Below are 56404 nucleotides of genomic sequence, written 5' to 3'. Positions count from 1 at the left end.
CCGGCGAGATACCGCAGGGTTGCTTCGGTGTCGAAAGCGCCGTGCCGGGCAACGTCTGGAAGATCCTCGTCGAAGAAGGGCAGCCGGTGGCCGCCGGCGACACATTGGCCATCATCGAATCCATGAAGATGGAAATCAACGTCACCGCACATGCCGGCGGCCGCGTCCGCGATCTGCGCGCCGGCCCCGGTCGCAATGTCAAAGCCGGCGATGTGCTGGTCATTCTGGAGGAAATCTAATGCTCCCCACCATTCTTGATCTTGCCTCGCTGCGGTCCGCCTATGTGGCGGGCCTGTCCCCGCTCGAGCTGGTGGAAGAGGTCATCGCAAGATGCAGTGCGTCCGACGATCCGGCCATCTTCATCACGATGACGCCCGAGGAAGAATTACGCGCCGCCGCCCGCGAGCTGGTGGCCCGCGCGCCCGAACCGAACAGCCTGCCGCTCTGGGGCATTCCCTTCGCCGTCAAGGACAATATCGATGTCGCCGGCCTGCCGACGACGGCTGCCTGCCCAGCCTTCGCCTATCACCCGCAGGCGGATGCGACAACGGTTGCACGGTTGCGGGCGGCCGGCGCCCTCGTGATCGGCAAGACCAATCTCGACCAGTTCGCAACGGGGCTGAACGGCACGCGCTCGCCGCACGGCGCGCCGCGTTCGGTTTTCGATCGCAACTATGTCTCCGGCGGCTCCAGCTCTGGTTCGGCCGTCGCCGTGGCGGCCGGTCTGGCAAGCTTCTCGCTCGGAACCGACACGGCCGGTTCCGGCCGCGTGCCGGCCGCTTTCAACAACCTCGTCGGCATCAAGCCGACGCCGGGGCTGGTGCCCAATGTCGGCGTGGTGCCGGCCTGCCGCAGCGTCGATGTCGTCACCGTCTTCGCCGCGACGGTCGGCGACGGCATCGCCATCCGCGGGATCATGGAAGGCTATGACGCCCGGGATCCGTTTTCACGGCAAGCCACACCGGCGAGCCTGCCGTCGACGCGCCCGCGCATCGGTGTCCTCGATGGTGCGGAACGGGAATTTTACGGCAACAGGCAGGTGGAGGCGCTCTATGACGCGGCAATCGAAAGGGCGCGGTCGCTGGGTGCGGTGATCGTGCCCTTCGACTACGCGCCTTTCCGGCAGGCGGCCGAGCTGCTCTACAATGGCCCCTGGGTCGCCGAGCGGCTGGCGGCGGTCAAGGAATTCCTGGCAACGAATGACGGCGACTTCGACCCGACGGTGCGAGTAATCATCGAAGGGGCAAAGGCCTACGATGCCGTCGACGCCTTTGAGGGCCGCTATAGGCTGGAAGCATTGCGGCAGAAAACAAGGGCCGAATGGGAGAAGGTGGATTTCCTGATGCTGCCGACATCCCCCACCACCTACAGCGTCGAAGAAATGCAGGCGGACCCGATCGTCAAGAACAGCCATTTCGGCCGCTATACCAATTTTGCGAACTTGCTCGATTGCGCGGCGATCGCCATTCCCGCCGGCTTTGACGCAGACCGTCATCTGCCTGCAGGCGTGATGCTGGTGGGACCCGCCTTCACCGATGATGCGCTGGCGCCCTTTGCCGACGCCCTGCACCGCACGGCGGAAGCGGGAATGGGTAGGGACCGCAACATAGCGCTGCCAGAGGAAAGCCGCGTTTCACCGCCGGCCGACGACTTCGTCCCGATCGTCGTCGTCGGTGCCCATCTGACTGACATGCCGCTGAACCACGAACTGACGCGAACGGGCGGATACAGGTTGAGAACGGGACGAACGGATGGCAGCTACCGCCTCTTTGCCCTCCCCGGCACGATCCCGCCCAAGCCCGGGCTGGTGCGCGATCCGGCCTTTGCCGGCGATGGCGTGGAGATCGAGATCTGGGCGCTGCCACCGGCCGCATTCGCCCGTTTTGTCCAGAACATTCCAGCGCCGCTCGGCGTCGGCAAGATCACGCTCGACGACGCGAGTTGCATCACGGGATTCCTGTGCGAGGCGCATGCGGTCACGGGCGGCCGGGAGATCACCGAATTCGGCGGCTGGCGCAACTATGTTCGCTCAATCAGTCCGGTGGCGTGAAGGGAGAGAGGATGCGAGGATTTCTATCGAAGGCAGCACAGCTTCTTCTGAGGGGTCTCATTGCCAGGACCTGCGCGATCTCGGCGAACAAGCCTCAAAAAGGCATCGGTCCGGCCGCAAATTGATGCTTTTCGCGCGCACTAATTTTCCCTACTCACTGCTTGAAAGCAACGAGAGGTGCGGCGATGGCGATGCCATTCTACTGGAACGAACTCAATACCGGCGATTTCGCCGGCCTTTCGCCCGACACGACCATTGCCATCCTTCCGATCGCCTCTACGGAACAGCACGGTCCGCACCTGCCGATCGCGACCGATGTTGCAATTGCCAACGGCATGCTGGCTGAGCTTCGAAAGCAGAAGCCCGCCGATCTCGATTTCCTTGTTCTGCCGACGCAGGAGATCGGAAAGGCGAATGAACACGTTTATGGGCCGGGAACGCTGTCGCTCAGCGCAGAACTCTTGATTCCGGTCTGGACGGCGATTGGCGCCAAGGTGGCCGAAGCCGGCATCCGCAAGCTGGTGATCGTCAATTCTCATGGCGGCAACGTCGATATCATGAGCATCGTCGCGCGCGAACTGCGCGTGCGTCACCAGATGGCCGTCGTCTCCACGCAATGGGGCCGCTTTGGACACCCGGAGGGGATGATCGGCGAACAAGAGCTGAAATACGGCATCCACGGCGGCGAGGTGGAAACTTCGCTCATGCTCCATTTCCGGCCGGACCTGGTGCGGATGGACAGGGCGGAGAACTTCACCTCGAAGGCGGAGTGGATGCGCGGGCAATCGAAATACATCCAGCCGCTGCCGCCGCATTCGCTCGCCTGGATCGCCCACGACCTCAATCCCAACGGCGTCGTCGGCGACGCGTCGCTCGGCACCGCCGAGAAGGGCGAAGCGATCTGCCGCCACCAGGTCAAAGGGTTCATCGAACTGCTCCATGACCTGAAGCGCTACCCGCTTTCCAATCTCTATTCGAGATAGGTCTGCGCCGCGGCACCGCTCACATCGCTGCGGGTTTTTCCGCCGCGATGTGGCCTTTGGCCTGCAATTCCTCCACCAGACCGGCGAGTTCAGCCAGGAGATATTCGACGAAGAGACTGGTCGCGGAATCGAGCGGCGCGCGGGCGCGGGCAAAAAGCTTCATCGGCTGGTGGCGGGCATGCGGCTCCGCGATTGGCCGGAAGACCAACTCGCCCTGGCGGCATTCGGTGATGACGTCGAGCGGATTGAGGATCGTCAGCCCCGCTCCCGACTTGACCAGCTTCTTCAGCATCTCCGAGGCATTGGTTTCGAGCACCGGCTCGACATGCACGTCGAGGCGCGCGAGCGCCAGATTGATCACATCGCGCAGGCTGGTGCCTTGCTGCGCCAGCACCAGGCGCTCCTGGACGATATCCGCCAGGTTGATCGGGCCGGACCCGATCAGGTGGTGACCGGGGGGCAAAACCACACCGATCGGAATGTCGAAATTGCCAAGCGTCCGGATGCCGGGCGTTGCCGGAATATTGAAGCCAAGGCCGATATCCACCTCGCCTGAGATCACCGGGTTGACGGTCATCGTACCGGCGTCGTTGCGCAACTGCATGAAGACACGCGGATGCTCCGACTGGAACCGGGCAATGATGTCGGGCAGCGGACCTGCCGCCAGGCCAACCGTGGTGACGATGCGGACCTTGCCGGCCTGCTGCATCTTCAGGCTGCGGATGCGCCCCTCCAGCCGCTCGTAATTCTTCAGCACCTCGCGAATATGTTCGATGCAAAGTTCGCCGGCGGCCGTCAGCCGCAGACCGCGCGGCAGGCGCTCGAAGAGCGGCGCGCCCATCTCCTCCTCCAGCGCAAGAATTTGCCGGTTGATCGCCGACGACGCCACGTTCAGCCGCGCCGCCGCCTTGCGGATCGAGCCGGTGCGGGCGATCTCATTGATGTAGATAAGCTTTCTGGAATGCAGCATCGCAACCTCGTTGCATAAAAATAAAGCAGACGCACAAATTAGGCACAGGCTTTCGCTGAGATGCCGAAAAGGCATCATCGCGCACGAAATTTGATGCTTTTCAAAGAGCAACGCAACCGCTCCTATGAGGAAAATGGAACGTCGCGATGGGCGTTCCGCGCTCAGAAGGGGAACGCAGATCATGGCCGATGCACTGAAGAACTGGGGCCTTTCCGCACTTGCCGGTCTTGGCGGCGCGCTTGCCGCCATGGCCTCCGCCCATGCGGCCGACAAGGTGAGTTACGGCACGAACTGGCTAGCCCAGGCCGAACACGGTGGGTTTTACCAGGCGGTCGCCGATGGCACCTATGCGAAACACGGCCTCGACGTGACCATCGTGCAGGGCGGCCCGAACGCGGCAAACAGCGCGCTTTTGATCTCCGGCAAGATCGACTTCTACATGGGCGGCCCGCAGGGCGAAATCTCGGCCGTCGAACAGGGCATTCCGCTCGTCGATGTCGCGGCGATCTTCCAGAAGGATCCGCAGGTGCTGATCGCCCACCCGGACGCCGGCATCGAGAAATTCGAAGACCTCGCGAAGCTGAAGACGCTGTTTCTCGGCAAGGACGGCTACCTCACCTATTTCGAATGGATGAAGGCGAATTTCAAAGGCTTCAAGGACGAGCAATACAAGCCCTACAATTTCAGCCCGGCTCCGTTCCTCGCGGACAAGGAGTCCGCGCAGCAAGGCTACCTCACCTCGGAGCCCTATGAGATTGAGAAGCAGGCCGGCTTCGAACCTAAGGTCTTCCTGCTCGCCGACAACGGCTACTCTCCCTATTCGACGATGATCACCACGACGCAAACGATGATCGACAGTAAGCCGGATGTGGTTCAGCGCTTCGTCGATGCCTCCATCGAGGGCTGGTACAACTATCTCTACGGCGACAACCGCAAGGCGAACGAACTGATCAAGAAGGATAATCCTGAAATGACGGATGGTCAGATCGCCTATTCGATCGCCAAGATGAAGGAATACGGCATCATCGAGTCCGGCGACAGCCTGGACAAGGGCATCGGCTGCATCACCGATGCCCATTACAAGGCGTTCTTCGAAGAGATGGTCGCGATCAAGGTCTTCAAGCCGGAGACGGATTACACCAAGGCGTTTACGACGAAATTCGTCTGCAAGAGCACCGGCATGGCGATGAAGAAGTAGGCTGGCCGCACCCCCCAATGATCCGCCGCGGGTCGCGGCGGATTGCAACTTCCCGCATGAACGAGACAGGCAATGCCGTTAGCAGAAGCCCAGGCCGTATTCCCGCAAGAGACGCGCAAGCGGCCACTGGTCGTCATGCGCTCGGTTTCGAAGGTCTTTTCCAGCGGAACCGTCGCACTTTCGGACATGTCGCTCACCGTCGAAAGCGGCGAATTCGTCAGCCTCCTCGGCCCTTCCGGCTGCGGCAAGTCGACGGCGCTGCGCATCATCGCCGGCCTCGGCGACGTGACATCGGGGGCGATCGACTGGCCGAGTTCGCGCATCAATTCGAAAGGCCTGCCGGAGGGCGATATCGGCTTCGTCTTCCAGGAGCCAACGCTGATGCCCTGGAAGAACGTATTCGACAATGTCCACCTGCCGCTGAGGCTGAGGCGTGTTTCGAAAGCGGCAGCCTCCAAGCGGATCATGGATGTACTGACCACGGTCGGTCTGCAGGATTTCGCCAAGGCCTATCCGCGCGAACTTTCCGGCGGCATGAGGATGCGGGTCTCGATCGCCCGCGCGCTGGTGACGAAACCGAAACTTCTGCTGATGGACGAGCCCTTCGCCGCACTCGACGAAATCACCCGTCAGAAGCTCAACGACGACGTGCTGCGGCTCTGGAAGACGACCGGCATCACCGTCATCTTCGTCACCCATTCCGTCTTCGAGTCGGCCTATCTCTCGAACCGCATCGTCGTGATGAAGGCAAGGCCCGGCCGGGTGCACGCAGACGTCCCGCTAACGACCAGCCTGGAGCGCGATGCCTATTACCGCAGTTCCGAAGAATACAGGAAGGCCTGCGAGACGGTCTCCCATTCGCTCATCGGCGCAATCAATTCGGCTGGAGATCATTGATGAGCGACGAGACCGGCGCATCGCCCCATCCGGATGCCGCGAGCGCCAGGCGCCGCGATCTCGCCTTGCGGATCGCCGTTCCATTGCTCGTCATCGCTCTCCTCCTTCTGATCTGGTACGCCTATGTGAAACTGTCAGACGTGCCGCCTTATATCCTGCCGGGGCCAGCGGCTGTGGCGAACGCCTTCGTGACCGACTGGGCCACGCTTGCGCCCGCCTTCTGGGTCACCACCAAAATCACCTTCCTGTCGCTGATGCTGGCACTTGTCGGCGGCGTCGGCTTTGCGATCTTCCTCGTGCAATCGCGCTGGATCGAACTCGCCTTCTATCCGCTCGCGGTCATTCTGCAGGTGACGCCGATCGTCGCGATCTCGCCGCTGATCCTGATCTATGCGCCCTCGACGCAGGTGGCGCTTTTGATCTGCGCCTTCCTCGTCGCCTTCTTTCCGATCCTGTCGAACATGGTCCAGGGGCTGAAAAGCGTCGACCACAATCTCATCAATCTCTTCGAACTCTACGGCGCCTCCCGCTGGCAGGCACTGCTCTATCTCAAGCTGCCCGCCGCCCAGCCCTATTTCATGACAGGCCTTAGGATCGGCGGCGGCCTGGCGCTGATTGCCGCCGTCGTCGCGGAATTTGCGGCAGGATCGGCGGGTGCGGGTTCCGGGCTCGCCTTCCGGCTTCTCGAAGCTCAGTACCGGCTCAACATCCCCCGCCTCTTCGCCGCGCTGCTGATGCTTTCGCTTCTCGGCGTCGCGATCTTTGCCCTCACCTCGTTCATTTCCTGGCTTGCCCTGCACCGCTGGCACGAGAGCAGCCTGAAACGGGAAAACTGATGACCTATCCCTTCATCTCTCCGCCCAATGCCGGCCGCTTCGCACTGTGCAACGCGACGCTTCCCGCCGCCGCCACCGTCGGATTTGACGCGCCTGCCGTCGAAGGTCTGATCAAGGCCGATATCGTCATCACCAATGGCGTCATCTCCGCACTGCTGCCGGCGGGCGGAACGCCGGCGGAATTCGCGAGATCCGACCTGAAGGAGGGCATGGTCTGGCCGTGTTTCGCCGACATGCACACGCACCTCGACAAGGGGCATATCTGGCCGCGCAACGCCAATGCGGACGGCACTTTCATGGGCGCGCTGGAGGCCGTGCGCACGGACCGCGAAGCGAACTGGTCAGCGGCGGATGTCTGGAAACGCATGGAATTTTCGCTGCGCTCGGCCTATGCGCACGGCACCAGCCTGATCCGCACGCATCTCGACTCGCTGGCGCCGCAGCACCGCATTTCCTTCGAGGTTTTTGCCGAGATGCGCGAGGCATGGAAGGACCGGATCGCGCTGCAGGCTGTAGCGCTCTTCCCCATGGAAAATATGGCGGATGCGGCCTTTTTCGCCGACCTGGTTGCTGTCGTACGCGAAAAAGGCGGACTGATCGGCGGCGTCACCCGGATGACCGCCGATCTCGACAGCCAGCTCGACGTGCTTTTCAGGGCTGCCGCCGACAACGGCCTCGATGTCGACCTCCACGTCGACGAGACCGACGATCCCGCTGCCGAGACCTTGAAGGCGATTGCCGAGGCCGTGCTGCGCAACCGGTTCGAAGGCCAGGTAACGGCCGGCCATTGCTGCTCGCTCGCCCGCCAGGACGAGGAGGCCGCAAAGCGCACGGTCGAGCTCGTTGCAAAGGCCGGCATTTCCATCGTCTCGCTGCCGATGTGCAACATGTATCTGCAGGACCGCTACCCCGGCCGGACACCGCGCTGGCGCGGCATTACTCTCTTCAAGGAACTGGCCGCGGCCGGTGTGGCAACGGCGGTCGCCTCCGACAATACTCGCGACCCCTTCTACGCCTACGGCGATCTGGACCCGGTGGAGGTATTCCGCGAGGCGGTGCGCATCCTGCATCTCGATCACCCATTGGATACGGCCGCGCGCATCGTCACCACTTCGCCCGCCGATATTCTCGGCCGCTCCGATATGGGCCGCATCGCCGTCGGAGCCCCGGCCGATCTCGTGCTCTTCAGCGCCAGGCGCTGGAGCGAATTTCTTTCCCGTCCGCAGTCAGACCGCGTCGTCCTTCGCCGCGGCAAGGTGATCGACCGCAGCCTGCCGGACTATCGTGAACTCGACAGCGTCGTTGGAGCCTGACATGCCGGATTATCAGACGATCAAGAAGGAACTCGAAGGCATCGCCGTCGAGGACAATCCGGCGCTGGTGCGCCAGAAGAGCCGGGACTTCTACTGGTATTCGCCGATCCTGAAGGCGCAGCTCGACAATGTGACGGCCGATCTCGTGGTCACGCCAAAGAATGAGGAAGAGGTCATCCGCACGCTGAAGGTTGCTTTCGCCCATGGGGTGCCGGTCACTCCCCGCGGCGGCGGCACCGGCAATTACGGCCAGGCGATGCCGCTCTCCGGCGGCATCGTGCTGAACCTTGCGGCCATGAACAAGATCAAGGAAATCCATCCCGGCCGGGTGATCTGCGAGCCGGGCATCATCATCGCTCAGCTCGACAAGCAGACCAAGGCCCATTCCGGGCAGGAGCTACGCTTCCACCCTTCGACCGCGCAGATGGCGACCGTCGGCGGCTTCATCGCCGGCGGCTCCGGCGGCGTCGGCTCGATCACCTGGGGAGGCCTGCGCGATCTCGGCAATATCCTGCGTCTGCGCGTCGTCACGATGGAAGCCGAACCTCGGGTGCTCGACCTCACCGGCTGGGACCTGCAGAAGGTCAGCCATGCCTATGGCACCAACGGCATCATCACTGAAATCGAAATGCCGCTGGCGCCCGCCTATGACTGGGTCGACGTGCTTGTCGGTTACGACGACTTCATGGCGGCCGTGCGCTTCTCGGATGCGCTCGCCAAATGCAACGGCATCCTCGTCAAGGAGATCGCGCCGATCGCCGCACCCATACCGCATGATTATTTCACGCGCCACAAACCCTATATCCGCAAGGGACAGTCGGTCGTGGTGCTGATGATCGCGCCGCATTCAATGGATGCTTTCCTGGCCTTCGCCGCCGCGCATAAGGGCGAGGTCGTCTTCCGCTCCGACACGGTCGAAAGCATGAAGGGCATTCCGCATGCCTATGAGCTTGCCTGGAACCACACGACGTTGCGCGCCCTGAAGGTCGATCCCAACTTCACCTATCTGCAGGTTCAGTATCCGGGGCCGGATCACGTGGCCAAGGTCGCCAAGATGGTCGAGATCTTTGGTGACGAAGTGCCGGGCCATCTCGAATTCATCAGGTTCGACGGGCAGATCCAGTGCTCCGGCCTGCCGCTGGTGCGTTACACCTCGGAGGAACGCCTCGAGGAGATCATCAGGATTCACCAGGATCACGGCTGCCCGATCTTCAACCCGCACCGCTACACGCTCGAGGAAGGCGGCATGAAACGCACCGACAAGGTGCAGCTCGCCTTCAAGCACGAGACCGACCCGAGGGGGCTCCTCAATCCCGGCAAGATGATCGCCTGGGAGAACCCCGATTTCGATTTCGATGCCGGCAAGAACTATCTCTTCCCAGGGCTTGCGAGCGTCATGGAGGCCTCATGAGAGTTCTCGTCCTTCACTCGCATCCGGTCGAGGAAAGCTACGGCAAGGCGCTTTACAAACAGACGCTGGAAAGCCTTCGCAAAGCCGGTCACGAGGTGGATGGCTGCGATCTCTATGCCGAGAAATTCGATCCCGTGCTGTCACGCAACGACCGGCTCGCCTATCACGACTATCCCGGCAATTCCGCACTGGTGAAGCCCTATGTCGATCGGCTGAAGCAGGCTGAAGGACTGGTACTGGTGACACCCGTCTGGAACTTTGGCTTCCCGGCAATCCTCAAAGGCTATTTCGATCGCGTCTGGCTTCCGGGCGTCTCTTTCGAACTTGTCGACGGCAAGGTGGAATCGCGGTTGCGCCATATCACCAAGCTCGCCGCCGTGCTGACCTACGGAACAACCCCATTCCGCGCCCTCGTGGCCGGCAACCCGCCGAAGAGGATCGTCAAGCGCGTGCTGAGGGCGCAGATCAATCCGCTGCGGCCGGTTACCTTCCTTGCTCATTACGACATGAACAATTGCACGCCTGAAACGCGGGCGCGGTTTCTGGAAAAGGTGCAGACATCGATGGAACGGTTCTGAAACGGGTCGCCCCAGAGACGTCACAGTACTTTGGCGGCGGTGACCTCGACTTCGACGAGGAAATCCGGCCGAGTGAACCCGCCGACGATGATCAACGTAGAAACCGGCTTCGGATCGAGCGTGTAGCGATCGCGCACCGCCATATAGGCCGGAAAATCCTCGCGCTTCGTCACGAATGCCGAAATGCGGATGACATCCGCAAAACTCATCTCCGCATCGGCAAGAATGGCCTTGATCGCTTCGAAACAGAGCTCCGCCTGCTTGCCGATATCTTCCGGCACCTTCTCGTCGAGACCGATGCCGAGCTGGCCTGAAACGACGAGCAGCGACGCGCCCGGCGGCACCAGCAGCCCATGATTGTAATTTCCAAACGGACGGCGGACGGACGGCGGATTGAAAATCTTCTTCATCGGCATTTCCATAGCGCGATTTCCTTCAACTCCTCAGCCAAACCCTCTCCGACGTCAAGCGCCTCGCTCTTTCCGCTCGGCAGCGGCCGCAAAGACGGCGCTGGCGTCGCTGACGATTTCCACATGGGCATAGGCCGCGCGCGCGGCGGCCGCGCCGTCGGCGCGCATGATCGCCGTCACGATCACGTCGTGCTCGTCATAGGATTTCGCCAGCCGGCCGGACAGCCGGAACTGCGCGCGGCGAAAAGGCGCAAGCCGGGCCCTGCTCTGCGTTACCAGCTCATAGATGTGCTCATTGTGCGCGCCGCGATAGAGCCGGCTATGAAATTCGGTATTATAGGCAGCATACTCTTCGTCGGCGCCCTGACGCACGAGCCGGGCGGAGGCGCGGTGCTCGATTTCCAACAGGCGCCGCTCCTCGATCGTCATCCGCTCGGCGGAAAGCCGAGCGCAAATGCCCTCGAGCTCCGCCATCGCCTCGAACATCGAATGCAGATAGGTTTCCGTCACATTGGTGACGACGGCGCTGCGGTTCGGTTCGCGCTCGACAAGCCCCATCGCTCCGAGTTCCCGGAGCGCCTCACGCACAGGGGTGCGCGACACATCGAACCGGGCTGCCAGCGAAATTTCGTCGAGCTTGTCACCCGGCAGCATCTGCCCGGTCACGATCATGTCGGCGATTGCCCGCACCATCTGCTCGACGGTCGTTCCCGCCCGGATGATCTCCCGGCGCCGGATCTGCTTCGATGGGTCACTCTGGTCGTTGGTCATGCTGCATACACATGCATTGCCCACGACACAAAGTCAAATATGGAAACAATACACTGTTTTCATTTGCAAAATTAAATTAATCGACAACCGGAAACAAGTTCACTTCCTATATAATGTGGAATTTTCGCCAATTTTATAGGCTTTGCATAAATTTTATACTGTGAGCCCCTGAAATTGCATACACTTGCGACATCCGTCAAACGGCCTCGAAATTACCATCGTAAAATCAATCCCTTAATATCTGGCACGTCCATTGCATACACTTTTCCTGTATCCAATGAACCGGCAGAACGCCATAAGGGGAGCATTCCAATGACCAAACTCCTTTCCATGAACCGCCGCAATTTTCTTCAGGCCTCTGCTGCCGCTGCCCTTGCCGGCGCCGCGCCCGGCCTGCTTTCCTCGCGCGCCCTTGCCCAGAGCGCCCTTACCGTCGGCTTCATCTATGTCGGTCCGAAGGACGACTATGGCTACAACCAGGCCCATGCCGAGGGTGCAGCCGCCGTCAAGGCGCTGCCTGGCGTCACCGTCGTCGAGGAAGAGAACGTGCCGGAGACGGTCGACGTCCAGAAGACGATGGAATCGATGATCAACCTCGATGGCGCGGCTCTGCTTTTCCCGACCTCCTTCGGTTACTTCGATCCGCACATGCTGGCGATGGCCGCCAAATATCCCGATACCCAGTTCCGCCATTGCGGCGGCCTCTGGCAGGAGGGCAAGCATCCGGCCAATACCGGCTCTTACTTTGGTTACATCTTCCAGGGCCAGTATCTGAACGGCATCGCGGCCGGCCATGCGACGAAAAGCAAGAAGATCGGCTTCGTCGCCGCCAAGCCGATTCCGCAGGTGCTGCAGAACATCAATGCCTTCCTGCTCGGCGCACGCACCGTCGATCCGACCATTACCTGCCAGGTGATCTTCACCGGCGAATGGTCGCTCGCCGTCAAGGAAGCCGAAGCCACCAACGCGCTGGTCGACCAGGGCGCCGATGTCATCACCTGCCATGTCGACAGCCCGAAGGTCGTGGTCGAGACGGCGGCGGGCCGCGGCGCCTTCGTCTGCGGCTATCATGCCAACCAGAGCCCGCTCGCGCCCGAGAAGTACCTGACCGGCGCCGAATGGGCCTGGGGCAATGTCTACAGCGACTTCGTCAAAAAGGCGCAGGCCGGCGAAAAGCTCGGCAACTTCGTGCGCGGCGGCCTGAAGGACGGCTTCGTCAAGATGAGCGCACTCGGCCCCGGCGTTTCCGTAGCCGGGCGCAAGGCCTTCGAGGCTACCCATACCGAGATGATGAAAGGCGGCTTCTCGGTCTTCAAGGGACCGCTCAAGGACAACAAGGGCGGCACGGTCGTGACCGCCGACAAGAGCTACGCCGAAGACGCGATCGAGCTCGAAAGCATGAACTATCTGCTCGAGGGTGTCGTCGGATCCACGGCGTAAACCGCGAAGGGGAAGCGCCATGACCGTCCAGGCCAATGATCCCGCAATATCCATCGCCGAAAACCCGGCTTCGCTGCGTCCGATCCTCGAATGGATCGCGCGAAAAGCCGAACCTCTTGCCATCGGCTTTGCCGCCATCCTGATCGGTCTTGCGCTCTTCTCCCTGTTCATCCTGGCGATCGGCAAATCGCCGGCAGTGCTTTTCCAGCTCATGTATACCGGCGGCTTCGGCAGCTGGTTTTCGGTGCAGAACAGCTTAAGCCGTGCCGCACCCCTGCTCCTGACGGCACTCTGCGTCGCCCTGCCCGCCCGCCTCGGCCTCGTCATCATCGGCGGGGAAGGAGCGGTCGTGCTGGGCGGCGTTGCCGCCGCGGCCATGGCCATGCCGCTCGCGGGTTCGGCGCCGGTCTTGCTGACGCTCGTTCTCATGGGAGTTGCCGCCATGGTGGTCGGCGGCATCTGGATCGGCCTTGCCGGTTTCCTGCGCCATTACCGCGGCGTCAACGAGACCATCTCGTCGCTGCTGCTCTCCTATATCGCCATCGCCTTGATGAACCAGTTCGTCGAAGGGCCGCTGCGCGATCCTGCAAGCCTCAACAAGCCGTCGACCAAACCGCTGCCGGCTGAGTACATGCTCGGCAACATCCCCGGCATGGACGTGCATTGGGGCCTTGTCATCGGCATTGTCGCCTGCATTCTCTCCTGGATCCTGATCGAAGTGACGAGCTACGGCTTTGCCGCCCGTATTGCTGGCGGCAACGTGCGCGCGGCCCAGATTCAAGGCTTGCCCGTGGGCAGGCTGATTGCCGGCTTCACGGCGATCGCCGGCAGCTTCGCCGGGCTTGCCGGCATGATCGAGGTCGCCGCCGTCCAGGGCAGCGCCAACGCCTCCCTTGCCGCGGGCTACGGCTATACCGGCATCCTCGTCGCCTTCCTGGCCAGACACAATCCGCTGGCGATCGTCCCCGTCGCGATCCTGCTCGGCGGCATCGACGCTTCGGGAGGCCTGATCCAGCGCCGCATGGGGCTGCCTGATGCCACCGTGCTGGTGCTGCAAGGCATGCTCTTCCTCGTCATCCTGTTCTGCGAGACCTTCTACGGCCGCTTCAAGGTCTTCAATCCCGACCTCTGGAAAAGGAGCCTGTGATGGAAGAGACAGGCATCGGCTTCTGGGGCGTGCCCCTCGCCATCCTCGCAGGCGCCATCCGTGTGTCCACCCCTTTCATTTTCGTCAGCCTGGGCGAGACGATCACCGAGCGCTCCGGCCGCATCAATCTCGGCCTCGAAGGCACGCTCGTCTTCGGCGCGATGACGGCCTATGCCGTCGCCGTCATGTCCAACTCCCCCTGGCTCGGCGTGCTCGCGGCCATGGCGACAGGCGCGGTCTTCGGCCTTGTCCACGGCTGGATCTGCAAATGGCCGAAGGTCAACGATATCGCGATCGGCATCGCCATGATGCAGTTCGGCCTGGGGCTCGCCTTCTTCCTCGGCAAGCCCTTCATCCAGCCGGCAGCGCCGCATCTGCCGGCAATTCCGCTCGGCTCCTGGTCCAGTTTGCCGCAAATCCAGGCGGCGCTGAATATCAACGTGCTGTTCCTCCTCGGGGCCGCCCTCGCCTTCGTTCTCTGGTGGGCGTTCAAGAATACCCGCGTCGGTCTCGTCCTGCGCGTCGTCGGCGACAGTACGGATGCAGCACGGGCCATGGGCATCGATCCGGATCGCGTGCGACTGCTCGCCACCGCCGTCGGCGGCTCGCTGGCGGCGATCGGCGGCGCCTATCTCTCGCTCTATTATCCCGGCTCCTGGAACGAGGGGGTCTCCTCCGGTCAGGGTCTGATGGCCGTGGCCCTCGTCATCTTCGCCCGATGGAATCCTATCGGCTGCTTCCTTGCCGCCCTGCTCTTCGGCGGCGCCGGCGCGCTCGGACCGGCGCTGCAATCGGTTGGGGTGAGCGAGGGCTATTATCTCTTCTATGCCGCCCCTTACGTGCTGACGCTGGTCATCATGATCGCGACCTCTTCGCCGACACGTTCGCTCGCCGGTGCGCCCCGGGGCGCTTTCCCTGACAAAGTAGCATGAAAGGAGCCAAGCCATGAACGGTCTCGGCGGATTGAACAAATCGGAACATGGCGTCGCCATCGGCCTCGTCCAATTGCAGCTTCCCGTTACCGTCACGAGAGAAGACCTCGCCCGCCAGACACAGGTGATCGTCGATCTCGTCGGTAAAGCGCGACGCAACCAGCCCGGCATGGATCTGGTTGTTTTCCCTGAATATGCCCTTCACGGCCTGTCGATGGATATCAATCCCGCGATCATGTGCACGCTCGACGGGCCGGAGGTCGCAGCCTTCAAGAAGGCTTGCAAGGGGAACGCGATATGGGGCTGCTTCTCGATCATGGAGCTGAACCCTGAAGGCATGCCCTACAATTCCGGCATTGTCATCGACGATAAGGGCGAGCTGAAGCTCTATTATCGCAAAATGCACCCATGGGTGCCGGTCGAACCATGGGAGCCTGGCAATGCCGGTATCCCGGTCATCGACGGGCCAAAGGGTGCAAAGCTCGCGCTCATCATCTGCCATGACGGTATGTTCCCGGAGATGGCGCGCGAATGCGCCTACAAGGGTGCGGAAATCATGATCCGCACGGCCGGTTACACCGCGCCAATCCGCGAAAGCTGGAAATTCACCAATCAGTCGAATGCCTTCTGCAATCTGATGGTTACGGCGAGCGTCTGCATGTGCGGCTCGGACGGCACCTTCGATTCCATGGGCGAAGGCATGGTCTGCAATTTCGACGGCACGATCATCGCTCACGGCGCCTCTGGGCGCGTCAACGAGATCATCACTGCCGAAGTCCGTCCCGATCTGGTGCGCGAAGCACGCCTCGGCTGGGGCGTCGAAAACAATATCTACCAATTCGGCCATCGCGGCTATGTCGCTGTCTCCGGCGGCGCGGGTGACGCGCCCTATACCTACATGCACGACCTCGTCGCCGGCAAATACCACCTTCCCTGGGAGGATCGGGTGAAGGTCACGGACGGTACGTCCTGCGGCTTCGAGAAGCCGACGCGGCGCTACGGTGAAACATTCAAGCTCGCGGGCGAATAGGAGAAGAAGACGATGGACGCCATGGTCGAACCCAAAGGACATTATATCGACGCGGACCCCTATGCCTGGCCCTATAATGGCGATCTGAGACCTGATAACACCGCTCTCATCATCATCGACATGCAGACGGATTTCTGTGGCAAGGGCGGCTACGTCGATCACATGGGTTATGACCTGTCGCTCGTCCAGGCGCCGATCGAGCCGATCAAACGCGTGCTGGCTGCCATGCGCGCCAAGGGCTATCACATCATCCACACGCGCGAAGGCCATCGGCCCGATCTTGCCGACCTGCCGGCCAACAAACGCTGGCGCTCGCAGCGGATCGGCGCAGGGATCGGCGATCCGGGTCCTTGCGGGCGCATCCTGACCCGCGGCGAACCCGGATGGGACATCATCCCCGAACTCTATCCGATCGACGGCGAGACGATCATCGACAAGCCGGGCAAGGGCTCCTTCTGCGCCACCGACCTTGAACTGATCCTCAACCAGAAGCGCATCGCAAACATCATCCTGACCGGGATCACCACCGACGTCTGCGTCTCCACCACGATGCGCGAGGCCAATGACCGCGGTTTCGAATGCCTGCTTCTGGACGATTGCTGCGGCGCGACCGACTACGGCAACCATCTCGCCGCCATCAAGATGGTGAAGATGCAGGGGGGCGTCTTCGGCTCGGTCTCCAATTCCCAGACGATTGTGAGCCAGCTGCCATGAGCACGGTCCGCGACACACCGCTCCCACAGGCGGGCCGAGCCGTCGGCATCGATACGCTCGACATGACGATGCGCTTCGGCAGCTTCACGGCGCTCGACCATGTCTCGATCAAGGTGCCCGCCGGCAGCTTCCATGCTTTGCTCGGCGAAAACGGCGCGGGCAAATCGACCCTCGTCAAATGCATCATGGGCTTCTACCACGCCACCTCAGGAGCGCTTTCCGTCGACGGCCGCGAAGTGGCCATCGCCTCGCCCAAGGACGCCGCCATCTATGGCCTCGGCATGGTCTATCAGCACTTCACGCTCGTCCCGTCGCTGACCGGCGCCGAAAACCTCGTCATCAGCCGCGCCGAAGTGCCCGCCATCATCAATTGGGCGAAGGAGCGGAAGGACCTTGCCGCCTTCATGGAGCGCATGCCGTTCAGGATCCCGCTCGACCGGCCGGTGAGCGAGCTCGCCGCCGGCGAGAAGCAGAAGCTGGAGATCGTCAAGCAGCTCTATCTCGGCCGCTCCTTTCTCATTCTCGACGAACCGACCTCGGTTCTGACCCCTGCCGAAGCCGATGAGATGCTCGGTCTCATCCGGGGGATGACCGAGCGCGGCGAACTGACCGTGCTGATGATTTCGCACAAGTTCCACGAGGTGACGAAGTTCGCCGATGCCGTCTCGGTCCTGCGACGCGGCAGGCTGGTCGGCACCGGCAAGGTCGGCGACCTCTCGACATCGGAGATGGCCGCCATGATGATCGGCGACGTGAAGCTTGCAGAGCTCGACAGCCGCGTTCCCGTTTCCGAAAACGCCAGGCCCGTCCTTGCGGTGGAGCAGGTCAAGGCGCCGGACCGCTCTGGCCTCAAGACCATCGCGATCGACAATCTCATGGTCCGCTCCGGCGAGATCGTCGGCATTGCCGGCATTTCGGGCAACGGTCAGAAAGAGCTGACGGAGATCCTTGCCGGCCAGCGGCCGGCCGACAGCGGCCGCGTGAGCGTCAATGGCAACACCTATGGCGCGACGCGCCCCGAGACCCGCAGAAACAATGTCCGCTTCATCCCCGAGGAGCCGCTGCAGAACGCCTGCGCCCCGCGCATGACGGTGAGCGAAAACCTCGCCTTCCGAACCTTCGACCTGAAGGCGGACGGCAAGGATGCGATCTGGCTGAACAAGGGCAAGATGAAAAAGCGGGCGGCGGCGCTGATTTCGGACTTCAAGGTGAAGACCGCCTCCTCATCCTCGCCGATCGCGGCACTTTCAGGCGGCAACGTGCAGCGCGCCGTGCTCGCTCGCGAATTGACCGGAAAGGTTGACCTGCTGATTGTCTCGAATCCCTGTTTCGGCCTCGACTTCTCGGCTGTCGCCGAAATCCGGGCTCGCATCATGAAGGCCCGCAATTCCGGCACGGCCGTCCTGCTGCTGTCCGAAGACCTCGACGAGCTCCTCGAGATGTCCGACCGCATCATGGTCATTTCCGAAGGCCGGCTGGTTTACGAGACACCGGCGCGCGCGGCCGATATCGCCGTGATCGGCGCCCACATGGCGGGGCATCATTGATGGCCGAGATCAAGGCAGAACCCTTCGCTTTCCCGGTAAAGCACGATCATCTCGCCCTTATCGTCATCGATATGCAGCGCGATTTCGCCGAGCCCGGCGGCTTCGGCGCAAGCCTCGGCAACGACGTCAGCCGCATCGGCAGGATCGTACCGGATGTCAAGCGGCTCATTCAGGGCTTCCGCCATGCCGGGCTGCCGGTCATCCATACGATGGAATGCCACCGCCCCGATCTTTCGGATCTGCCGCCAGCAAAACGCGACCGCGGCAATCCCATCCTCAGGATCGGCGACGAAGGCCCCATGGGCCGCATCCTCATCGCGGGCGAGCCGGGAACGGCGATCCTGCCGGAGCTTGCTCCGATCGACGGCGAAGTGGTCATAGAAAAGCCCGGCAAGGGCGCCTTCTATGCCACCGGCCTCGGAGAGATACTGCAGCAGAAGGGCATCAAGCAGCTTGTCTTTGCCGGCGTGACGACGGAGGTCTGCGTACAGACGACCATGCGCGAGGCGAACGACCGCGGCTATGAGTGCCTTCTCGCTGAGGAGGCGACGGAAAGCTATTTCCCCGAATTCAAGGCGGCAACAATCGCCATGATCCGCGCCCAGGGCGCGATCGTCGGCTGGACCGCCCATGTCGACGACATTTTGGAAAGCATCGCCCATGCCTGAAACAACCCGCGACCTGCTGACGTCAGGCGGCTGGAAGGAACTGGAATTCGGCCCCTTTCGCGACGACGTGACCATCCATTGGATCCGCCCCTTCGAAGGTGACCAGCCGGGCGTGGCGCTCCTGAAATACGGGGCCGGCGCCAGCGTTCCGCGCCACCGGCATTCAGGGCTGGAAACGATCCTGGTTCTGGATGGCATACAATCCGATGAAGCTGGCAACTACGGCCCCGGCAGCTACATCGTCAATGCGCCTGGCACCGAACATTCGGTCTGGAGCGATACCGGCTGCGTCGTTCTCATCCAATGGGATCGACCGGTGAAGATCTTAGAAGAGCCCGCAACGCCTGGGCCCTAACGTCATGTTGCATTGAGATCCGCCCAGACAAACCTGCTCTCACCTCGAAGTTGTTCGCTTCTGAATCTCGCGCCGCCAAAAAAAGACGCATTGGAATCAGGGCGCTAATGAGGACTCGGAAAGCGAGCATGAGCGGCTTGCTAAGTCGTTGAAAAATGATTCGTTTCGCTCGGAACGATTCGCCGCCGAATCACTTGAATCGCTTGAGTTGTGTCGGGAGCATCCCAAGCCATGGCGGGTCCGAGAGCGAATTGGAAGGGCTATATCAGATTCGGGGAGGTGTCCTGCCCGGTGGCGCTCTATACGGCGGCCTCCTCGTCGGAACGCATCGCTTTCAACACCCTTAATCGTAAAACCGGAAACCGGGTCAAACGCGAATTCATCGACAGCGAGACCGGGGATCCGGTCGAGCGCGACGACCAGGTCAAAGGCTATGAGGTCGAGAACGGCCAATATGTCGTGCTTGAGCCCGACGAGGTTGCGGCAGCGATCCCTGAGAGCGACAAGACATTGAAGATCGAGGCCTTCATTCCCTGTTCGCAGATCGACACCACCTACTTTGACAAGCCCTATTATCTCGCCCCCGACAAGATCGGCACGGATGCCTTTCTGCTCCTGCGGGACGGCATGAAGAAGGAAGGGGTCGCGGCAGTTGCCAAGACCGTGCTCTTTCGTCGGCTGCGCACCGTTCTCATCCGGGCGCATGGCAAGGGCCTGATCGCCTCGACCCTGAACTTCGACTACGAGGTCCGCTCGTCCGAAAAGGCGTTTGAAGAGATGCCAGACCTGAAAATCGAAGGCGAAATGCTCCAACTCGCCGAACATATCATCGGCACCAAGAAGGGCAGCTTCGACGCCAGCACCTTCGATGACCGCTATGAGGCTGCAGTCGCCGAGCTGGTCAAGGCGAAGATCGAGGGCCGCACGCTGCCGAAGCGGAAAGCGCCGGCCGCCTCCAAGCCGAGCGACTTGCTGCAGGCCTTGCGCGAGAGCGCCGGTATCGGCGCGAAGGAAACGAAGCCGAAGCGGACGGCGGCGAACGCCAACAGAGGTGCTGGCCGTCAGAAGGCAGCCAAGCCTGCCGCGAAAACGAAGCAGGCTTCGGCACCGAGGCGCCGGGCCGGCTGATCGGAGGTCACAGTCATGGCTCTACGTCCTTATTGGCGAGGTTATCTCAAGCTCTCGCTCGTCACTTGCCCGGTGCAGATGATGCCGGCCACCTCCGAAAGTGAGAAGGTCCGCTTCCACACGCTCAATCGCCAGACCCAGAACCGCGTCGTCAGCCACTACGTCGATTCCGTTACCGGCAAGGAGGTCAAGGAAGAGGACGAGGTTAAAGGCTATCAGCGCGGAGAGAACGAGTACGTCATTCTCGAGGACGAAGAGCTCGAGAACGTTGCTCTCGAAAGCACCAAAACGATTGATATCTCTACCTTCACGCCCCGCGAAAGCATCGATTGGATCTGGCTCGACACGCCTTATTATCTCTCGCCGAATGATCCGGTCGGGCAGGAAGCCTTCTCCGTCATCCGTGACGCGATGGAGGCCCAGAATATGGTGGGGATTTCCCGCCTGGTGATCTCGCGACGCGAGCGCGCCGTCATGCTCGAGCCGCGCGGCAAAGGTATCGTCCTGTGGACGCTGCGCTACGGCGACGAGGTCCGCGATGAAGACAGCTATTTCGAGGCAGTCGGAGACGAAAACGCCGATTCCGACATGATGCCGCTCGTCCAGCAATTGATCAAAAAGCAGACGAAGGACTGGAGCCCGAAGATGGTGGCCGACCCGGTACAGGAGCGCCTGCTTGAGATCATCGCCGCCAAAAAGAAGAGCCTCAAGAAACCTGCCAAATCCAAGGGCAAATCTGCGCCGTCGGCTCCGCCGACCAACGTGGTCAACATCATGGATGCTTTGAAGAAATCGGTTGCAGCTGAAAAGCGGACCGGCAGATGACCCGCCGCGCCAAACCGTTGCTCCAGGACGCGCACCTTCTCAAGTCGAAGCCGGCGCGGCGGCGCGATCCCACACAGCCTCATCTTCCGTTCGACCCGATGCCCGATCGGGTAGAGCCATGCCTGGCGCTGCTGAAGAAGGTGCCGCCCAAAGGACCGGATTGGGCATTCGAGGTGAAATGGGACGGCTATCGACTTGCCATTCACATCGAGCCGAAAGGGGTGCGGATCATCACCCGCGGCGGCCACGATTGGACGCACCGGTTTCCGACGATCGCCGAGGCGGCGAGGAAGCTCGGCGTCGGAACCGCCATCCTTGATGGCGAAGCGATCGTGCTCGACAAGGAGGGGCATTCGGATTTTGGCGCCCTGCAGCGCTCGCTCGGTGGACGGGGTGGGAAACGCTCGTCGACCGAGTCCGTGTTCATGGCATTCGACCTTGTCTATTTTGACGGCCATGATCTGACGGGAACGGAACTCTCGGTCCGCCGCCACCTGCTGGAAGATTTTCTCGATGGCGTCACCGGCGCAATTCGGCTGTCGGACGAAGTCTTTGGCGATGGCGCCGAGCTTCTGGCGAATGCCTGCTCGATGGGGATCGAGGGCATCATCGCCAAGCATCGGGATCAGCCCTATCGCTCCGGCCGCACCGGCGACTGGCTGAAGATCAAATGTGTCCAGAGCGAAAGCTTCATGATCATCGGCTACGAGCAGTCGACAGTTGCGCGCGGTGGGATCGGCAGCCTGCTTCTTGCAGCGCGCAAGGAGCATGACTGGGTCTATGTCGGCTCGGTTGGAACGGGGTTTAATGCCAGGAATGCGGCGCACCTGCGCATGTCACTCGATAAACTCAGAACCAAGCGGCCGGCTGTAGCACTCAAGGGCAAGAACCTGGTCTTCGCCCAGCCAACATTGATTGCGGAGATCGAGTTTCGCGGATGGACCGATGACGGCAGTTTGCGCCATGCATCCTATAAGGGCCTCCGTGAAATCCAGGACAATGCGGCGGTTTTCGACATGAATGAGAAACCGCCTGAATGAACTTCCAGCGGTGGCGATATGGCTCAAGACTTCGGCACCGTGCTACCCAAGGGAGTTCCTAAGGAGGCGCACGGCCTAAGCCATCGAAAAGCGCGGGCATTAGCCCACACCTGAGAATAGTTTGAAGAAAAACGTGTGGTAGCGGAGGAGGGATTTGAACCCCCGACACAAGGATTATGATTCCTCTGCTCTGACCTACTGAGCTACTCCGCCACTGGTCAAACGATACCTGCTCGCGAAGCGCTGCGGGCTCGTGGGATGAGCGGCTTATAAGGTGCGCTTCGGCTTTGTGTCAAGCGCATGATGGAGAAAAACCCTGGGGCTTGGCCACCCGCCCTCTCCTATCGATTTCAGGCGGCGACGGGGCTGGCCAAGAGGGCCTTGAGCGAGGCCTCGGCCGAGGGTTCACGCTCGGAACGCTCGATGAAACCGCCGCCGAAGACGCGGGCGTCGTCGCCGGGTGCGGAATAAAGCGCGCAAGCCTGGCCGGGAGCAATGCCGGCCTCGCCGACCGTCAGGTCGACATAGGTGCCTGTGGCATCGACATGCAGCACGGCGGGTGCCGGTGCCCGTGTCGATCGGACTTTGGCGTAGCAGGCAAAGCCATTGCCGGAAGCGGCCTGCACGAGCGTCTCGTCGCCCAGCCAATTGACGTCGCGCAGATAGACGCGGTGGGTTTCCAGAGCCTCCTTCGGACCGACGATGACGCGGCGCGAGCGGGCATCGAGATAGACGACATAGAGTGGTTCGCCGGTGGCGATGCCGATGCCGCGGCGCTGGCCGATGGTGAAATGCAGGATGCCTTCATGGCTTCCAAGCACGCGGCCGTCGAGATGGACGATCTCACCGGCGAGCGCCGCATTCGGCTTCAGCTTTGTGATGATATCGGAATATTTGCCCTGCGGCACGAAGCAGATATCCTGGCTGTCGGCCTTCTTGGCGACGACGAGGCCCATCTCTTCGGCAAGGCGGCGGGTCTCGGCCTTCGGCAGGCCGCCGAGCGGAAAGCGCAGATAGTCGATCTGCTCCTGCGTTGTGGCGAACAGGAAATAGCTCTGGTCGCGGTCGGCGTCGGCCGGACGGAACAGCGCGCGGCGGCCGGGATGTTCGGGCGAAGGGTTCGGCCGCGAACGGATATAATGGCCGGTTGCCAGCGCATCGGCGCCGAGTTCCTTGGCCGTTGCCAGGAGATCGGCAAACTTGACGGTCTGGTTGCAGGAGACGCAGGGAATCGGCGTTTCGCCTGCCACATAGCTTTCGGCGAAGGGATTGATCACCGTCTCGCGAAAGCGCTTCTCGTAATCGAGCACATAATGCGGAATGCCGAGCGTTTCGCAGACGCGGCGGGCATCGTCGATATCCTGGCCGGCGCAGCAGGACCCGGCGCGGTGAACGGCGGCGCCATGATCGTAAAGTTGCAGCGTAATGCCGAGCACGTCGTAACCCTGCTGCTTGAGAAGGCCGGCCACGACGGAGGAATCGACGCCGCCCGACATGGCGACGACGACACGGGTCTCTTCCGGCTTCTTGTCAAAATCCAGTGTGTTCAACGGTGGTGCCAAATTCTGCGCGCTCATCATCCGCCCTTGCGCTGCAATTGCGGCGGATTGCTGTATCAGGCGGGATCGGCCGCCTTTCGATCAGCGATCGATATAGAAAGGATTGTATCGGGACGCAAGGGGCGGCTTCGGGCGGCCGATCGTTTCGCCCGCGAGAAAGGAAAGGCGCGGCCGAGGCCACGCCTTAAAGCGGGGTGCGGCTCAGGTGCCGATCAGCTTGTTGCAGGCGAATGCGATGCCTGGATTGGCGATGACCGCGGTCATGAACGCCAGTCCGATTATCGAGAATGAATAGCGTTTCATATACATCCTCCTTCCAGCCCGTGCATTATGCCGCGCCGGCCGCCGTTCTCAAAATAACGAATGCTTGAGCACCGACCGGCTCAACCGGAAATCGTCGAGCGAATAAGTATCGCCCTATGGAACTATTCTTTCGATCATGCGTTTGCTGCTGGCATCAATGTCGCAATCGAATGCTGCGGAGGGTTTCATGGCCAGGTTCGGCACGACGGCGGATTACAACAGGATCAGACACTGGATCGAAGAGCGAGGCGGCCATCCCGCTCGCATCAAGGACGCGACCGACAGCGAAACCGTCCGCGTCGATTTTTCCTCGGAAACGCAGGAGGAGATTTCCTGGGACGAATTCTTCCAGGGTCTCGACGGCAGCAGGCGCGCCTTCCTTCATCGCACCAAGGCTGACGACGATAGAGCCCGTTTCGGCAAGATCGTCCGCCGCAAGCGCTTGCCTCACTGAAATATACCCATTACTGACGCAGAAAACCCGGCGCCGTTTCCCGCGCCGGGTTTCCCTGTTTCCTTGGGAGGAGGAAACTCAGTCGATGTTGAATGTCAGCAGCTTTGCCTGGCGGATTGCCTGGTGGGCCGTCAGCTGTTCGAGCACGCCATCCTCCACCTCGCCGTCGACATAGAGCAGCGCGATGGCGTCGCCACCCTGCTTGTCGCGCCCGAGCTGGAAGTTGGCGATGTTGACGCCGGCACCACCAAGCGTCGTGCCGATGAAGCCGATCATGCCAGGAACGTCGGTATTGGTGATGTAGATCATGTGCGAGCCGACATCGGCATCGAGATTGATGCCCTTGATCTGGATGAAGCGCGGCTTGCCGTCCGAAAACACCGTGCCGGCGATCGAACGTGTCATGCTCTCGGTCGTCACCGTCAGCTTGATATAGCCGTCGAAGACACCCGTCTTGTCGCGCTTGACCTCGGAGAGAACGATGCCCTTTTCCTTGATCATGATCGGCGCCGAAACCATGTTGACGTCGGCGACCTGCGGGCGGATGAGGCCGGCAAGCACCGCACTCGTCAGCGCCCGCGTGTTCATGTTGGCGGTGATGCCGTCATAAAGGATCTCGATTTCCTTGATCGGCTCTTCGGTGACCTGGCCGACAAAGGCGCCGAGAACATCGGCAAGACGGATGAAAGGTTTCAGGATCGGCGCTTCTTCCGCGGTGATCGACGGCATGTTGATGGCGTTGGAGACCGCACCCTTGACGAGATAGTCCGACATCTGTTCGGCCACCTGCAGGGCGACGTTTTCCTGCGCTTCGGTCGTCGAAGCGCCGAGATGCGGCGTGCAGACGACGTTCGGCAGGCCGAAGAGCGGGCTTTCCTTGGCGGGCTCGACCTCGAAGACGTCGAAAGCAGCACCCGCGACATGGCCGGACTTGATGGCTTCGGCGAGAGCCGCTTCATCGACCAGGCCGCCGCGGGCGCAATTGATGATGCGCACACCGGGCTTGGTCTTTGCCAGCGCTTCCTTGTTGAGGATGCCGCGCGTCTTGTCGGTCATCGGCACGTGCAGCGTGATGAAATCGGCGCGGGCGAAAAGCTCGTCCAGCTCGACCTTGGTGACGCCCATTTCCTCGGCGCGCTCCTTGGAGAGGAACGGGTCATAGGCGACGACATGCATCTTGAGGCCGATGGCGCGGGCGCAGACGATCGAGCCGATATTGCCGGCGCCGATGACGCCGAGCGTCTTGCCGGTAATCTCGACACCCATGAATTTCGACTTCTCCCACTTGCCGGCCTGCGTCGAGGTATCGGCGGCCGGAAGCTGGCGGGCGACGGCGAACATCAGCGCGATCGCGTGTTCTGCCGTGGTGATCGAGTTGCCGAAGGGCGTGTTCATGACGATGATGCCGCGGCGCGAGGCAGCCGGGATATCGACATTGTCGACGCCGATGCCGGCGCGGCCGACAACCTTGAGGTTCTTCGCCCCTTCGATGATCTTTTCCGTCACCTTGGTGGCGGAACGGATGGCAAGGCCATCATACTTGCCAATGACTTCGAGCAGACGATCCTTGTCCTTGCCGAGCTGCGGTTCGAAATCGACTTCGACGCCGCGGTCGCGGAAAATCTGGACGGCGGTTTCCGACAATTCGTCGGATACGAGAACGCGAGGTGCCATTGTGGCCTCCTTCAAATGTGTTCAGCGATGAATGAATGGAGATACGGGCTCCGCCCTGTGGCGGAGCCGGATGCGATCACGTCAAGCTGCCGCCTGAGCGAGCTGCGCCTTCTGCGTTTCGAACGCCCAGGAAAGCCAGGGCATCAGCTTCTGCATGTCGGACGCCTCGATCGTAGCACCCGCCCAGATGCGCAGCCCCGACGGCGCGTCGCGGTAATGGCCGATGTCATAGGCGACACCTTCCTTTTCCAGGAGGCCGACCAGGCCCTTGGCGAAATTCGCCTGGCCGTCGGCGTCGAGAGCCGCGATGTCTTTGTCGACGATCTTCAGGCAGACGGAGGTGTTGGAGGCCGTTTCCGCCTTGACGGCGAGATTGGCGATCCAGTCGTTTGCCGCGACGAAATCGTGAATGACCTTGGCATTGGCATCGGCGCGCCCGATCAGCGCCCTGAGGCCGCCGAGCTCCTTGGCCCAAAGCAGCGCATCGATATAGTCCTCGACGCAGAGCATCGACGGCGTATTGATCGTCTCGCCCTGGAAGATGCCTTCCGTCAGCTTGCCGCCCGAGGTCATGCGGAAGATCTTCGGCAGCGGCCAGGCCGGCGTATAGGTGGTGAGGCGCTCGACGGCGCGCGGCGAAAGAATGATGACGCCATGTGCGCCCTCGCCGCCCAGAACCTTCTGCCAGGAGAAGGTGACGACATCGAGCTTGGCGAAATCGAGTTCCTGCGCGAAAGCCGCCGACGTGGCATCGCAGATCGTCAGGCCCTTACGCTCGGCGGGAATGAAATCGCCGTTCGGCACGCGCACACCCGAAGTCGTGCCGTTCCAGGTGAAGACGACGTCGCGATCGAAATCGACGGCGGAGAGATCGGGAAGCTCGCCGTAACCGGCTTCGAGCCTGCGCACATCCTTGAGCTTCAGCTGCTTGACGACATCGGTGACCCAGCCGGCGCCGAAGCTTTCCCAGGCGAGCATGTCGACGCCGCGTTCGCCGAGCATCGACCAGAGCGCCATTTCGACGGCACCGGTGTCGGACGCCGGAACGATGCCGATGCGGTAATCCGCCGGCACTTCGAGAATTTCACGGGTAAGGTCGATCGCCTGCTTGAGCTTGGCCTTGCCGACCTTCGCACGGTGCGAACGGCCAAGGGCCGCGTCGGAAAGGGCTTCGAGCGACCAACCGGGGCGCTTCGAGCAGGGGCCAGAAGAGAAATGGGTATTGTGCGGACGGATGTCCGGCTTTGCGGTCTTCGCCATGATGCTATCCTCTCAGATAGAAAGCCCTTCGTTGGGGAAGGGTGTCCCGCCGCCGTGTGTATGGATCGGAGACGTCATAGTCAAGATCGAAGTGTCGCAACCGGTAGATATTTTGACGCAGACGGGGTGGCGGATATGAAAAAAGCCGCCCGGGTCGGGGCGGCTTTTTCATGCGAAGGGTTCGGCTTTACTTGTAGACCGGCTGCTGCAGCGGGATTTCCGGCGGCGGTTCGTAGCTCGCCTGGGCGCAGCCGCCGAAGAGATAGCGGGCACCGACGCGGGCTTCGTGGACGCTCAGACCCTTGTCGCGGCCCGGGCCGCCGTTATCGGCATAGCCGAACATGTTGCCGCCGTCGATATGCAGGTAGCGGTAGCCGACATCGGCCTTGATGTTGCAGGTGACGTCGACCGAGGCGCCGGCCATGAGGGCGTAAGTAAAGCGCCAGTTGCCCTTGCCGCCATGAGTAACCTGATCGTCGCAGAAGCTGCCGTCATCGGCGCAGGCGACGTTGCGCAGGTTCTTCCACTTGACGTAGGAACCGCCGATACCGGCGCCGACATAAGGCGTGACATAGCCGTAGGTGCCGAGATCGACATAGGCGTTGGCAAGCAGCGTGTAGGCCGTCAGCGAAGAGCGGTCGCTCGAGGTGCAATCCACCAGCGGGAAGCCGCACTGACCGACCGTCGAGCCGCGGAAATCGGCCTGGGTGAGATAATCGAAGGTCAGATCGGTGCGCAGGTAGCTGTTGATCTGGTAACCGACACCGCCGCCGATCGTCCATGCGTCGTCGAGGTCAGCGTCGTCGAAATCGACCTCCGTGGCATTGCTGCCCTGGAAGTAGCGGGCGCCCCGCAGATCGGTGAAGGCATAACCGACATCGCCGCGCAGGTACCAGCCGGTTGCCTCGGTGACCGTCACTTCCGGCGGCTGCTCCGGGATCGGCTCAGCAGGGGCGAAGTCCGCGGAATAGGCGTTTGTCGCGATCAACAATGCCGCCAAGATGCCGGACAAGCTTCTTTTCATATCCCACTCCAAAATCCGTTGCGTCGGCAGGCACACATCGCCGCCAAACTGATACGCTTCGGATGGATAATGAATGGGAAATGTTAAAAGCTGCTTAACCACGATTATTTACTTTAGGAAACAGGGATTGCCGCAGTAAAAGTCTTCGAAGCTGCGACCTGACGAGACCACTTGGCTGGATAGCGCACCAGCTCTTCCCTTAATCTTCGCCCAGCCGCGACGCGGCATATGATCATCACCAGGGGTGATACATTGGCGAGGACGCTCGCCCCACCCACCCTCACCAAATCAGTTTAGGCCGTGACTGGCATTGTCTGGCTTCGCTAGCGGATGGCGTCGCGGACACGGGCGTCTGCGCTGTGAATGGGTTTCTCCTGCCCACCCCACCCTCCGTCCTGCTCGGCCTTGAGCCGAGCATCCACACCGCATCCAGCAGCAGCAGTCGCATGGATCCCAGGCTCAGGGCCTGGGATGACGGAGAGTGTGGCGGCATTCTCGCCAAACGCGCCGTCAGCGTACAGAGACACACCACAACGGGTGCTTCATTAGGCCGGCACTTACTACACCCTTCATTCCTGTGCCCGTCACAGGAATGAAGGGTGGATGGGCTGATACTTGCGCTAGATTTTCTGCCGTAGAGCGTAGTGTCGAACGATTTTCCCAAGCAAAGCACGCCGACCAGCCCATCAGCCACACGGCATGCCCTTAGCCCTCATCCCGAGGGGCACCTCAAGATGAGGGCTTAAGAGAGTGCCTCGCTCATTCTCTAAGCATCAGCCCAAACGCCCAATGAATGTCGCCAAGCCTAGGGTCGAGCCCAATGTGGCCTCACCGGATCAAGCGGCCGTCCGGACGTTCGAGATCGTCCCGATCAGCTCGTTGACGATGCGCTCGATCTGGGCGCGATCGTCGCCCTCGGCCATGACGCGGATCAGCGGCTCGGTGCCGGAGGGGCGGATGACAAGCCGGCCGGTCTTGGCAAGCTCGGCTTCGGCATCGGCGATTGCCTTCTGCACCTGGATATCCTCCAGCGGCTTGCCGCCGCTAATTCGGACATTGCGCAGCAGCTGCGGCACCGGCTCGAAGCGGCGGCAGACCTCGCTGACGGTCCGGCCGGTGCGCTTGACGGCGGCAAGGATCTGCAGTGCGGCAACCAAGCCATCGCCCGTCGTGCCATAATCCGACAGCACGATATGGCCCGACTGCTCGCCACCAACATTGTAATTGTGCTGGCGCATATGCTCGACGACATAACGGTCGCCGACCTTCGTGCGGGCGAGCGCCATGCCGCGGTCGTCGAGAAAGCGCTCGAGGCCGAGGTTGGACATGACAGTGGCGACGATGCCATTGCCACGCAGCTGCTGGCTCTCGGCCCAGCTCTCGGCAATGACGGCCATCAGCTGGTCACCGTCGACGATCGAACCATTCTCATCGACGATGATGACGCGGTCCGCGTCGCCATCGAGCGCGATGCCGATATCGGCACGCACCTCATCGACCTTCTTCTGCAGCGCAACCGGGCTGGTGGAGCCGCAATTGAGATTGATATTGGTGCCGTTCGGCTCGTTGCCGATGGTGACGACGTCGGCGCCGAGCTCCCAGAGCACGGCAGGCGCCACCTTATAGGCGGCGCCGTTGGCGCAGTCGATGGCAATCCGTAGACCCTGCAGCGTCACGTCGCGCGGCAGGGTGCGCTTGGCGTGTTCGATATAACGGTCATGTACGCCGTCGACGCGCTTGGCGCGGCCAATGTCGTCGGACTTGGCGAGCTGCGTGCTCAGGTCCTTTTCGAGCAGCTCCTCGATTTCGGCCTCGATGTCGTCGGACAGCTTATAGCCGTCGGGACCGAACAGCTTGATGCCGTTATCCTCGTAAGGATTGTGCGAAGCCGAAATCATCACGCCGATATCGCAGCGCAGCGAGCGGGTCAGCATGGCAACCGCAGGCGTCGGGATCGGGCCGAGAATGAAAGCATCGAGGCCGGCAGCTGTGAAGCCCGCGACCATGGCGTTTTCGAGCATATAGCCGGAAAGACGCGTATCCTTGCCGATGACGACGCGATGGCGATGATTGCCGCGGCGGAAGATGGTACCGGCGGCAATGCCGACCCGCATGGCGAGATCCGGTGTCATCGGGAAGACATTGGATTGGCCGCGAATGCCGTCGGTCCCGAAATAGCGTCTTTTCATCTGCACTCCTGCGCTTTGCGCGCGCCATTCAAGGCAGCGCGCCGTTCCAAGCGAATCCGGCTTCAATGGAATGTCGTCAATCCACGAGCGCGATTCATGCTTGCCTCAATTCAGCGGAATGCCACAAAATGCGGCGAACGGCACGTAAATTAGCAAGAAAAATGATTATATCCCGTTACCAAATAGAAAAGGCCGGATCTCCCGCTTGGGAAATCCGGCCTTGTTCAAGATGGCGCTAGCGGCTCAATGCGGCTGCGGTTCGAGGCCGGCTTCAGGCTCGTCGCCCTTGGTGGCCGGCCGCGCGCCGGCCTTTGGAACAGCCGAGCCGCGGCTTGGCGGTGAATCATCCCCGAGATCGCGAGACGGCTTCTCGCCGCGGATCAACGCCTTGATCTCTTCGCCGGTCAGCGTCTCGTATTCCAGCAGGCCTTCGGCGAGAGCGACGAATTCGTCGTGCTTTTCCGTCAGGATCGTACGGGCCTGCGTATAGGCTTCGTCTATCAGGCGGCGCACTTCATTGTCGATCTTCTGTGCGGTCGCTTCCGAAACATTCTTCGACTGCGAAACCGAGTGACCGAGGAAGACCTCCTGCTGGTTCTCGCCATAGGCGACCTGACCGAGCTGATCGGAGAAGCCCCACTGCGTGACCATGGCGCGGGCAAGCTTGGTCGCCTGCTCGATATCCGAGGAGGCACCCGAAGTGATGTTTTCCTTGCCGAAGGTGAGTTCTTCGGCGACACGGCCGCCCATCATGATGCAGAGGCGCGACACCATCCACTTGTAGCTCATCGAGTAGCGGTCGCCCTCGGGAAGCTGCATGACCATGCCGAGCGCACGGCCGCGCGGAATGATCGTCGCCTTGTGCAGCGGATCGGCGACAGCGACATTGAGCGCGGTGATGGCATGGCCGGCTTCATGATAGGCGGTGAGCTTCTTCTCCGCCTCGGTCATCGCCGAGGAACGGCGCTCGGCGCCCATCATGATCTTGTCCTTGGCGTCCTCGAATTCCTGCATGGTGACGACGCGCTTGTTGCGGCGGGCGGCCATCAAGGCGGCTTCGTTGACGAGGTTCATCAGGTCGGCGCCGGAAAAACCGGGCGTGCCGCGGGCGAGAACCTTGAGATCGACATTCGGTGCCAGCGGCACGTTGCGGGCGTGCACCTTGAGGATGCGCTCGCGGCCAACGATGTCGGGGTTCGGCACCACGACCTGACGGTCGAAACGGCCGGGGCGCAGCAGCGCCGGGTCGAGAACGTCGGGACGGTTGGTGGCAGCGATCAGGATCACGCCTTCATTCGCCTCGAAGCCGTCCATTTCGACCAGCAGCTGGTTCAGCGTCTGTTCGCGTTCATCATTGCCGCCGCCGAGGCCGGCGCCGCGATGGCGGCCGACCGCATCGATTTCGTCGATGAAGATGATGCAGGGGGCATTTTTCTTCGCCTGTTCGAACATGTCGCGTACGCGGCTTGCGCCGACGCCGACGAACATTTCGACGAAGTCGGAACCGGAAATCGTGAAGAACGGCACATTGGCTTCACCGGCGACCGAGCGGGCGAGCAGCGTCTTGCCGGTACCCGGAGGGCCGACGAGCAGCACGCCGCGCGGGATCTTGCCGCCGAGACGCTGGAATTTCTGCGGATCACGCAGGAATTCGACGATTTCCTCAAGATCCTGCTTGGCCTCGTCGACGCCGGCGACATCATCGAAGGTCACCCGGCCATGCGCTTCGGTCAGAAGCTTGGCCTTGGATTTCCCGAAGCCCATCGCCCCGCGCGAGCCACCCTGCATCTGCCGCATGAAGAACAGCCAGACGCCGAGAATGAGAAGCATCGGCAAGAGCGTGCCGAGATAGCTCAAAAACCCCGAGGAACCGTCCGTTTCCGGACGGGCGGAAACCAGGACATTCTTCTGCTGCAGGCGATCGAGGAGGCTGTCGTCGATTACAGGGGAATAGGTCTGAAAGGTGGTGCCGTTTTCAACATAGCTTCCGGAAACACGGTTGCCCGTGACCACGACATCCTTCACGCGGCCCGCATCGACCTCACGCAGAAACTGCGAATAGGGAATTTCGCGGGAGCCAGTCTGTGCCGGAGCCGTCTGAAACATACTGAACAAGGCGATCAGCAGAAGCGCGATGATCGCCCACAAGGCAAAATTACGTAAGTTAGGGTTCATTGAACTCCCCAGCACTGGAACAGCCGCCTCATGGCGACGGTCTTATTCTTTCTAACATAGGGTTGCGCCGTGCTGTTGCCAAGGCAATCCCCCAGGTCAGATGGTTTTTCCGTCAATACTTCTAAAAGGCAGCCCCGCATAGGGCGCCATCGCGAAAACCGCCGAAAGCCTGTCGGCAAAGATGAAATTGAATCGTGTCAAAAAGCGGTCGAAGGGTGCGAAATAGGGTGTCAGATGGATCGAGCCGACAGATTGCAGAGATAGAGGGTGTCCATCGACGGCAAAAGCCGGCGCGGAGGCGACGGCACGTTTCCACGCCGCCTTGGGCAGGCCCCTGCTCCACTCCCCCTCATTCCTGTGCTCGTCACAGGAATCCAGCGCGCCCAAGTCCTTGGGCGCGGAAGACTCGTCCTGTTTTGTAGAGTCATCCACCGCGCCGACGCGCGGTGGCTGGATTCCTGTGACATCCCTCGGGCGAGGCCCTGAGGACACAGGAATGAGGGAGTAGTGAGTGGCCTGCGCCTCTATCGTTACGGTCTCTCCGGAGCCGTTTACGGCTTCAAACCTCCCATCCCACACCCCCGCCTCTCCCGGCCGTAAAATCATCGGTACGATCCCCCGGCTCTCCCGCGTGAAATAAAGCCCGTCCCGCCTGCGATCGAACACGACTCGACCGATAGTCATCCGACCCGGTTCCCCGCCGGTGGCAAATGAGAGAAGGCGCGCCATCTGCGCCCTCCCCGGCACGAATGGCTGTCCGCCGAAGACGGCCGTCAGGCGGCCGAGCGCATAGTCCAGAACTGCGCGATCCTGCCGCAAACCATCAACAGATACCTGCCCAAGCAGGCCACCATGAAGCCTGAAATGGCGGTCCAGCCAATCAGCGGCCCGGGACGACAGAGCCCGCCGCGCTTCCCAGGCCGCGCGAATATCCGTCTCCATCGCAGGATCGGCCGACCGCCGCCGGCGGATCCGCACGCGCTCATACTTCACATCCTCATTACTGGGATCTTCGATCCAAGGCACGCCGCGCTCTCTTAGGAAAGCCCGAATGTCGGCGCGGCTGGAAAAGAGGAGCGGCCGCAAAATCCAGAACCGCCGGTTGAAGAGCACCGCATCGGCGATACCTGACGAAACCTGCTCGGTTCGCATGCCGCGCATCTGCAATGTTTCGCGCTGATCGTCGAGGGTATGGCCGGTGGCGATGAGATTGGCGCCGAGCCTCTCCGCCGATTCCGCCAAGAGATCGTATCGCGCTTCACGGGCCGCGGCCATGACGCCGGTTTTCGGCTTGTCGCCCTGCCAGGCTGCGATGATGTGGGGAATGCCGAGCGACGCGCAGAGCGCGGCAACCTGTTGCGCTTCGTCCGCGGAGCCGGCCCGCAGACGGTGATCGACGGTGGCAGCACAGAGGGAAATCTTGAGATGAGGCGCGGCCTTCACGGCTTCGTCGAGGAGGAGAAGCAGGCCGGTGGAATCGCTGCCGCCCGAGATCGCGACGAGAATGCGCGCAGGACTTTGAAGCGATGCTAGAAACTGGAGGATCGCCGCATGAGGCGATGCGGCTTCCGGAGACATTCCGGAAGACCTCAGCAGGCGAGGCGTTTCTGTTCGCTCGCAACCTTGCTTATGACGGCGCGTGACGCTTTGGGGTAGCGCTTCGAGACTTCGCGCAGCGTCGCGCAGGCCGTTTCCTTATTGTCGAGGGCAGCAAGCGACATGCCGAGTTTCAGCAGCATTTCCGGCGCCTTTTCCGAGCTGCCGTATTTCTGATGCGCGTTGAGGAAAGTCTTGGCCGCCTCGTTATATTTACCCTGCGAATAAAGCGCTTCGCCGAGCCAGAAGTTGGCGTCGGCCGCCCGCGCGCTGCTCGGGTAACGGGCAATGTACTGGTTGAATTCCTGCTCTGCGGTGCCGTAATCGCCCGACAAGACGTGGCCGTAGGCTGCCTTGTACTGATCCGCCTCACTGCCGAGCGATGCCGTCTGCTGCGGTGTGCGGCCACTGGCATCGGGAATCGGGCCGGAGCCGATGCTGGCATTTTCGTCGACGGTTCCACCGACCGGGTTGCCGTTCTGATCGAACTCGATCGAGCCGAGCTGCTTCGGCGGCTGGCCGAGGCCGGTATTATCAGGCACGTCGGTGGAGGGAGCCGTTTCGGCCCCCTGCGGTGCTTGGATTACCCTGGCGACATCATCCCCGCCGGAAGCTGCCGGAGCGGCATCGGTCTCGCTCTTCTTGACAGGAGCCTTGGCGCCACCGCCGCCGGCTCCGGTTTTCTCGAGCTGCTGGAAGCGGAATTCATTGTCTTCCTGCTGCTTGCGGATCGTCTCCTGCATCTGCAGCAGCTGGAAGCTCATCTCCTCGATCCGGCCGTTCAGCTGCCGCAGCTGCTCTTCGAGCTGCTGCACGCGAACCTCGGCGTCGCCGCTCTGCACCTTGACAACAGGCGCCGCCGCCTGGTTTCCCGCGGATCGACCGCCAAGATGCAGCCCGAAGAACGAGGCCGAATAGGCGGCCCGCTCGCTCCCCGTCATAGCCGCGAGGCACAGCATGCCTGCCACGACAAGTTTCTTCATATGTATCGTCCTGTCCCAGTGATTCTTCGCGCTTTAAGCGCGAACAGGAGATTTTTCCAATTGCTGTCAAAAAGCAACGGAGTCTGGCCAAAGTGTGGTCAAAAAGAAAGGCGGCCCCTCGCGGGACCGCCTTCCGAAAACGAATTGTATCCGAAGATTACATGCCGGCGCCGCCGAGCACGGTGACCGCGCGGCGGTTCTGCGACCAGCAGGAAATATCGTCGCAGACGGCGACCGGACGTTCCTTGCCGTAGGAGATCGTCTTCATGCGCTGCGCCGGAACACCGCGCGAAGCGAGGTAATCCTTGGCGGCAGCAGCACGGCGGGCGCCGAGCGCGAGGTTGTATTCGCGCGTGCCGCGTTCGTCGGCATGACCTTCGACGGTGATCTGGTAATTCGGGTAACGGCCGAGCCACTGCGCCTGACGGTCGAGCGTCTGCGAGGCATCGGCGCGGATCGACGAAGAGTCGGTATCGAAGAAGATGCGGTCGCCGACATTGACCGTGAAGTCCTGGGCCGAACCCGGCGTTGCAGCCCCACTCGCGCCGGCGCCGAGGCCGAGATCACCGGCGCTGTTCGGCGGCTTTTTGGCGCAGCTTGCAAGCGCGAGACCGGCGACAAGCGCGATCATGACGGGGTTGCGGGCGAAATTCTGCATGCGGCTCATTGCCGGGGTGTGAATTCGGCTCATGGCCGGGTCTCCTTGCGATTTCAGGGTTTCCGGACAGTAACCGCACTCGGTTAACCGCCCCTCAAAGATTATGGTTAACAATTTACTGATTTGTCCCGTAGCAGCCCGGTTTCCATGATTCTGGGGCGACAAGAAGGCACTGCCGCATTCTTACTCCAGAAGCGGCGACCAGGCCGGGTCGGAACCGTAGGTCGGTGTCTTGACCAGTTGTTCGTTGTAGCCGGTCAGATCGATTGAATAGAGCTGCGGGCCGCCAGAGCCTGCTGCCTGGCGGAAGAACATCAGCACGCGGCCGTTCGGCGCCCAGGTCGGCCCCTCATTGTGGAAGCCGGTCGTCAGGATGCGCTCGCCCGAACCGTCCGGCTTCATCACGCCGATCGAGAACTTGCCGCCGGACTGCTTGGTGAAGGCGATGAGATCGCCGCGCGGCGACCAGACCGGCGTCGAATAGGAGCCGTCGCCGAAGGAGATACGGGTCTGGCCGGAACCATCGGCATTCATCACATAGATCTGCGGCTTGCCGCCGCGGTCGCTTTCGAAGCTGACACGCGCACCATCGGGCGAATAGGAGGGCGAGGTGTCGATCGCTGCCGTCGAGGTCAGCCGCGTCGTCGTGCGCGAGCGCAGGTCCATCGTATAGATGTTGGAATTGCCTTCCTGCTGCAGGCTCATGATCACCTTCTGGCCATCCGGAGAAAAGCGCGGCGAGAAGGTCATGCCCGGGAAGTTGCCGACGACCTCGCGCTGCCCGGTTTCGAGTTGCAGCAGATAGACGCGCGGCTGCTGGTTGGCAAAGGACATGTAGGTGACTTCCTGCCGGCTCGGCGAGAAACGCGGCGTCAGCACGAGATCGCTGCCGTCGGTCAGCATGCGCACGTTGAAGCCGTCCTGATCCATGATCGCCAGCTGCCGTTTGCGCTGCTGCTTGGTGCCGGATTCCGAGACGAAGACGACGCGGGTGTCGAAATAACCCTCTTCACCGGTGATCTGTTTGTAGATCGCATCGGCGATGATGTGCGCGACACGGCGCCAGTTCTCCGGCTGGGTGAAGAACTGCTGACCAGTCATCTGCTGCCCGGCGAACGGATCCCAAAGTCGGAATTCGGCGCGAAGACGGCCATCTGCTTCCTTAGTAACCCGGCCGGTGACCAGCGCCTGGGCATTGATGACCTTCCAGTCCTCGAAACGCGGCGATGCATCCGGATTGGAGATCTTTTCGATAAAGGCTGACTTGTTGATCGGTGCGAAGAGACCCGACCGCTGTAAGTCGGCGGCGATGACTTGCGAGACCTGCGCGCCCATGTCGCCCTGGAAATCCGTCACCGCAATCGGCATCGGCTGAACGTTGCCTTTTCGAAGATCGAGAGTGACCAACGCGTTCGCCGGCGTCGTAAAGGCTGCAGCCCCAATCAGGCCTGCAATGACCATCAGAGCGCGGATGAGAGAACACTTGACCATATCAAACAAGCCTTTCAGCATCTTATCGGGTAAGAGCGCTTGTGTCGAAATTGAAAACAACTTCCTTCCAAGCATCGTATTTATCTTTCGGAAGCATCGTAAAAGGAGCTGCGCGACGAACGGCGCGAAGGCCGGAAGCGGTAAGACTTTTCTGCGCACGCTCACTGCCACCGGTGACCTGCACATCAGGGTTGCCTACGATCTGCCCGTCTCTGGCGAGCTTTATGTGGATCGTCAAACGCACGCTGCCGATGTCTTTCAGGCGATTGTCGACGAAGAATTGATCTGTGATCGCGTTTCGCACCGCCTCAGCTTCAGCCACGCTGATACGCAGCGAATTGACATCGCTGTTTCGGCGATCAGCCGTCTCCGCATTTGCATCGAAGGGAAATGCGAGGCCAAGGATCAACCCTGCCAGCATCGCGCATATGCCGAAAGATTTCGCGAAATGGATCGAATCGGTCGGCATTTAAATCCCCATATCGCTGGGATGAAAATTAAGAACGACCTCGTTCCACACGTCATACTTGTCCATCGGAAGATTCGTGCGGAACGACGGAGCAGATTTCATCACGGCACGGTAAGCGCCACTTTCCAGCGCACGACGCGTTGAATCGGTGCTGCTTCCACCGGAAGACTCGATTTCAGGTTGGCCGATAATGTTTCCATCTTTGTCGAGTTTGAAATGCACGGTGATGACCATGCCGGAAAGGCCTTCCATTCCCGGAGTGATAAGCCAGTTACCCTCGATCAAACCCTTTAGCGCGTCTTCTTCGCTTTGACTGAGCTTGGAGGCACCATTGCTCTTCTTCGCACCGAGCGAGGCCTCTTGGGTCGAGCGCTTAGCTCCCCCGGCAGAAGGATCGGTCTTGTTCAGCAGGGCGGAAATCTCATCCGCGTTGAAGTCACTCTTCATTGACGAAGCGGATTTCGCCACTTCCTGCTTCTTGTCGGCCTTCTTCTTGTCCGTCGGCGCTTCCGCAGCCTTCGGCTGGTCTGGAGTCTTTTCCGGTGGCTTTTCGGCAGGCTTCTGCGGCTCCGGCGGTTTTACCTGCGGCTTGACGACCGGCGTCGGCACCTTGTCCGGCAATGCTTCCGCATCCGGTTTCGGCGGCTCCTCAGGCTTGGCCTGTTCTTCCGGCGGTTTTTCCTCGGGCTTCGGCGGCGTCACTTCGACGGGCTTCGGCGGCGGAATGGAGGCGACTTCCTTCGGTTGCTCGACCTCGGTCTCTTCCTTGTTGACTTCCTTGACGTCGTTCGGCTTTGGATCGATCTGGGGCTGCGGCTTTTCGCTGGAATTGGCGGCGGCCGCCTCGCTGTTGCTCGGCTTGGCGTTCGGCACCGGCGGCGTCTTCAAATCGACATTGTTGTCGCCGGCGTTCTCGGCCGGCTGTGCGATCGGCGGCCGCGTCGTCGGCACGGGCGCTGAGGTCTCCTTCTTCGGAGCCTTCTTGTCGCCCTGCTGCATCTGGGTGATGGATTCCACCGGCACGAGATCGACCGGCATCGCCTCGAAATCCTCCACCTTGAAGGATTCCGGCGCGCCGAGCGATACCATCGCCCAGGTCAGCACCAGGCAGTGCAGAACAGCAGATGTGACGACGCTGGTCTTCATCTTGAACGCTACTGGTCCTTCTTCTGCTGCGTCACCAGGCCGATATTCTTGAAGCCTGCGCCCTGGATACGGGCCATGACGTCGGCGATGACGCCGTAGGGCGCTGTCGCGTCGCCGCGCACGAAGATACGTTCGTTATAGCCGGTCGTGGCGATCGCCTCGAGTTTGGCGGCGATCTCGGCGGCCGGGATCGGCGTTTCCTGCAGGAACACCTCGCCGTCATTCTTGACGGAGATGGTGATCGGCTGCGTCTCGGAATTCAGCGCCTTGGCCTGCGTTTCCGGCAGATCGATCGGCACGCCGACGGTCATCATCGGTGCCGCTACCATGAAGATGATCAGAAGCACCAGCATGACGTCTACGAGCGGCGTCACGTTGATTTCGGAGATCACGGCCTTGTTCCGACCGCCGCGACGGCGGCGTCCGCCGCCCCCGCCGCCATTGCCTCCAACAGCCATACCCATGTCAGAATACTCCGTTGGTTACTGAGCAGCAGCGCGCGGCTGCAGCTTCTCGTCGATCTGGCGCGAAAGTATGGCGGAGAATTCGTCCGCGAAACCTTCCATGCGCGCCGAGAGCTTGCCGGCATCGGCGGAGAACTTGTTGTAGGCAATAACCGCCGGAATAGCGGCGACAAGGCCGATCGCGGTGGCAAGCAGCGCTTCGGCAATGCCGGGCGCGACGACCGCGAGGTTGGTCGACTTCGAACCGGCGATCGCCTGGAACGAGGTCATGATACCAACGACGGTGCCGAACAGGCCGATGAACGGACCGGCCGAACCGATCGTCGCAAGCGACCCGAGGCGGGCACCGAGATATTCGGTTTCACGGGCGAGCGTCACATCCATCGCGCGATCGATACGCATCTGCAGGCCGATCGGCGAGCGCGCGCCGCGTTCGAAGGATTTCTTCCACTCGCGCATGGCCGCGACGAAGATCGACGCCAGGCCGGTATTGTTGCGCTCCGACAGCGAGCGATAGAGTTCTTCGAGCGACTGGCCTGACCAGAAGACCTGTTCGAATTTGTCGAACTGGCGCCGTGCGCGGCCATAGGCCAGGTATTTGTCGATGACGATCGCCCAGGTCCAAACCGAGGCTGCGATGAGCCCGAGCATGACGAGCTTGACGACGATGCCGGCCTGCATGAAAAGCGACCAGAGGCTGACGTCCGTCGTGGCTGCTGCCAATCCTACTTGTTCCATTGATCCAAAATCCCCGAATCCAAACGCCCGGTGCTGGACCGGGCGGCACAAAGTGATCTCGCAAGAAGTGTCCGGCGGCCGCCGCCCAAAGCCCTGGTCAAGCTTCCAAGCTCATCTCCCGCCTTCTTGCCGTCAAATTTGGTCAAAGGAAGGCGTGCACCGCACAAACTCCGACTTTCCCAGTAAGACACTATTATGGTTAATAGATCGTTAGTGCCGGACTATGACAGCAAGCCTGTATTCGGGAGATTTTATTCCTGGATTACTTGACCGGAGCAGATCCGGCAGCCGAAAGAGCGTGCATCCTCCGGCGCGGGAATTCCTTCACATAAAGCTCAAGTTTTTACAAGGCCGAATCTCGGCCGATTCGGCGCTATAGCGGCGTGCTGCCTTCCAGGAATTTCGCCGCCAGCGTCTCCGGCAGCCGCCGCGGCCGCCCTTTGGCATTGATGACGGCGATGATCACCTTGGCGGCGATCAGCAGCGTCTCGCCCGCGCGGATCTGCTGATTGAGCACCATCTTGGCGCCGCCGGCCTTCTCCGTGTGCGTCAGGATCGTCAGCACATCGTCCATGCGCGCCGGGCTCTTGAAGTCGATCTCCATCCGGTGGACGACGAAGACGAGGCCCTCCTCGTCGGCGCTGACGAGCTCGCGCTGCTCGACGCCGAGGCAGCGCAGATAATCGGTGCGGCCGCGCTCGAGAAAATGCAGGTAGCGGGCGTGATATACAAGGCCGGAGAAATCCGTGTCCTCATAATAGACCCGCTGGACGAGACGATGTCCGGTCTCCGTCAGCTCTCCCGAAATGGAAAAAGGGCGTTCCGTCATAATTTTCTCCAAACTGCGGGGCCCTCTTTGGCGCAACGCCTCTCGGCAGGCAAGCATTGATTGCCCGGTAGGCATGCATTGAATGCGCCGCCGGCAGGCATTGAATGATTGTCATAATTCCTAACTATTCCCGATAATGAGCGAACGATCAGGAGACGATGTGATGAAGATTGCGGTTATGGGCGGAGACGGTTTCATTGGTTGGCCAACCTCGCTGCATCTCTCCGATGCCGGTCACGACGTCCATATCCTCGACAATCTGTCGCGCCGCTGGATCGATACCGAGCTCGGCGTTCAGTCGCTGACACCGATGGATTCGATCCAGGAGCGCACCCGCATCTGGCATGCCGAAACGGGGCGACGCATCCACTTCAATCTGATCGATCTCGCCAAGGATTACGAACTCCTGAAGAACTGGCTCTCAGAACATCGCCCCGATGCCATCATCCACTTCGCCGAACAGCGTGCCGCGCCCTATTCGATGAAGAGTGACCGCCACAAGAATTACACTGTTAACAACAATGTCAGCGCCACGCACAACCTTTTGAACGCGCTGACCGAGCTCAACCTCGACGCCCATCTCATTCATCTCGGCACCATGGGCGTCTACGGCTATTCGACGGTCGGCGCGGCGATCCCGGAAGGGTACCTCCCAGTCGCCATTGAAACGGCGGGCGGCGAGACGGTCAGCCAGGAAATCCTCTATCCCTCCAATCCCGGCTCGATCTACCACATGACCAAGTGCCTGGATCAGCTTCTCTTCCAGTTCTACGCCAAGAACGATAGCTTGCGGATCACCGACCTGCACCAGGGCATCGTCTGGGGCACGCATACAGAACAGACGCGCCGCCACGCGCAGCTCATCAACCGTTTCGACTATGACGGCGATTACGGCACGGTGCTGAACCGCTTTCTCATCCAGGCGGCGATCGGCTATCCGCTGACCGTGCACGGCACCGGCGGCCAGACCCGCGCCTTCATCCATATCCAGGATTCGGTGCGCTGCATCGAGCTGGCCCTCAAGAATCCTCCCGCCCGCGGCGCCCGCGTCGAGATCTTCAATCAGATGACGGAGACCCACCGGGTACGCGACCTCGCCGAAATGATTGCGAGGATCAGCGGCGCCAAAATTGCCTGGCTGCCCAACCCGCGCAAGGAAGCCGCCGAAAACGAACTGATCGTCCGCAACGAAAAGTTCCGCAATCTCGGCCTCGAACCGATCACGCTGGAAACAGGCCTGCTCGGCGAGATCGTCGACGTCGCGAAGAAATTCGCCTATCGCGTCGACCGTGCCCGCGTGCCGGCCGTCTCCGCCTGGACCAGGGATATCGCCGCGACGATCAACCACGATCCGGAAGGCAAGCGGCTGAAGTCGGTGTCATGAGTGCTGAGCGGTGACGAAGGCTAGAAGGCCGCGGCTTGCTCCCTCTTTCCCCAGCGGGGAGAAGAGACATGCAGCAACGCCTTGCCGTCTATCCTCCGCCGGAGCAAGACATATCGAGGCAGTCGAACCCGATGAACCGCTCGTCCGTATTCGCCTACGTCACCCTCGTCACCAACGCCGACTACGCCATGGGCGCCACCGCCCTGGTGAACTCGCTTCGCCGAACCGGTACCACCGCCGACATCGTCGTCCTCCATACCGGCGGCGTCGATGCAACCGCCCTCGCCCCACTGGAAGCCCACGCCTGCCGCCTCATCGAAGTCGAGCACCTGCCGCTCTCCGACGCCTTCAACCAACGCCACGCCCGCGGCCAACTCCATTCCGCCGCGCCTTTCACCAAGGGCCGTAAGCCCGCCTTTCATTCGCCGCTCGACAATTTCTGCAAGCTCAGGCTTTGGCAGCTCGTCGAATACGAACGCTGCGTCTTCATCGACGCCGATGCCTTGGTGCTGAAGAACGTCGACAGGCTCTTCCTCTATCCGGAATTTTCCGCCGCCCCCAATGTCTATGAAAGCCTCGCCGACTTCCGCCGCATGAACTCCGGCGTCTTCGTCGCCACGCCGTCACATGACACATTCCGGCTCATGCTCGAAAGCCTGGACAGACCGGACACCTTCTGGCGGCGCACCGATCAGACCTTTCTCGAGACGTTCTTCCCGGATTGGCACGGCCTGCCGGTTTATTTCAACATGCTGCAATATGTATGGTTCACCATGCCGGCGCTTTGGGACTGGAAGAGCGTTTCGATCCTGCACTACCAATATGAAAAACCGTGGGAAAAGGATCATCCCAAGGCAGCACAGCTACAACCCTTGATCGATTTGTGGCATCGTTTCTACAATGATAGCTATGTGCCGGAGATCGCGGCGCTAGACAATCCGGAAGGGGCAGCATGAAGGTATTGGTATCCGGCGGAACCGGTCTCGTCGGCCGTTATGTCGTCGAGGAGCTTCTGACCGCCGGCTATCAGGTGATCGTCGGTGGACGCCGTGCGCCGCGTGCCCGCCTCTTCTCCCGCCCGGTCGAGTTCGCAGCGCTTTCGCTCGATCCCGATAAGGACCAGATCGACATTTTCGACGACGCCTATTTCTTCGTCCACGCCGCCTTCAGCCACGTTCCCGGCAAATATCGCGGCGGCGAGGGCGATGACCCGAAGAGCTTTCAGAGGTTGAACCTGGATGGCACTGTCCGGCTTTTCGAAGCGGCCAAACGCGCCGGTACGCGCCGCTGTGTCTTCCTGTCCAGCCGGGCGGCCTACGGCGAACACCCTGCGGGAACCGAGCTTACCGAAACGATGCTGCCGAAGCCGGAGACGCTCTACGGCCAGATCAAACTCGACGCCGAAGGCGCGCTGACCCATCTCTCGGCACCGGGTTTTGCCGGCGTCAGTCTGCGGGCGACCGGCATCTATGGCGATCTCTCGCCGAACAAATGGGACGGCCTCATCGACGATTATCGCGCCGGCCGGCCGGTCGCTCCCCGTGCAGGCACGGAGGTTCACGGCCGCGACCTCGGGCGGGCGGTGCGGCTGATGCTGGAAACGGAAAGCACGCGCATCTCCGGCGAGATCTTCAACGTGTCGGACATCGTCGTCGACACCCGCGACATCCTTGCCCCCATCCGGCGTGAGACGGACTGTCGCCATGCGCTGCCGGCTCCGGCCGACGGCACAAAGCTCAATCCGATGAGCACGGCGAAAATCCGCGCGCTCGGCTGGATGCCGGGCGGAACCCCTCTGTTCGAGGAAACAATGCGGCGGCTGGCCGCTTCGCTGGCGACGTCAGCCCGCAAATCCACGCAGGAGCGATAGGCCTCCCCTGACGATAGGCGGCCGCAGGCCGACACGGCGTGAAACCGCCGCGCCCCCGTCGCAGCCTGCATTTGCATCGGGCCTCCAGCCGTCTATGCTCGGCAGAACCTCTCACATCTGGCAGATCGAATGACCGCACGAGAACTGAAGGCGCAGTTGCGCAATGAACGGCTGGCCGCCCGCGACGCCATCGCTCCTGAGGAGCGCATCTCCAAAAGCCTTGCAATGGCGGATCATGCCGGCGAGGCCGTCGCCTTCGCCCCCGGAACGATCGTCTCCGGTTTCCTGCCGATCCGGTCCGAGGCCGATCTGCGGCCGCTGATGGCCCGGTTCGCAGCGCGCGGCGCACGGCTGTGCGTGCCGGCGATCCTCGACAAGCAGACCATCGCCTTTCGAGAACTGACCGAAGGGCTGCCTCTCATTGAGACCGGCTTCGGCACGGTGGCTCCCGGCGCGGAGGCTGCCATTCTCCACCCCGAGATCATGCTGGTGCCGCTTTCGGCCTTCGATGCCCGCGGCCATCGCATCGGCTACGGCGCAGGCTACTATGACCGTGCCATCAGCCGGCTAAGAGAGAAAGGCCTGCATCCGAAGCTGATCGGCATTGCATTCGACTGCCAGGAAGTGGCACATGTGCCGGACGAGCCGCATGACATTAGCCTGGATGCCATCCTGACAGAAAGCGGCCTGCGCTTTTTTGCCTCTTGGATTGGATAGGGAATGCGGCTGCTTTTTTTGGGTGACATGGTCGGCAAGACGGGACGCACGGCGGTCTGGGACCGTCTTCCCGGCCTGATCTCCGACCTCAGGCTCGATTTCGTCGTCGTCAACGGCGAGAACGCCGCCGGCGGCTTCGGCATCACCGAGGACATCTTTCTGGAAACGATCAATGCCGGCGCCGATGTGGTGACGACAGGCAATCACGTCTGGGACCAGAAGGAAGCAGTCGCCTTTGCCGGGCGCCACGATCAGTTTCTGCGGCCGGCCAACTATCCCCAAGGCACGCCGGGCCGCGGCTCCGGTCTTTTCTATGCCAGGAACGGGGCGCGCGTGCTCGTTGCCAATGTCATGGGCCGGGTCTTCATGCATCCGGAACTCGACGATCCCTTCAAATCGGCGGAGGTGATCCTCGACGCCTGCCCGCTGAAGGAGCAGGCCGATGCGATCATTTTCGATTTCCATGCCGAAGCGACCAGCGAGAAGCAGTGCTTCGGCCATTTCGTCGACAGCCGCGCCAGCTTCGTCGTCGGCACCCATACCCATGTGCCGACCGCCGATGCACAGATCCTGAACGGCGGCACGGCCTATATGTCGGATGCCGGAATGTGCGGCGACTATGATTCCTCCCTCGGCATGGACAAGGAGGAGCCGCTCAACCGCTTCATCTCCAAGATGCCGAAGGGCCGCATGGAAGCGGCGAGCGGCCCGGCGACGATCTGCGGCGTCGGCGTCGAGATTTCCGACACGACCGGACTGGCCGAAAAGATCGCGCCGCTCCGGCTCGGACCGCGCCTGGCCGAGACCCTACCGGAGTTCTGGCGGTAAAGCTGCCTCGACACAGACCCCACACACGATTGTGAGCATTCACGGTCTGGACCGCTGCGACCTCTTGCCGCATTCTCCGGCCTTCTCGTGAAAGCGCCGGAGGGGTGGCATGAAGCCGCAACATCTTGTTCTCGCGATCGCATGCATAGCCGCCCTTGTCGTGTCGGGTCCCGCAGCAAGGGCGCAGCAACAGCGGCCGCCCGTCAGCCAGTGCCAGGCAATCGCGCAGACCATCCCGAAGGCGACCTTCGCCAGCTTTTCCGGCGCCCAGCCGGTCGTACCGGCCAGCTCCGAGGGCGAGGACGTCAAACTGACCTTCCTCGGCCACTCCACCTTCGAGATCGACACTCCCGCCGGCATCATCATCGCGACAGATTATAACGGCTGGTACCGGCCGGCGACGCTTCCGGACGTCGTCACGATGAACAAGGCGCATACGACCCACTTCACCTTGACGCCTGAGCCGGGCATCAAGCATGTGCTGCATGGGTGGAGCGATGTTCCCGGCGAGGCAGCCAAAATCGATCTTGTGGTCGGCGACACCCATATCCGCAACGTCACCACGGATATCCGCTTCAGCTATGGCCTCGGCGGCTCGCAGCAGAATGGAAACTCGATTTTCGTCTTCGAAATTGCCGGCCTTTGCATCGGCCATCTCGGCCATCTGCATTACGAACTGACGGATACCCATTATACCGAGATCGGCCGCCTCGACGTCGTCATGGTGCCGGTCGACGGCGGCCTGACCATGGGCGCCGACAGCATGAGCCGTGTGATCAAGCGCCTGCGCTCGTCGCTGATCCTGCCGATGCACCGCCGCGGTCCGCCGGTCAATTCCTTCGTCTCCATGTTCGGCAAGGACTTCGATGTCGCTTATGCGCCTGATGACAGCATCACCGTCTCCATCCGCACGCTGCCGAAGAAGCCACTGATCTACGTGATGAAAGGCGTGCAGTAAAAAGGTCCGGCGGGTCCCGCCAAACCTTGCGCATCAGGCAAATTGCAGGTGACGTTTCACGCCGACGTCGGGCATCTTGTCGTCGTCAAGATTGGCCTTGGCGATCTCCCACCCGAATTTCAGGGTGCTGCCGGTGGAAACCCAGATGTCGGCATCGTCGACATGCAGGGAAAGCATAGTGAGTTTCGGATCTTTCTTGCCGCCGTCATACCAGGCCGCAACCATCGAACTCCAATATTCCTCGATTTTGGAAGGGTCGGGGCGTATCTCGATCACGCCGGAGAGGCAGGCGTGGTAGTCGTGATCCTTGCCGATGACGCAGAAATGCGCGCGGCTGCCGGGCTTGATCACGCGCACGATATCGGCGTCGGTCTTGGTGTAGAACCAGATCGTGTTGGTGGTGGGATCGGCATGCGGCGCCATCGGCTGCATGTGCATATCCAGTCCGGAAATTCCGAGCATGCCGGCATGAACGCCGTTGACCTGATCCCAAAGCTGACGTGCCGGTTGCTCCCGCGCCTCGCTGAGACTTGCCATGACCGTTCCTTTCCGTTGGATGGAGTTCGATTGAAAACGTCATCCTTTCGCCTTTGTTCCGAACTGCTTTTCCCTTGAACGGGTGCCGTTTCGCTCTTATAAGGCGCCCCATTCCGAACAATGAGACGTGAACAGGGGTGCCATGGCTGGCCATTCACAGTTTAAAAACATCATGCACCGCAAAGGCCGTCAGGATGCCGTGCGGTCGAAAATGTTCTCCAAGCTCGCGCGCGAAATCACCGTTGCCGCCAAGGCCGGCCTGCCCGACCCGTCTATGAACGCCCGTCTTCGCCTGGCGATCCAGAACGCCAAGGCCCAGTCCATGCCGAAGGACAATATCGATCGCGCCATCAAGAAGGCAGCCGGCGCCGACGGCGAAAACTATGACGAAGTCCGCTACGAGGGCTACGGTCCCGGCGGCACGGCGATCATCGTCGAAGCCCTAACCGACAATCGCAACCGCACCGCCTCCAACGTCCGCTCGATCTTCACCAAGGCCGGCGGCGCTCTCGGCGAGACCGGTTCCGTTTCCTTCTCCTTCGACCATGTCGGCGAAATCACCTACAAGCTTTCCGTCGGCGACGCCGACAAGGTGATGGAAGCCGCGATTGAAGCCGGCGCCGACGATGTCGAGACCGACGAAGAGGGCCACTACATCACCTGCGCCTTCGAAGCCCTCGGCGAAGTGGCGAAAGCGCTGGAAACGAGCCTCGGCGAAGCCGAAACCGTCAAGGCGGTCTGGCGCGCCCAGAACAATGTGCCGGTGGACGAAGAAAAAGCCCAGTCGCTGATGAAGCTGATAGACAGCCTGGAAGATGACGACGACGTGCAGAACGTCTATTCCAATTTCGAGGTCTCGGAAGAAGTGCTGGCCAAGCTCTCGGCCTGACTTTTCAAAACGATTCCATGAAAAACCCGGCCTCGGCGCCGGGTTTTTTGTGCCGAGCTGCGCGTTGCCTACGCAGCCACCCGCATGAAATTCTCCAGTCCCGCAAACAGCTCCACCGACCTCAGCCGCGCCTCGATATCATGGATCGGCATCGAGATGATCACCTCGTCGGCCTGGGTTTCCTTAATGAATTCCGTCAGTTTCGCTTCCGCCGTCCCCGGTGATCCCACCACGGCATAACGCAGCGTGTGTTCGACGTTCATCTTCTCCATCGGCGACCAGAAAGCCTCCATATCGGCCACCGGCCGCGGGAACGGGCCGCGGACATTGCGGCGCAGGTTGACGAACTGCTGCTCGGCGGAGGTGAAATGATAGCGCGCCTCCTCGTCCGTCGCCGCCACCGCGCCCATGACGCCGACCATCACATAGGGCTTGTCGAGCGTTGCCGAGGGCTGGAAGCGATCGCGGTAGATCGCGATCGCATCGAGCAGCATGTAGGGCGCGAAATGCGAGGCGAAGGCGTAGGGAAGCCCGAGCATGGCGGCAAGCTGAGCGCTGTAGAGGCTGGAGCCGAGCAGCCAGATCGGAACATGTGAACCATTGCCGGGAACGGCGAGGATCGCCTGGTTCTCGACCGGCGTGCCGAGCAGCTGCTGCAGTTCGACCACGTCGTTCGGAAAGCTGTTGGCGCCGGCCTCAAGGTTGCGCCGTAGCGCCTGTGCCGTGCGCATATCCGTCCCCGGCGCACGTCCGAGCCCGAGATCGACGCGGCCGGGGAAGAGCGCCTCCAATGTGCCGAACTGCTCGGCGATGACGAGCGGAGAATGATTGGGCAGCATGACGCCGCCGGAGCCGATGCGAATGCTTTTCGTCGCCGCCCCGACATGACCGATGACGACTGATGTGGCCGCACTGGCGATGCCAGGCATGCCGTGATGTTCGGCGAGCCAGAAGCGCTTGTAACCGAATTCCTCGGCCTTGCGGGCCATTCGCGCCGAGCTTTCGAGCGACTGGCGCACGGTGCTGCCTTCGGCAACGGGGGAAAGGTCGAGGATGGAGAAGGGAACCATGGAAAACCTGCCGGCCAGTTGAAGGATGCAGCCTATGTAGGTTCGCACCCGCACCATTCCAAACCATGCAGGCAAAACAAAGGGCCGCGCGAACGCGGCCCAGGCCGGATGCCGGAAGCAATGCCTAGCGGTGACGGCGGAGCACATGCACCTCGGCGCTCGGCCTATGATCGCCGTGCGACAGCGTGAAATTGCCGAGCTGGCGATCCATTTCCAGGGCCTCCGTCGCCAGCCGGTGGATCGCTTCCGTCGTCTCCTCGACCATCGAGGCATTCTGCTGCGTCATCGCGTCGAGTTCGGCGACGGCGCTGTTGATCTCCCGCAGTGTGTTGGCCTCCTCGCGGGTCGCACCCATGATCTCGTGGATCTGACCGTTGATTGCCTCGACATGCGCGCCGATGCCGGTCAGCGCGACCCCTGCCCTTTCCACAAGCGACACGCCGCTTTCGACCTCATGCGTCGATTTCTGCAGCAGGCTGGAGATCTCCTTGGCCGCGCTCGACGAACGCTGGGCGAGCTCGCGCACTTCCATGGCGACGACAGCAAAACCCTTGCCCGATTCACCGGCGCGCGCCGCCTCGACACCGGCATTGAGCGCCAGAAGATTGGTCTGGAAGGCGATGTCATCGATGACGGAGATGATCGTGTTGATCTGGCGTGAAGAGGTCTGGATCGCCTCCATCGCTGCGATCGTCTCGCGCATGATCTGGCCGGAGCCGGTCGTCTCCTTCTTGGCGTCGCGGGCGATGCGCTCGGCCTGTTCGGCTCGCTCGATCTGCCGGCGGACGGACTGGGTGATGGCGCTGATCGCATTCGCCGTCTTGGTGATCGAGCCGGCCTGGCGCTCGGTGCGCCCGGCAAGCTCGTCGGCGCCGGTGCGCATCTCCTCGGAGCCGGCCCGCACCGCCATCGAGTTGCCGCCGATGGCCGTCATGGTTTCGCTCAGCGTCGCGAGCGCCTCGTTGAAATTGATGCGCAGGCTTTCGAGCTCGTTCGGGAAGCGCCGCTCGATCTGATAGGCGAGATCCCCGCTCGCCAGATGATGCAGGCCCTCATCGATCGCCTCGACCACCTGCTGCAGCGTCTTCGCCTCGGCCTCGCGCTCGGCAAGGTTCTGCTGGCGGTCTTGCTCTGCCTGTAGGCGCGTCTCTTCGCTGGCGGCTTCCAGTTCACGGCTTTCGATCAGCGACTGCCGGAAACGGGCGAGCGCATTCGCCATCGTACCGATCTCATCCTTGCGGTTCAGGCTGCCGATCTCGCTGTCGAGCTTGCCATCGGCGACATCGCGGGTGACGCCGGCAAGCCGCGCAAGCGGCGAGAACAGAAGATTGGTGACAAGCCCGGTGGCGATCGCCATGACGACGAGCACGCCGATGCCGATCATCGTCAGCAAAGCGGCGATCTCGATCGAGCCGGCGTTGAGCTCGCTCAGCAGCACGCTTTCGACCACGAGGAAGCGGTCGCCGCGATAATCGATGCCGCGAACATAGGCGCGCGCGGAGCCGTCCGCCCTGTCGAAATCCGCCACCGTCATCGCCGAACTGGCAAGCGCATCCTTGATGAAGGTGAAGGGGGCGGCATCGAGCGTCGCAAGCTTGCCGCCGGCATCGAGACCGATAGCGGAACCATCGGCGGAGACGATCGCCGCCCGCGCGGTGCTGCCCTGAACGATGCCCTTTGCAAGGATGCTGGTGACGATGTCGTCACGCACCTTGAACAGGATGATGCCCTTGGCCGCGCCGAGCTTGACGATCGGCACGGCATAGAAGATCGCCGACCTGCCGCTGGCGGCATCGACGCGCAGCCCCGAAAAGCCTGTCGGCGCGGCATCATCGGTCGCCTTGGCGGTATTCTCGATCGCCTTGGCAAAAGCGATGCCGGCGCCGGTCGTCTTCCAGGCGTCCGTCTTCAGATTCTCGGCAAAGTCGTCCAGCTTCTTGTAGGAATAGAGGACGGTACCGTCGAGATCGGCGATCAGCAGATCGCTGAACGCGGTATCCTCGAGGTCGCGGGCGACCTCGCCCTGCGTCTTTTCATGATTCGAATAATAAAAACCGCTCGGCCCTTCCGGCTTCATCAGCTTCTCGCGCTGATCGGCCGGGTTGGGATTGGCCGTGATAAAAACCTTCTTCAGCTCGGCACGGGCATCGCCGGAGGTTTTCTCGATGGTCTTCCAGCCGCTCTTCAGACTGGTGATCGACATCTGCAGCGCCTCGATGCGGGCGATGGAATTGGCCTGGTTCTCGAGCTGCGCCAACTGGTCCTGCAGCATGTCGCCGCGGAAGATCAGCACGCTCTCCTTGGCCTTCAGCGCCTGCTCATCGGAGATGCGGCTGCTGGCGAAATAGGCGAGCACGTCGATCACCGCGATCGACAGCACGGTCATCAGGATGAATGTGGCAATGACCTTGAAGGACAGGGATTGAAATCTCCGAGCCATGTACGACGAACCCCTTCTGAACGCGCCTGCCGGCGCGGGCAGGCAACGCATGCCTGATCGACCGGTCTTCAAACAGAACATCGGGGGCTTATCTCTTTGCGACACGAGACCCCTCGTATTCGACACTAGAATTCAAGCATCTGTTTTAATTCGCGGTAAATGGAGCGGCTTAAATCCGGGAAGGTTTTTGTTTTGTTCACATATCGATGGCACTTATTTCGCAGTCGCTATAGGTTGAACCATGCAAAATACGATTCGCATCGTCGGCATTGACCCCGGACTGCGCCGCACCGGCTGGGGAATTATCGACACATTGGGCAATTCCCTGCGGTTTGTGGCCTCGGGAACCGTGACCTCCGGCGGCGACCTGGATCTTGCCTCCCGCCTCTGCCAGCTGCATGACGGCCTGGCGGAGGTTGTGCACGCTTACAAGCCGGATGAGGCCGCCGTCGAACAGACCTTCGTCAATAAGGACGCGGTTGCAACCCTGAAGCTCGGCCAGGCCCGCGGCATCGCCATGTTGGTGCCGGCGCGCGCCGGGCTGCAAGTCTCCGAATACGCCCCGAACGCCGTCAAGAAGGCCGTCATCGGTGTCGGCCACGGCGAAAAACATCAGATTCACATGATGTTGAAGATCCTGATGCCGAAAGTCGAATTCAAAGGCGACGATGCCGCCGACGCCCTGGCGATCGCCATCTGCCATGCGCACAATCGCGGCAGCAATCGGATGCGGCAGGCACTGGCCGGCTAATCTGTTCTTGACTTGTTCCCATTCGATGATAAGTAATACCTTGGAGGTATTACCATGCGCGTGACGGAAAAAGGCCAAGTGACAATTCCCAAAGATATCAGGGACCGTTTAAAGATCGGGCCGGGATCCGAGGTGGATTTCATTGCCGATGAAAAGGGTGCCCGCCTCGTCGTTCTGACCAGCCGCGCAGAGCCGTCGCAGGACGATTTTGAATCCTGGCTCGGCAGCATGAGCGGCACTCTCGACACCGGCGGCATGACGACCGATGAGTTCATGGAGTGGTTGAGGGGACCACGCGATGACCTCGGTCCTCATTGATACCAACATCTTCATCGATATCTTCGGCCCGGACAATCCTTTCAGGGAATGGTCCACGCGGGCCTTGAGCACATTGCGGCCGGATTCGCAGTTCATCATGACGCCCGTGGTCTGGGCGGAGCTGGCAAGCATGAGCCCGCGCGAGGAAACGCTCGTATTTCTCCTTTCGCGATTAAATCTGATCCGGGAGGCGCTGCCGTTTTCCGCCGCCTACCGCGCGGGCATGGCCCATGCGCAATATCGGCGGAGCGGCGGCCTGCGAGAGCGCACGCTGCCCGATTTTTTCATCGGCGCGCATGCCCTGGTTCGATCGCACCGCCTGCTGACGCGCGATGGTGCGCGCTACCGTTCCTATTTCCCTGATTTGGACATTATTTCCCCCGAAACGCACTCTTGAGAGACCGCGCCCCATGATCGGCAAGCTGAAAGGCACAATAGACGAGATCGGCGAAGATTATGTGCTCGTCGATGTGCACGGCGTCTGCTACGTCGCTTACTGCTCCGCCCGCACCCTGTCCAAGCTCGGCTCGGCCGGCGAGGCCTGTGTGCTGTTCATCGAGACCTATGTGCGTGAGGACCAGTTGAAGCTCTTCGGCTTCATGACCGCATTGGAGCGGGAATGGTTCAACCTGCTCCAAAGCGTCCAGGGGGTCGGCGCCAAGGTGGCGCTTGCCGTGCTCTCGACCTTGACGCCGGGCGAACTCGCCAATGCGATCGCCCTGCAGGACCGCGCTGCCGTTTCCCGCGCGCCGGGCGTCGGCCCGAAAGTGGCGATGCGCCTCGTCACCGAACTCAAGAACCGGGCTCCCGCCTTCGCCGGGGAAGCGATCAATATCGCCCTCAAACAGGAACTCGGCGAAGGCGTCGCCGCCGCACCCGTGGCCGACGCGGTTTCCGCGCTGACCAACCTCGGCTACAGCAGAGACCAGGCGGCAAATGCCGTTGCTGCGGCGATGAAGACGGCCGGCGAAGGTGCAGACAGCGCCAAGCTGATCAGGCTGGGATTGAAGGAACTGGCGCGGTGACTTCCTTGAATATATCGCAATTCCTTACTAAACTTGAATGGTAAGGAGATCCGGATGAATATCTACTACGGTACAATGACATCGAAGGGCCAGACAACAATTCCGGCGGAAGTTCGTGAATTGCTCAATCTGAAGTCCGGTGACAGGATCCGCTACATCAATCGCGATGGCGAAATCATCATGAAGGCCAAGAACAAGCGCGCCATTGACCTTGCCGGCAAATTTCACGATCCGAAACGGCGGACGATCACATTGAAGGAAATGGACGAGGCTATCGGAGAAGCCATCGCCGCTCATGTGAATAGTGCAGGATGATTGGCCTCGACACCAACATCCTGCTGCGCTTCCTCCTGAAGGATGATGCCGCCCAAACAGACAAAGTCACAGCACTGTTTGAGAACCTCTCCGATACGGCACCTGGCTATATTAGCTGCATCACGCTGATGGAATGCACGTGGTTCCTGCGGCAACGTATCAAGCTGAAGAGAGAACAGATCGTGGAGGCGATTTCGGATTTGTTGGACTCAGCGGATCTGATCCTTGAAGATGAAAGAGTGATCGAGGAGGCGCTCGGAATCATGGTGCGAACGAATGCCGAATTTGCGGATGTCTTCATCGCTCTTCGCAACCGTGACGCCGGTTGCGTGACAACCAAGACATTTGACGCCCAAGCTGCAAAAACGATACCTGGAATGGAACTTCTTTGATGAGCGAACCCGCCCGCCTGATATCGCCGGAAAAGCGGGGCGAAGACCTTGATGTCACGCTACGCCCGCAATCGCTGGACGAGTTCACCGGCCAGGCGGAGGCGCGCGCCAATCTCAAGATCTTCATCGAAGCGGCGAAGAACCGTGGCGAGGCGCTGGACCATGTGCTCTTCGTCGGCCCGCCCGGCCTCGGCAAGACGACGCTGGCGCAGATCATGGCGAAGGAGCTCGGCGTCAACTTCCGCTCGACATCAGGCCCTGTCATCGCCAAGGCCGGCGATCTCGCGGCGCTGCTGACCAATCTCGAAGAGCGCGACGTGCTCTTCATCGACGAGATCCATCGCCTCAATCCCGCCGTCGAGGAAATCCTCTATCCGGCCATGGAAGACTTCCAGCTCGACCTCATCATCGGCGAAGGCCCGGCCGCCCGCTCGGTGAAAATCGATCTGTCGAAATTCACGCTGGTGGCCGCGACCACCCGCCTCGGCCTGTTGACGACGCCGCTGCGCGACCGCTTCGGCATCCCGGTGCGCCTGAGCTTCTATACCGTCGAGGAGCTGGAACTGATCGTGCGCCGCGGCGCGCGGCTGATGAACCTGCCGATCACCGAAGAAGGCGCCCGCGAGATCGCCAGACGCGCCCGCGGCACGCCACGCATCGCCGGTCGGCTGTTGCGGCGCGTGCGCGACTTCGCCGAGGTGGCAAGGGCGGAAGCCGTCACCCGCGAGATCGCCGACGAGGCGCTGACCCGCCTTCTGGTTGACAATGTCGGCTTCGACCAGCTCGACAAACGTTACCTCAACATGATCGCCGTCAATTTCGGCGGCGGCCCGGTCGGCATCGAGACCATCGCCGCCGGCCTTTCCGAGCCGCGCGACGCGATCGAGGACATCATCGAGCCCTATATGATCCAGCAGGGTTTCATTCAGCGCACGCCGCGCGGCCGTGTTCTGACCGCAATCGCGTGGAAACATCTGGGAATGCAACCGCCCAAGGAAATGGAGGCTGCGCAGTTCCGGCTGTTCCAGGAGGACGACTGAGTGATCACCCGCCGCGGTTTTTTCAAATTTGTCGGCGGCGGTATCGCGGGCGTCATATCGCTGGGTGGTTATGCCTTCGCCTATGAACCGCTGGCGCGGCTCGGCATCGCCCGTTACCGGCTGACGCCGCCGGGATGGACACCGGGGCTGAAACTCCGTGTCGTCGCACTCGCCGATATCCATGCTTGCGAACCTTGGATGTCGGCAAGCCGCATCACCGCAATCTGCCACAGGGCGAATGAACTCGAAGGCGACGTGACCGTCCTGCTCGGCGATTATGCCTCGGGCATGAACATGGTGACGCAATACGTGCATTCGAGCCAGTGGTCGAAGGCGCTGGCCACTCTGCGAGCCCCTCTCGGCGTCCATGCGATCATGGGCAATCATGACTGGTGGGAGGACAGGACTGCCCAGAAGAACGGCGGGATGGAAACATTCGGGCACCGGGCGCTTGCCGAGGTCGGCATCCCGGTCTACGGCAACCGCGCCGTTCGGCTCGAAAAGGATAGCCGCGGCTTCTGGCTCGCGGGCCTTGAAGACCAGCTGGCGCTGCTGCCCGGCAGGAAATGGGGCCGCACGCGCATGCTCGGCCTCGACGACCTTGATGGAACGATG

Annotated in this window: 56 protein-coding genes, 1 tRNA gene and 1 pseudogene (2 of these 58 running past the window's edge); 36 read left to right on the top strand and 22 right to left on the bottom strand. The window is 61.5% G+C overall.

Annotated elements, in window-relative coordinates; all coding sequences use genetic code 11:
* From uca to C4N04_RS10440, 3 genes are all read left to right on the top strand, one after another.
* Positions 1–239, top strand: the 3' end of a protein-coding gene (uca, locus tag C4N04_RS10450; RefSeq protein ID WP_106795987.1) for an urea carboxylase. Its footprint begins 3301 nt before the window's first position; the window shows 239 of its 3540 coding nt (coding positions 3302–3540); its start codon lies off the left edge, out of view; it ends in the stop codon at positions 237–239.
* Entirely contained in the window at positions 239–2050 is a 1812-nt protein-coding gene (gene atzF, locus C4N04_RS10445) for an allophanate hydrolase (protein ID WP_106795986.1), read from the top strand. The genes uca and atzF overlap by 1 nt, the downstream gene beginning before the upstream one ends.
* Positions 2051–2235: 185 nt before the next feature.
* Complete coding sequence (locus C4N04_RS10440) at positions 2236–3033, top strand: creatininase family protein (RefSeq protein ID WP_088675100.1); 798 nt, start codon at positions 2236–2238, stop codon at positions 3031–3033.
* 19 nt (positions 3034–3052) lie between these two features.
* Here C4N04_RS10440 and C4N04_RS10435 read toward each other — a convergent pair whose 3' ends face one another.
* Positions 3053–4003: a LysR family transcriptional regulator gene (locus tag C4N04_RS10435; RefSeq protein ID WP_088686153.1), complete on the bottom strand. Its 951-nt coding sequence runs from the start codon at positions 4001–4003 to the stop codon at positions 3053–3055.
* A gap of 247 nt (positions 4004–4250) precedes the next feature.
* Here C4N04_RS10435 and C4N04_RS10430 point away from each other — a divergent pair, with 247 nt between their 5' ends.
* The 6 genes from C4N04_RS10430 (at position 4251) to C4N04_RS10405 (ending at position 10236) form a co-directional block, all read left to right on the top strand.
* Complete coding sequence (locus C4N04_RS10430; RefSeq protein WP_225881407.1) at positions 4251–5201, top strand: ABC transporter substrate-binding protein; 951 nt, start codon at positions 4251–4253, stop codon at positions 5199–5201.
* Between the two features lie 72 nt (positions 5202–5273).
* Entirely contained in the window at positions 5274–6098 is an 825-nt protein-coding gene (locus tag C4N04_RS10425; RefSeq protein ID WP_106795985.1) for an ABC transporter ATP-binding protein, read from the top strand.
* Complete coding sequence (locus tag C4N04_RS10420; protein ID WP_106795984.1) at positions 6098–6934, top strand: ABC transporter permease; 837 nt, start codon at positions 6098–6100, stop codon at positions 6932–6934. Before C4N04_RS10425 ends, C4N04_RS10420 begins: the two co-directional genes overlap by 1 nt.
* Positions 6934–8247, top strand: coding sequence for a cytosine deaminase (locus C4N04_RS10415; RefSeq protein WP_096764358.1), 1314 nt, complete (start codon positions 6934–6936; stop codon positions 8245–8247). The genes C4N04_RS10420 and C4N04_RS10415 overlap by 1 nt, the downstream gene beginning before the upstream one ends.
* A gap of 1 nt (position 8248) precedes the next feature.
* Positions 8249–9658 carry an FAD-binding oxidoreductase gene (locus tag C4N04_RS10410; RefSeq protein WP_077990473.1) on the top strand — a complete coding sequence of 470 codons (1410 nt, stop codon included), beginning with the start codon at positions 8249–8251 and terminating at the stop codon, positions 9656–9658.
* Positions 9655–10236, top strand: a complete 582-nt coding sequence (locus tag C4N04_RS10405; RefSeq protein WP_096764359.1) for an NAD(P)H-dependent oxidoreductase — start codon at positions 9655–9657, stop codon at positions 10234–10236. Before C4N04_RS10410 ends, C4N04_RS10405 begins: the two co-directional genes overlap by 4 nt.
* A gap of 20 nt (positions 10237–10256) precedes the next feature.
* On the opposite strand, the gene C4N04_RS10400 is transcribed toward C4N04_RS10405, so the two are convergent.
* Both C4N04_RS10400 and C4N04_RS10395 read right to left on the bottom strand, forming a co-directional pair.
* The gene (locus tag C4N04_RS10400) at positions 10257–10646 is read right to left on the bottom strand and encodes a RidA family protein (protein WP_077990843.1); all 390 of its coding nucleotides are present in this window, start codon (positions 10644–10646) and stop codon (positions 10257–10259) included.
* 54 nt (positions 10647–10700) lie between these two features.
* Complete coding sequence (locus tag C4N04_RS10395; RefSeq protein ID WP_064686068.1) at positions 10701–11417, bottom strand: GntR family transcriptional regulator; 717 nt, start codon at positions 11415–11417, stop codon at positions 10701–10703.
* A gap of 312 nt (positions 11418–11729) precedes the next feature.
* Here C4N04_RS10395 and C4N04_RS10390 point away from each other — a divergent pair, with 312 nt between their 5' ends.
* The 11 genes and pseudogenes from C4N04_RS10390 (at position 11730) to ligD (ending at position 22243) form a co-directional block, all read left to right on the top strand.
* Positions 11730–12857, top strand: a complete 1128-nt coding sequence (locus C4N04_RS10390) for a BMP family ABC transporter substrate-binding protein (protein ID WP_106795983.1) — start codon at positions 11730–11732, stop codon at positions 12855–12857.
* A gap of 19 nt (positions 12858–12876) precedes the next feature.
* Positions 12877–14004: an ABC transporter permease gene (locus tag C4N04_RS10385; protein ID WP_106795982.1), complete on the top strand. Its 1128-nt coding sequence runs from the start codon at positions 12877–12879 to the stop codon at positions 14002–14004.
* Positions 14004–14931: pseudogene (locus tag C4N04_RS10380) on the top strand (ABC transporter permease). Before C4N04_RS10385 ends, C4N04_RS10380 begins: the two are co-directional and overlap by 1 nt.
* Positions 14932–14949: 18 nt before the next feature.
* Positions 14950–15966 carry a formamidase gene (locus tag C4N04_RS10375; protein ID WP_106795981.1) on the top strand — a complete coding sequence of 339 codons (1017 nt, stop codon included), beginning with the start codon at positions 14950–14952 and terminating at the stop codon, positions 15964–15966.
* Between the two features lie 12 nt (positions 15967–15978).
* The gene (locus C4N04_RS10370) at positions 15979–16680 is read left to right on the top strand and encodes an isochorismatase family cysteine hydrolase (RefSeq protein ID WP_106795980.1); all 702 of its coding nucleotides are present in this window, start codon (positions 15979–15981) and stop codon (positions 16678–16680) included.
* Entirely contained in the window at positions 16677–18227 is a 1551-nt protein-coding gene (locus C4N04_RS10365) for an ABC transporter ATP-binding protein (protein WP_106795979.1), read from the top strand. Before C4N04_RS10370 ends, C4N04_RS10365 begins: the two co-directional genes overlap by 4 nt.
* Positions 18227–18895, top strand: a complete 669-nt coding sequence (locus C4N04_RS10360; protein WP_106795978.1) for an isochorismatase family cysteine hydrolase — start codon at positions 18227–18229, stop codon at positions 18893–18895. Before C4N04_RS10365 ends, C4N04_RS10360 begins: the two co-directional genes overlap by 1 nt.
* On the top strand, positions 18888–19250 hold the full coding sequence (locus C4N04_RS10355) for a cupin domain-containing protein (protein ID WP_106795977.1): 363 nt from the start codon (positions 18888–18890) through the stop codon (positions 19248–19250). The genes C4N04_RS10360 and C4N04_RS10355 overlap by 8 nt, the downstream gene beginning before the upstream one ends.
* Positions 19251–19481: 231 nt before the next feature.
* Complete coding sequence (locus C4N04_RS10350) at positions 19482–20378, top strand: Ku protein (RefSeq protein WP_106795976.1); 897 nt, start codon at positions 19482–19484, stop codon at positions 20376–20378.
* 15 nt (positions 20379–20393) lie between these two features.
* Positions 20394–21203, top strand: coding sequence for a Ku protein (locus C4N04_RS10345; RefSeq protein WP_077990496.1), 810 nt, complete (start codon positions 20394–20396; stop codon positions 21201–21203).
* Positions 21200–22243, top strand: coding sequence for a non-homologous end-joining DNA ligase (gene ligD / locus C4N04_RS10340; RefSeq protein WP_106795975.1), 1044 nt, complete (start codon positions 21200–21202; stop codon positions 22241–22243). Before C4N04_RS10345 ends, ligD begins: the two co-directional genes overlap by 4 nt.
* 136 nt (positions 22244–22379) lie before the next feature.
* Here the strand turns inward: ligD and C4N04_RS10335 are convergent.
* Together C4N04_RS10335 and mnmA are read right to left on the bottom strand one after the other, a co-directional pair.
* Positions 22380–22456 (bottom strand) — tRNA-Met (locus C4N04_RS10335).
* A gap of 137 nt (positions 22457–22593) precedes the next feature.
* Positions 22594–23793, bottom strand: a complete 1200-nt coding sequence (gene mnmA / locus C4N04_RS10330; RefSeq protein ID WP_106795974.1) for a tRNA 2-thiouridine(34) synthase MnmA — start codon at positions 23791–23793, stop codon at positions 22594–22596.
* A gap of 499 nt (positions 23794–24292) precedes the next feature.
* Here mnmA and C4N04_RS10325 point away from each other — a divergent pair, with 499 nt between their 5' ends.
* Positions 24293–24559 carry a hypothetical protein gene (locus tag C4N04_RS10325; protein ID WP_039623497.1) on the top strand — a complete coding sequence of 89 codons (267 nt, stop codon included), beginning with the start codon at positions 24293–24295 and terminating at the stop codon, positions 24557–24559.
* 78 nt (positions 24560–24637) lie between these two features.
* On the opposite strand, the gene serA is transcribed toward C4N04_RS10325, so the two are convergent.
* The 14 genes from serA to ybgC all read right to left on the bottom strand — a co-directional run bounded on the left by serA (position 24638) and on the right by ybgC (position 41255).
* Positions 24638–26233 carry a phosphoglycerate dehydrogenase gene (gene serA / locus C4N04_RS10320; protein WP_039622028.1) on the bottom strand — a complete coding sequence of 532 codons (1596 nt, stop codon included), beginning with the start codon at positions 26231–26233 and terminating at the stop codon, positions 24638–24640.
* An 81-nt stretch (positions 26234–26314) separates the two neighbouring features.
* Positions 26315–27493, bottom strand: coding sequence for a phosphoserine transaminase (locus C4N04_RS10315; protein ID WP_106795973.1), 1179 nt, complete (start codon positions 27491–27493; stop codon positions 26315–26317).
* Between the two features lie 187 nt (positions 27494–27680).
* Positions 27681–28517, bottom strand: coding sequence for an outer membrane protein (locus tag C4N04_RS10310; RefSeq protein ID WP_010060657.1), 837 nt, complete (start codon positions 28515–28517; stop codon positions 27681–27683).
* A gap of 836 nt (positions 28518–29353) precedes the next feature.
* Positions 29354–30706: a phosphoglucosamine mutase gene (gene glmM, locus C4N04_RS10300; protein ID WP_038691072.1), complete on the bottom strand. Its 1353-nt coding sequence runs from the start codon at positions 30704–30706 to the stop codon at positions 29354–29356.
* Between the two features lie 243 nt (positions 30707–30949).
* Positions 30950–32881, bottom strand: coding sequence for an ATP-dependent zinc metalloprotease FtsH (gene ftsH, locus C4N04_RS10295; RefSeq protein WP_038691074.1), 1932 nt, complete (start codon positions 32879–32881; stop codon positions 30950–30952).
* Between the two features lie 96 nt (positions 32882–32977).
* Positions 32978–34459 (bottom strand): tRNA lysidine(34) synthetase TilS, encoded by a 1482-nt coding sequence (gene tilS, locus C4N04_RS10290; protein WP_106795971.1) that lies wholly within the window; start codon positions 34457–34459, stop codon positions 32978–32980.
* An 11-nt stretch (positions 34460–34470) separates the two neighbouring features.
* A complete protein-coding gene (gene ybgF, locus C4N04_RS10285; protein ID WP_106795970.1) occupies positions 34471–35460 on the bottom strand; it encodes a tol-pal system protein YbgF in 990 nt (329 codons plus the stop codon).
* A 157-nt stretch (positions 35461–35617) separates the two neighbouring features.
* A complete protein-coding gene (gene pal / locus C4N04_RS10280; RefSeq protein WP_106795969.1) occupies positions 35618–36151 on the bottom strand; it encodes a peptidoglycan-associated lipoprotein Pal in 534 nt (177 codons plus the stop codon).
* A 150-nt stretch (positions 36152–36301) separates the two neighbouring features.
* Positions 36302–37609 carry a Tol-Pal system beta propeller repeat protein TolB gene (gene tolB, locus C4N04_RS10275; RefSeq protein ID WP_077990845.1) on the bottom strand — a complete coding sequence of 436 codons (1308 nt, stop codon included), beginning with the start codon at positions 37607–37609 and terminating at the stop codon, positions 36302–36304.
* 22 nt (positions 37610–37631) lie between these two features.
* Positions 37632–38078: a cell envelope integrity protein TolA gene (locus tag C4N04_RS10270; protein ID WP_106795968.1), complete on the bottom strand. Its 447-nt coding sequence runs from the start codon at positions 38076–38078 to the stop codon at positions 37632–37634.
* Positions 38079–39224: a hypothetical protein gene (locus C4N04_RS10265; protein ID WP_077990511.1), complete on the bottom strand. Its 1146-nt coding sequence runs from the start codon at positions 39222–39224 to the stop codon at positions 38079–38081.
* Positions 39225–39232: 8 nt separating this feature from the next.
* On the bottom strand, positions 39233–39688 hold the full coding sequence (gene tolR, locus C4N04_RS10260; protein ID WP_003566333.1) for a protein TolR: 456 nt from the start codon (positions 39686–39688) through the stop codon (positions 39233–39235).
* A gap of 18 nt (positions 39689–39706) precedes the next feature.
* Positions 39707–40426 (bottom strand): protein TolQ, encoded by a 720-nt coding sequence (gene tolQ, locus C4N04_RS10255; RefSeq protein WP_004671617.1) that lies wholly within the window; start codon positions 40424–40426, stop codon positions 39707–39709.
* Between the two features lie 373 nt (positions 40427–40799).
* On the bottom strand, positions 40800–41255 hold the full coding sequence (ybgC, locus tag C4N04_RS10250; RefSeq protein ID WP_096764375.1) for a tol-pal system-associated acyl-CoA thioesterase: 456 nt from the start codon (positions 41253–41255) through the stop codon (positions 40800–40802).
* A 163-nt stretch (positions 41256–41418) separates the two neighbouring features.
* On the opposite strand from ybgC, the gene C4N04_RS10245 reads away from it, so the two are divergent.
* The 6 genes from C4N04_RS10245 to C4N04_RS10220 all read left to right on the top strand — a co-directional run bounded on the left by C4N04_RS10245 (position 41419) and on the right by C4N04_RS10220 (position 47012).
* Positions 41419–42639 carry an NAD-dependent epimerase/dehydratase family protein gene (locus tag C4N04_RS10245; RefSeq protein ID WP_106795967.1) on the top strand — a complete coding sequence of 407 codons (1221 nt, stop codon included), beginning with the start codon at positions 41419–41421 and terminating at the stop codon, positions 42637–42639.
* Positions 42640–42770: 131 nt separating this feature from the next.
* On the top strand, positions 42771–43595 hold the full coding sequence (locus tag C4N04_RS10240) for a glycosyltransferase (RefSeq protein ID WP_106796009.1): 825 nt from the start codon (positions 42771–42773) through the stop codon (positions 43593–43595).
* Positions 43592–44509 (top strand): NAD(P)-dependent oxidoreductase, encoded by a 918-nt coding sequence (locus C4N04_RS10235; protein WP_106795966.1) that lies wholly within the window; start codon positions 43592–43594, stop codon positions 44507–44509. Before C4N04_RS10240 ends, C4N04_RS10235 begins: the two co-directional genes overlap by 4 nt.
* 129 nt (positions 44510–44638) lie before the next feature.
* Positions 44639–45226, top strand: coding sequence for a 5-formyltetrahydrofolate cyclo-ligase (locus C4N04_RS10230; RefSeq protein WP_039622052.1), 588 nt, complete (start codon positions 44639–44641; stop codon positions 45224–45226).
* Positions 45227–45229: 3 nt separating this feature from the next.
* The gene (locus C4N04_RS10225) at positions 45230–46054 is read left to right on the top strand and encodes a YmdB family metallophosphoesterase (protein WP_077990520.1); all 825 of its coding nucleotides are present in this window, start codon (positions 45230–45232) and stop codon (positions 46052–46054) included.
* Positions 46055–46163: 109 nt separating this feature from the next.
* Positions 46164–47012 carry an MBL fold metallo-hydrolase gene (locus C4N04_RS10220; RefSeq protein WP_106795965.1) on the top strand — a complete coding sequence of 283 codons (849 nt, stop codon included), beginning with the start codon at positions 46164–46166 and terminating at the stop codon, positions 47010–47012.
* A gap of 33 nt (positions 47013–47045) precedes the next feature.
* Here the strand turns inward: C4N04_RS10220 and C4N04_RS10215 are convergent, their stop codons facing one another.
* Entirely contained in the window at positions 47046–47549 is a 504-nt protein-coding gene (locus C4N04_RS10215) for a pyridoxamine 5'-phosphate oxidase family protein (RefSeq protein ID WP_038691094.1), read from the bottom strand.
* A 142-nt stretch (positions 47550–47691) separates the two neighbouring features.
* Between C4N04_RS10215 and C4N04_RS10210 the strand changes: the two genes are divergently transcribed.
* Positions 47692–48438: a YebC/PmpR family DNA-binding transcriptional regulator gene (locus C4N04_RS10210; protein ID WP_038691096.1), complete on the top strand. Its 747-nt coding sequence runs from the start codon at positions 47692–47694 to the stop codon at positions 48436–48438.
* A 68-nt stretch (positions 48439–48506) separates the two neighbouring features.
* Here C4N04_RS10210 and C4N04_RS10205 read toward each other — a convergent pair whose 3' ends face one another.
* Together C4N04_RS10205 and C4N04_RS10200 are read right to left on the bottom strand one after the other, a co-directional pair.
* Complete coding sequence (locus C4N04_RS10205) at positions 48507–49508, bottom strand: LLM class flavin-dependent oxidoreductase (protein WP_106795964.1); 1002 nt, start codon at positions 49506–49508, stop codon at positions 48507–48509.
* Between the two features lie 124 nt (positions 49509–49632).
* Positions 49633–51948, bottom strand: a complete 2316-nt coding sequence (locus tag C4N04_RS10200) for a methyl-accepting chemotaxis protein (RefSeq protein ID WP_096764383.1) — start codon at positions 51946–51948, stop codon at positions 49633–49635.
* A gap of 241 nt (positions 51949–52189) precedes the next feature.
* Between C4N04_RS10200 and ruvC the strand changes: the two genes are divergently transcribed.
* The 8 genes in view from ruvC to C4N04_RS10160 are tightly spaced (at most 54 nt apart) and all read left to right on the top strand, a layout consistent with a single transcriptional unit that may run on beyond the window.
* On the top strand, positions 52190–52699 hold the full coding sequence (gene ruvC, locus C4N04_RS10195; RefSeq protein ID WP_096764384.1) for a crossover junction endodeoxyribonuclease RuvC: 510 nt from the start codon (positions 52190–52192) through the stop codon (positions 52697–52699).
* A 54-nt stretch (positions 52700–52753) separates the two neighbouring features.
* Complete coding sequence (locus C4N04_RS10190; protein WP_038691102.1) at positions 52754–53017, top strand: AbrB/MazE/SpoVT family DNA-binding domain-containing protein; 264 nt, start codon at positions 52754–52756, stop codon at positions 53015–53017.
* Positions 52998–53414: a type II toxin-antitoxin system VapC family toxin gene (locus tag C4N04_RS10185; RefSeq protein WP_038691104.1), complete on the top strand. Its 417-nt coding sequence runs from the start codon at positions 52998–53000 to the stop codon at positions 53412–53414. Before C4N04_RS10190 ends, C4N04_RS10185 begins: the two co-directional genes overlap by 20 nt.
* A gap of 13 nt (positions 53415–53427) precedes the next feature.
* The gene (ruvA, locus tag C4N04_RS10180) at positions 53428–54042 is read left to right on the top strand and encodes a Holliday junction branch migration protein RuvA (RefSeq protein WP_038691106.1); all 615 of its coding nucleotides are present in this window, start codon (positions 53428–53430) and stop codon (positions 54040–54042) included.
* Between the two features lie 54 nt (positions 54043–54096).
* On the top strand, positions 54097–54357 hold the full coding sequence (locus C4N04_RS10175) for a type II toxin-antitoxin system PrlF family antitoxin (RefSeq protein WP_038691108.1): 261 nt from the start codon (positions 54097–54099) through the stop codon (positions 54355–54357).
* The gene (locus C4N04_RS10170) at positions 54354–54749 is read left to right on the top strand and encodes a type II toxin-antitoxin system VapC family toxin (protein WP_106795963.1); all 396 of its coding nucleotides are present in this window, start codon (positions 54354–54356) and stop codon (positions 54747–54749) included. Before C4N04_RS10175 ends, C4N04_RS10170 begins: the two co-directional genes overlap by 4 nt.
* Positions 54749–55789 (top strand): Holliday junction branch migration DNA helicase RuvB, encoded by a 1041-nt coding sequence (gene ruvB, locus C4N04_RS10165; protein ID WP_009994750.1) that lies wholly within the window; start codon positions 54749–54751, stop codon positions 55787–55789. The genes C4N04_RS10170 and ruvB overlap by 1 nt, the downstream gene beginning before the upstream one ends.
* A protein-coding gene (locus tag C4N04_RS10160) for a metallophosphoesterase (RefSeq protein ID WP_106795962.1) crosses the window boundary here: on the top strand, positions 55790–56404 show its 5' portion. It continues 288 nt past the right edge of the window; the window shows 615 of its 903 coding nt (coding positions 1–615); the start codon lies at positions 55790–55792; its stop codon lies off the right edge, out of view.

This window comes from Rhizobium sp. H4, from assembly GCF_003013335.1.
GTDB lineage: Bacteria > Pseudomonadota > Alphaproteobacteria > Rhizobiales > Rhizobiaceae > Rhizobium > Rhizobium sophoriradicis.
Note: the sequence above shows the minus strand (reverse complement) of the source record. Positions and strands in the feature narration are given on the sequence as shown.

Coding starts and splice junctions, on each gene's coding strand:
- C4N04_RS10205 (WP_106795964.1), bottom strand. CDS start 49,508: ATGGTTCCCTTCTCCATCCTCGACCTTTCCCCCGTTGCCGAAGGCAGC.
- C4N04_RS10215 (WP_038691094.1), bottom strand. CDS start 47,549: ATGGCAAGTCTCAGCGAGGCGCGGGAGCAACCGGCACGTCAGCTTTGG.
- tolQ (WP_004671617.1), bottom strand. CDS start 40,426: ATGGAACAAGTAGGATTGGCAGCAGCCACGACGGACGTCAGCCTCTGG.
- tolB (WP_077990845.1), bottom strand. CDS start 37,609: ATGGTCAAGTGTTCTCTCATCCGCGCTCTGATGGTCATTGCAGGCCTG.
- C4N04_RS10375 (WP_106795981.1), top strand. CDS start 14,950: ATGAACGGTCTCGGCGGATTGAACAAATCGGAACATGGCGTCGCCATC.
- C4N04_RS10230 (WP_039622052.1), top strand. CDS start 44,639: ATGACCGCACGAGAACTGAAGGCGCAGTTGCGCAATGAACGGCTGGCC.
- tilS (WP_106795971.1), bottom strand. CDS start 34,459: ATGTCTCCGGAAGCCGCATCGCCTCATGCGGCGATCCTCCAGTTTCTA.
- ybgC (WP_096764375.1), bottom strand. CDS start 41,255: ATGACGGAACGCCCTTTTTCCATTTCGGGAGAGCTGACGGAGACCGGA.
- C4N04_RS10350 (WP_106795976.1), top strand. CDS start 19,482: ATGGCGGGTCCGAGAGCGAATTGGAAGGGCTATATCAGATTCGGGGAG.
- C4N04_RS10325 (WP_039623497.1), top strand. CDS start 24,293: ATGGCCAGGTTCGGCACGACGGCGGATTACAACAGGATCAGACACTGG.
- C4N04_RS10410 (WP_077990473.1), top strand. CDS start 8,249: ATGCCGGATTATCAGACGATCAAGAAGGAACTCGAAGGCATCGCCGTC.
- C4N04_RS10415 (WP_096764358.1), top strand. CDS start 6,934: ATGACCTATCCCTTCATCTCTCCGCCCAATGCCGGCCGCTTCGCACTG.
- C4N04_RS10310 (WP_010060657.1), bottom strand. CDS start 28,517: ATGAAAAGAAGCTTGTCCGGCATCTTGGCGGCATTGTTGATCGCGACA.
- C4N04_RS10405 (WP_096764359.1), top strand. CDS start 9,655: ATGAGAGTTCTCGTCCTTCACTCGCATCCGGTCGAGGAAAGCTACGGC.
- ligD (WP_106795975.1), top strand. CDS start 21,200: ATGACCCGCCGCGCCAAACCGTTGCTCCAGGACGCGCACCTTCTCAAG.
- ftsH (WP_038691074.1), bottom strand. CDS start 32,881: ATGAACCCTAACTTACGTAATTTTGCCTTGTGGGCGATCATCGCGCTT.
- glmM (WP_038691072.1), bottom strand. CDS start 30,706: ATGAAAAGACGCTATTTCGGGACCGACGGCATTCGCGGCCAATCCAAT.
- C4N04_RS10315 (WP_106795973.1), bottom strand. CDS start 27,493: ATGGCGAAGACCGCAAAGCCGGACATCCGTCCGCACAATACCCATTTC.
- C4N04_RS10200 (WP_096764383.1), bottom strand. CDS start 51,948: ATGGCTCGGAGATTTCAATCCCTGTCCTTCAAGGTCATTGCCACATTC.
- C4N04_RS10190 (WP_038691102.1), top strand. CDS start 52,754: ATGCGCGTGACGGAAAAAGGCCAAGTGACAATTCCCAAAGATATCAGG.
- C4N04_RS10245 (WP_106795967.1), top strand. CDS start 41,419: ATGAAGATTGCGGTTATGGGCGGAGACGGTTTCATTGGTTGGCCAACC.
- C4N04_RS10365 (WP_106795979.1), top strand. CDS start 16,677: ATGAGCACGGTCCGCGACACACCGCTCCCACAGGCGGGCCGAGCCGTC.
- C4N04_RS10175 (WP_038691108.1), top strand. CDS start 54,097: ATGAATATCTACTACGGTACAATGACATCGAAGGGCCAGACAACAATT.
- C4N04_RS10270 (WP_106795968.1), bottom strand. CDS start 38,078: ATGCCGACCGATTCGATCCATTTCGCGAAATCTTTCGGCATATGCGCG.
- ruvC (WP_096764384.1), top strand. CDS start 52,190: ATGCAAAATACGATTCGCATCGTCGGCATTGACCCCGGACTGCGCCGC.
- ybgF (WP_106795970.1), bottom strand. CDS start 35,460: ATGAAGAAACTTGTCGTGGCAGGCATGCTGTGCCTCGCGGCTATGACG.
- C4N04_RS10225 (WP_077990520.1), top strand. CDS start 45,230: ATGCGGCTGCTTTTTTTGGGTGACATGGTCGGCAAGACGGGACGCACG.
- C4N04_RS10420 (WP_106795984.1), top strand. CDS start 6,098: ATGAGCGACGAGACCGGCGCATCGCCCCATCCGGATGCCGCGAGCGCC.
- C4N04_RS10360 (WP_106795978.1), top strand. CDS start 18,227: ATGGCCGAGATCAAGGCAGAACCCTTCGCTTTCCCGGTAAAGCACGAT.
- C4N04_RS10400 (WP_077990843.1), bottom strand. CDS start 10,646: ATGAAGAAGATTTTCAATCCGCCGTCCGTCCGCCGTCCGTTTGGAAAT.
- C4N04_RS10395 (WP_064686068.1), bottom strand. CDS start 11,417: ATGACCAACGACCAGAGTGACCCATCGAAGCAGATCCGGCGCCGGGAG.
- C4N04_RS10235 (WP_106795966.1), top strand. CDS start 43,592: ATGAAGGTATTGGTATCCGGCGGAACCGGTCTCGTCGGCCGTTATGTC.
- ruvB (WP_009994750.1), top strand. CDS start 54,749: ATGAGCGAACCCGCCCGCCTGATATCGCCGGAAAAGCGGGGCGAAGAC.
- C4N04_RS10345 (WP_077990496.1), top strand. CDS start 20,394: ATGGCTCTACGTCCTTATTGGCGAGGTTATCTCAAGCTCTCGCTCGTC.
- C4N04_RS10425 (WP_106795985.1), top strand. CDS start 5,274: ATGCCGTTAGCAGAAGCCCAGGCCGTATTCCCGCAAGAGACGCGCAAG.
- C4N04_RS10435 (WP_088686153.1), bottom strand. CDS start 4,003: ATGCTGCATTCCAGAAAGCTTATCTACATCAATGAGATCGCCCGCACC.
- C4N04_RS10170 (WP_106795963.1), top strand. CDS start 54,354: ATGATTGGCCTCGACACCAACATCCTGCTGCGCTTCCTCCTGAAGGAT.
- C4N04_RS10440 (WP_088675100.1), top strand. CDS start 2,236: ATGGCGATGCCATTCTACTGGAACGAACTCAATACCGGCGATTTCGCC.
- C4N04_RS10220 (WP_106795965.1), top strand. CDS start 46,164: ATGAAGCCGCAACATCTTGTTCTCGCGATCGCATGCATAGCCGCCCTT.
- C4N04_RS10355 (WP_106795977.1), top strand. CDS start 18,888: ATGCCTGAAACAACCCGCGACCTGCTGACGTCAGGCGGCTGGAAGGAA.
- serA (WP_039622028.1), bottom strand. CDS start 26,233: ATGGCACCTCGCGTTCTCGTATCCGACGAATTGTCGGAAACCGCCGTC.
- pal (WP_106795969.1), bottom strand. CDS start 36,151: ATGAGCCGAATTCACACCCCGGCAATGAGCCGCATGCAGAATTTCGCC.
- C4N04_RS10385 (WP_106795982.1), top strand. CDS start 12,877: ATGACCGTCCAGGCCAATGATCCCGCAATATCCATCGCCGAAAACCCG.
- C4N04_RS10185 (WP_038691104.1), top strand. CDS start 52,998: ATGACCTCGGTCCTCATTGATACCAACATCTTCATCGATATCTTCGGC.
- C4N04_RS10370 (WP_106795980.1), top strand. CDS start 15,979: ATGGACGCCATGGTCGAACCCAAAGGACATTATATCGACGCGGACCCC.
- C4N04_RS10210 (WP_038691096.1), top strand. CDS start 47,692: ATGGCTGGCCATTCACAGTTTAAAAACATCATGCACCGCAAAGGCCGT.
- ruvA (WP_038691106.1), top strand. CDS start 53,428: ATGATCGGCAAGCTGAAAGGCACAATAGACGAGATCGGCGAAGATTAT.
- C4N04_RS10430 (WP_225881407.1), top strand. CDS start 4,251: ATGGCCTCCGCCCATGCGGCCGACAAGGTGAGTTACGGCACGAACTGG.
- C4N04_RS10390 (WP_106795983.1), top strand. CDS start 11,730: ATGACCAAACTCCTTTCCATGAACCGCCGCAATTTTCTTCAGGCCTCT.
- tolR (WP_003566333.1), bottom strand. CDS start 39,688: ATGGGTATGGCTGTTGGAGGCAATGGCGGCGGGGGCGGCGGACGCCGC.
- C4N04_RS10240 (WP_106796009.1), top strand. CDS start 42,771: ATGAACCGCTCGTCCGTATTCGCCTACGTCACCCTCGTCACCAACGCC.
- atzF (WP_106795986.1), top strand. CDS start 239: ATGCTCCCCACCATTCTTGATCTTGCCTCGCTGCGGTCCGCCTATGTG.
- C4N04_RS10265 (WP_077990511.1), bottom strand. CDS start 39,224: ATGAAGACCAGCGTCGTCACATCTGCTGTTCTGCACTGCCTGGTGCTG.